This window comes from Neisseria sp. (genome assembly GCF_030530745.1).
Classification (GTDB): domain Bacteria; phylum Pseudomonadota; class Gammaproteobacteria; order Burkholderiales; family Neisseriaceae; genus Neisseria.
The window spans coordinates 1-43097 of the sequence record NZ_JAUMUI010000018.1 but is presented as its reverse complement, the minus strand read 5'-3'; the positions used below and the strand labels follow the sequence as shown (position 1 = coordinate 43097).

Annotated in this window: 31 protein-coding genes, 4 tRNA genes and 1 pseudogene; 19 read left to right on the top strand and 17 right to left on the bottom strand. The window is 52.0% G+C overall.

Going from position 1 to position 43097, the window contains the following annotated elements; all coding sequences use genetic code 11:
* The first annotated feature begins 194 nt into the window (after positions 1 to 194).
* Positions 195 to 284: transfer RNA gene (locus tag Q3970_RS07715), tRNA-Leu, on the top strand.
* A 175-nt stretch (positions 285 to 459) separates the two neighbouring features.
* Here Q3970_RS07715 and Q3970_RS07710 read toward each other — a convergent pair.
* On the bottom strand, positions 460 to 1473 hold the full coding sequence (locus Q3970_RS07710; RefSeq protein WP_303099998.1) for a hypothetical protein: 1014 nt from the start codon (positions 1471 to 1473) through the stop codon (positions 460 to 462).
* A gap of 1355 nt (positions 1474 to 2828) precedes the next feature.
* On the opposite strand from Q3970_RS07710, the gene Q3970_RS07705 reads away from it, so the two are divergent.
* Positions 2829 to 4136 (top strand): M23 family metallopeptidase, encoded by a 1308-nt coding sequence (locus Q3970_RS07705; protein WP_303100000.1) that lies wholly within the window; start codon positions 2829 to 2831, stop codon positions 4134 to 4136.
* Positions 4137 to 4301: 165 nt separating this feature from the next.
* On the opposite strand, the gene fba is transcribed toward Q3970_RS07705, so the two are convergent.
* The gene (gene fba / locus Q3970_RS07700; RefSeq protein WP_303099997.1) at positions 4302 to 5366 is read right to left on the bottom strand and encodes a class II fructose-bisphosphate aldolase; all 1065 of its coding nucleotides are present in this window, start codon (positions 5364 to 5366) and stop codon (positions 4302 to 4304) included.
* A 244-nt stretch (positions 5367 to 5610) separates the two neighbouring features.
* Between fba and Q3970_RS07695 the strand changes: the two genes are divergently transcribed.
* On the top strand, positions 5611 to 6039 hold the full coding sequence (locus tag Q3970_RS07695; protein WP_303099996.1) for a thioesterase family protein: 429 nt from the start codon (positions 5611 to 5613) through the stop codon (positions 6037 to 6039).
* Positions 6040 to 6122: 83 nt separating this feature from the next.
* Here the strand turns inward: Q3970_RS07695 and Q3970_RS07690 are convergent.
* A tRNA-Glu gene (locus Q3970_RS07690) sits at positions 6123 to 6197 on the bottom strand.
* A 17-nt stretch (positions 6198 to 6214) separates the two neighbouring features.
* Positions 6215 to 6291: transfer RNA gene (locus Q3970_RS07685), tRNA-Arg, on the bottom strand.
* 103 nt (positions 6292 to 6394) lie between these two features.
* Here Q3970_RS07685 and Q3970_RS07680 point away from each other — a divergent pair.
* From Q3970_RS07680 to Q3970_RS07665, 4 genes and pseudogenes are all read left to right on the top strand, one after another.
* Complete coding sequence (locus Q3970_RS07680; protein WP_303099995.1) at positions 6395 to 7792, top strand: exonuclease domain-containing protein; 1398 nt, start codon at positions 6395 to 6397, stop codon at positions 7790 to 7792.
* Positions 7793 to 7936: 144 nt separating this feature from the next.
* Positions 7937 to 8728, top strand: coding sequence for a Cof-type HAD-IIB family hydrolase (locus Q3970_RS07675; protein ID WP_303099994.1), 792 nt, complete (start codon positions 7937 to 7939; stop codon positions 8726 to 8728).
* A gap of 374 nt (positions 8729 to 9102) precedes the next feature.
* A pseudogene (locus Q3970_RS07670) lies at positions 9103 to 10422 on the top strand (MFS transporter).
* A gap of 262 nt (positions 10423 to 10684) precedes the next feature.
* Positions 10685 to 12475: an aminopeptidase P family protein gene (locus Q3970_RS07665; RefSeq protein ID WP_303099993.1), complete on the top strand. Its 1791-nt coding sequence runs from the start codon at positions 10685 to 10687 to the stop codon at positions 12473 to 12475.
* Between the two features lie 214 nt (positions 12476 to 12689).
* On the opposite strand, the gene Q3970_RS07660 is transcribed toward Q3970_RS07665, so the two are convergent.
* From Q3970_RS07660 to Q3970_RS07635, 6 genes are all read right to left on the bottom strand, one after another.
* Positions 12690 to 14477 (bottom strand): 2-isopropylmalate synthase, encoded by a 1788-nt coding sequence (locus Q3970_RS07660; protein ID WP_303099992.1) that lies wholly within the window; start codon positions 14475 to 14477, stop codon positions 12690 to 12692.
* Positions 14478 to 14726: 249 nt separating this feature from the next.
* Positions 14727 to 15551 (bottom strand): crotonase/enoyl-CoA hydratase family protein, encoded by an 825-nt coding sequence (locus Q3970_RS07655; protein ID WP_303099991.1) that lies wholly within the window; start codon positions 15549 to 15551, stop codon positions 14727 to 14729.
* A 176-nt stretch (positions 15552 to 15727) separates the two neighbouring features.
* Positions 15728 to 16084: an STAS/SEC14 domain-containing protein gene (locus Q3970_RS07650; RefSeq protein ID WP_257067051.1), complete on the bottom strand. Its 357-nt coding sequence runs from the start codon at positions 16082 to 16084 to the stop codon at positions 15728 to 15730.
* A 17-nt stretch (positions 16085 to 16101) separates the two neighbouring features.
* Positions 16102 to 16998 (bottom strand): DMT family transporter, encoded by an 897-nt coding sequence (locus Q3970_RS07645; RefSeq protein ID WP_303099990.1) that lies wholly within the window; start codon positions 16996 to 16998, stop codon positions 16102 to 16104.
* A gap of 111 nt (positions 16999 to 17109) precedes the next feature.
* A complete protein-coding gene (locus tag Q3970_RS07640) occupies positions 17110 to 18363 on the bottom strand; it encodes a capsule biosynthesis protein (RefSeq protein ID WP_303099989.1) in 1254 nt (417 codons plus the stop codon).
* 334 nt (positions 18364 to 18697) lie between these two features.
* Positions 18698 to 20863, bottom strand: a complete 2166-nt coding sequence (locus Q3970_RS07635; RefSeq protein ID WP_303099988.1) for a capsular polysaccharide biosynthesis protein — start codon at positions 20861 to 20863, stop codon at positions 18698 to 18700.
* Between the two features lie 127 nt (positions 20864 to 20990).
* Between Q3970_RS07635 and Q3970_RS07630 the strand changes: the two genes are divergently transcribed.
* Both Q3970_RS07630 and Q3970_RS07625 read left to right on the top strand, forming a co-directional pair.
* On the top strand, positions 20991 to 21245 hold the full coding sequence (locus tag Q3970_RS07630; protein ID WP_303099987.1) for a type II toxin-antitoxin system Phd/YefM family antitoxin: 255 nt from the start codon (positions 20991 to 20993) through the stop codon (positions 21243 to 21245).
* Positions 21242 to 21496, top strand: a complete 255-nt coding sequence (locus Q3970_RS07625) for a Txe/YoeB family addiction module toxin (RefSeq protein WP_303099986.1) — start codon at positions 21242 to 21244, stop codon at positions 21494 to 21496. Before Q3970_RS07630 ends, Q3970_RS07625 begins: the two co-directional genes overlap by 4 nt.
* 69 nt (positions 21497 to 21565) lie before the next feature.
* Here the strand turns inward: Q3970_RS07625 and galE are convergent, their stop codons facing one another.
* From galE to Q3970_RS07605, 4 genes are read right to left on the bottom strand one after another with little or no spacing between them, the layout of a single operon-like run.
* Entirely contained in the window at positions 21566 to 22570 is a 1005-nt protein-coding gene (galE, locus tag Q3970_RS07620) for a UDP-glucose 4-epimerase GalE (protein ID WP_303099985.1), read from the bottom strand.
* A 25-nt stretch (positions 22571 to 22595) separates the two neighbouring features.
* A complete protein-coding gene (locus Q3970_RS07615) occupies positions 22596 to 24920 on the bottom strand; it encodes a capsular polysaccharide synthesis protein (protein WP_303099984.1) in 2325 nt (774 codons plus the stop codon).
* A 2-nt stretch (positions 24921 to 24922) separates the two neighbouring features.
* Positions 24923 to 28666, bottom strand: coding sequence for a CDP-glycerol glycerophosphotransferase family protein (locus Q3970_RS07610; RefSeq protein ID WP_303099983.1), 3744 nt, complete (start codon positions 28664 to 28666; stop codon positions 24923 to 24925).
* A gap of 21 nt (positions 28667 to 28687) precedes the next feature.
* The gene (locus Q3970_RS07605) at positions 28688 to 29710 is read right to left on the bottom strand and encodes a stealth family protein (protein ID WP_303099982.1); all 1023 of its coding nucleotides are present in this window, start codon (positions 29708 to 29710) and stop codon (positions 28688 to 28690) included.
* 298 nt (positions 29711 to 30008) lie between these two features.
* Here Q3970_RS07605 and Q3970_RS07600 point away from each other — a divergent pair, with 298 nt between their 5' ends.
* The 5 genes from Q3970_RS07600 to Q3970_RS07580 all read left to right on the top strand — a co-directional run bounded on the left by Q3970_RS07600 (position 30009) and on the right by Q3970_RS07580 (position 34113).
* Positions 30009 to 31175 (top strand): polysaccharide biosynthesis/export family protein, encoded by a 1167-nt coding sequence (locus Q3970_RS07600; protein WP_303099981.1) that lies wholly within the window; start codon positions 30009 to 30011, stop codon positions 31173 to 31175.
* A 14-nt stretch (positions 31176 to 31189) separates the two neighbouring features.
* Entirely contained in the window at positions 31190 to 32392 is a 1203-nt protein-coding gene (locus Q3970_RS07595) for a capsule biosynthesis protein (protein WP_303099980.1), read from the top strand.
* Entirely contained in the window at positions 32392 to 33189 is a 798-nt protein-coding gene (locus tag Q3970_RS07590) for an ABC transporter permease (protein WP_303099979.1), read from the top strand. The genes Q3970_RS07595 and Q3970_RS07590 overlap by 1 nt, the downstream gene beginning before the upstream one ends.
* Positions 33186 to 33836 (top strand): ABC transporter ATP-binding protein, encoded by a 651-nt coding sequence (locus Q3970_RS07585; RefSeq protein ID WP_303099978.1) that lies wholly within the window; start codon positions 33186 to 33188, stop codon positions 33834 to 33836. Before Q3970_RS07590 ends, Q3970_RS07585 begins: the two co-directional genes overlap by 4 nt.
* A gap of 106 nt (positions 33837 to 33942) precedes the next feature.
* Entirely contained in the window at positions 33943 to 34113 is a 171-nt protein-coding gene (locus tag Q3970_RS07580) for a hypothetical protein (protein WP_303099977.1), read from the top strand.
* Between the two features lie 280 nt (positions 34114 to 34393).
* Here the strand turns inward: Q3970_RS07580 and groL are convergent, their stop codons facing one another.
* From groL to Q3970_RS07565, 3 genes are all read right to left on the bottom strand, one after another.
* The gene (gene groL, locus Q3970_RS07575) at positions 34394 to 36034 is read right to left on the bottom strand and encodes a chaperonin GroEL (protein ID WP_303099976.1); all 1641 of its coding nucleotides are present in this window, start codon (positions 36032 to 36034) and stop codon (positions 34394 to 34396) included.
* An 87-nt stretch (positions 36035 to 36121) separates the two neighbouring features.
* Positions 36122 to 36409 carry a co-chaperone GroES gene (locus tag Q3970_RS07570; RefSeq protein ID WP_303099975.1) on the bottom strand — a complete coding sequence of 96 codons (288 nt, stop codon included), beginning with the start codon at positions 36407 to 36409 and terminating at the stop codon, positions 36122 to 36124.
* A gap of 333 nt (positions 36410 to 36742) precedes the next feature.
* On the bottom strand, positions 36743 to 37363 hold the full coding sequence (locus Q3970_RS07565) for an isochorismatase family protein (protein ID WP_303099974.1): 621 nt from the start codon (positions 37361 to 37363) through the stop codon (positions 36743 to 36745).
* 357 nt (positions 37364 to 37720) lie between these two features.
* On the opposite strand from Q3970_RS07565, the gene Q3970_RS07560 reads away from it, so the two are divergent.
* The 5 genes from Q3970_RS07560 to coaE all read left to right on the top strand — a co-directional run bounded on the left by Q3970_RS07560 (position 37721) and on the right by coaE (position 42832).
* Positions 37721 to 37796, top strand: a tRNA-Phe gene (locus Q3970_RS07560).
* Positions 37797 to 38064: 268 nt separating this feature from the next.
* The gene (gene pilB, locus Q3970_RS07555) at positions 38065 to 39744 is read left to right on the top strand and encodes a type IV-A pilus assembly ATPase PilB (protein WP_303099973.1); all 1680 of its coding nucleotides are present in this window, start codon (positions 38065 to 38067) and stop codon (positions 39742 to 39744) included.
* A gap of 202 nt (positions 39745 to 39946) precedes the next feature.
* On the top strand, positions 39947 to 41185 hold the full coding sequence (locus Q3970_RS07550; protein WP_303099972.1) for a type II secretion system F family protein: 1239 nt from the start codon (positions 39947 to 39949) through the stop codon (positions 41183 to 41185).
* 1 nt (position 41186) lies between these two features.
* A complete protein-coding gene (locus Q3970_RS07545; protein ID WP_303099999.1) occupies positions 41187 to 42050 on the top strand; it encodes an A24 family peptidase in 864 nt (287 codons plus the stop codon).
* 113 nt (positions 42051 to 42163) lie between these two features.
* Complete coding sequence (gene coaE, locus Q3970_RS07540) at positions 42164 to 42832, top strand: dephospho-CoA kinase (protein WP_303099971.1); 669 nt, start codon at positions 42164 to 42166, stop codon at positions 42830 to 42832.
* Positions 42833 to 43097 lie beyond the last annotated feature (265 nt).

Below are 43097 nucleotides of genomic sequence, written 5' to 3'. Positions count from 1 at the left end.
TATGCAGCGGCCTGCAAAGCCGTGTACGCCGGTTCGATTCCGACTTCCGCCTCCATATCAAACCCTCTACGGCGGGGTGGCAGAGTGTTTATGCGATAAGGGGTGCAACCCTTATACAGGCCGGTTAAAATCCGTGCCCCCGCCTCCAAGTTCCATGTCTTCGGGTTTAAGTGCAACTGCGATTCGAGGATGCCGCCCGGGTGGTGAAATAGGTAGACACAACGGACTTAAAATCCGTCGACCCTAAACAGGTCGTGCCGGTTCGATTCCGGCTCCGGGCACCATAATGTCATTGAAAAATCAGAAATTTTCTTACCGGATTCAATGTTTCTTTGAATCTTTCTGTATTTGTAATTTATATTGGGTTCAATCAGCAGTCAGACAGATATTGGCGGAAGGAAGAAGCGGCTGTTTTTACCGAACTCATGGCTATTTCTCATTTCTCCAAGTTCTTTGATTTTAAAGATTATCACTGTTAGATTTCAGACCGTCTAAACTTCCTGCGAACACTTTCTTTTTTTTCCAAAAAGCCCGTATCGATTTTGGGTTGAGTGTAAGGCTGCCGCCTTTTTCTCCGTCGGTTGCGATAGTAAGGCTGTTCAGACGGCCTTGCTGTAAAGCCTGCCACAGCGGGGCAAACCAGCGCTGTTCCCAGCTTTCCAAGATATCTTTATATGCCCACACATCATCAGTGTGCAGGGTAACGGCTAAATCGTCTAAAAACAGCAGGCTGTCTGAGACAGGGCGGCCGTGTTCGCGCACCATTTCCAGCCAAGCGTTGAAATCATAGGGTGCATCGGTACGGCTGCCCGGATAAAACTGCGCCCACGGGCTGCTGCTGCCTAGAAACGGCGTACCGGTTTGGCTGCCGGCCATATCCTGCCACAGCCACACACCGTTAACGGCAGGCATTTGCACGGCAGTGCGTCCGGCATTGAGCGGGTGGGCGTGCAGCCACATCTGGATTTCGGTTTGCTTTTGCAGCCATGTCCGACTGCTGCAGCCTTCGGGGCGGATTGAACCGTCGATTCGGCCTAGTACGTCTAAAACCGGTGCAATCTGCCAGTCGGGCTGCCCGGGTAGGGTGGCCAGCCACAAATCGGGGCGCAGCAGGCTGAAGTGCCAACCGTCTTCTTGCAGAAAGTCATTTAGGCCGCGGCAGAGTGCTTCTGCTTCGTGTACCTGAATTTTGATGTTGCTGCCGTCGAGCATATCCATGTGGTGCATGCCCATCTGTTGCCAGACCGGGCTGGCAAACACTGCAGCACGATCGGTGTCGATATCCAAAGCCGACTTGGCGTTTTCCAACAGGCTGCCGCGCCACAAAAAACGGCCGTAGAATTCAGACGGCCGTGCAGGTGTTGCGGTGTACGCACCGAAACGCATCATTTTATTGAGCGAGGGCAAAACGGTTTCGGGTAGGGAAACGGAAGTGTTGCGGTTCAGGGAAGGGAGGGCTAGAGTAAAGTGCATGGGAGGTATGTGCAGGTATAAAAAACTGTGCATATTTTACGCTATTGTGCGGATTTTTCACGCAGGGAAACCTCCCCTTAAAGCAGAGGAAGCGGTTTTGTGGTACACTTTTCCTAGAAAAGAAAAGTATAAATTTTGTGAAAATCAACGCAGTAGCGGAATAATGGCGGAAAATCCCGCCGCACAAGCAAGATAAGAGGCCTGATATGACAAAGCCCTTGAGTATGTTTTTAAAATCACCGGCGCAAAGCAGTGAAATTGAGGTGGAATCTGCCCCTTCTGCGGTGCTGCATCCCGTCGAATCCGAGCCTGTCCGGCATGCCGATCCGGATTACACCGTTGTGCCCGTTGAAGCTCCTGCTATGTCTGAACATATGCAGGAAGAGGCTGCTGTTGCCCTGTTTGAGGATTCGTCTGATTTTATCAACCCGGTGGTGGAGCCTGCGTTGCTGGCGGCTGAGCCGATGATGACTACACCGTTTGCGATGAAGTCGGTTCCGGTGGAACCCGTGTTGGTAAAACCTGCAGGCGGCCGTTATGAAGGAATTACCGAGAAGTCCGCTGAGCAAGCAGTGCGGGAAGTTGCCGTTGCGGTGGAAACGGTAGCCGAAATACAGCCTGAAACCATTGCTGTTGCGGCTGCTGCGGTTACCAAGAAAATGGTGGCTACGGCGAAAATTACTGCCAACAAACCTTTGTCGGGTTTGTTTAAACCGGCCATCAATGTGAAGCCTTCACTGTTTGTCAAACAGAAGCCGTCCGTTGAACACGAAGCCGTTGCGGCGGCAGAGGCTGGTAATGCAGCCGGACAAACCGTTCAGACGGCCTTTGAAACGGCAGGTGGCACCGAAGCCGTTGCGGAAACAAATGTGCAGGTTGTTGAAACCGTTGAGGAGCAAGCCGCTGCTGCTTCTGTTGCTGAAGTGGTGAAAGTTGAAGAGGTACAGGCTGTTGTTATGGAAACCGAAGAACGGCCTGCTTCTGTCGCGTTTGAAGCGGTGCTGCCCGAAGCGGTTGAGACTGTTGCGGCAGAAGGGGAGCAAACTGCTGTTGCCTCTGTTGCAGAAGCAGCCGCAGTGAAGCAAACCGTTGCCGAATCCGAAGCCCTTTCTGTTTCAGAGCGCGCGGCAGAAAAACTGGCCGTTGCCGCTGCCGCTTATGCGGCAGGTCAGAAAGCGGCGGCTGCTGCGCCGCGCGGTAAGATGTCTTTGCCGAAACTGCCGAAAGTTTCCATGCCGAAAATCAGCGTGTCCAAGATTTCGGTGCCGAAAGTTACCCAATCCCAGGCGGCGGTATTTAAAACCGCAGTCAAACCCATCCGTATGGCAGTATCTGCTATTTCAAGCGTGCCTGCAATGGCGGCGGTGGGACGCTTTTGGCAAAACAAACCCGTCCGCTGGTCGATTGTGGGTGTATTACTGCCTGTTTCGGGTATGGTAGCCGCTTATGCCGTAACCGATCCGCAGCCTCAGCCCGAGATTTACCGTACGGAGCGGGTGATGGAAGAGTTGCCTGCCGTTTATGTGGAAAGCGGCACGTTCCAAGGCAGTTATTGGGCGCAGGAAGCAGTAGAGCCGGGGGATTCGCTCACCGACGTATTGCAGCGCATGGGCGTGTCGGATGAGGAAATCCGCGAAGTACTGGCGCGCAATTCGGTTGACCGCAGCATGATTCAGCTGCGTGCAGGCCAATCGGTAAACGTGCGTTTCGACGCTTCGGGAAATATCACCGACGTACAGTTCTTTAACGATGATGACAACGGTGAGCGCAACTTGGTTGCCATTGAAAAAGTAAACGGCAAATGGCGTGCGTCTTCTTCGGCGGTTGAAATGGAAACTATGCCCACGCTCAGATCGGTGCAGGTACGGACTTCCGCACGCGGGGCAATGGCGCAGGCCGGAGTGCCGGTTGAAGTACGTGAGTCTCTGAACGAGATTTTCCACGATGTTGTTAATGTAGACGAACTCACCGGCGGCGATTCTATCCGCCTGCTGTATAACAGTATGTATTTCCGCGGTCAGGAAATGGCTACAGGCGATATCTTAGCTGCCGAAGTGGTGAAAAACGGCAAAACCTACCAAGCCTATTATTACAGCCAAGGCAAAGGTGATGAAGAGAGCGGCAGTTATTATGACCAACACGGCAAATCACTGCGCCTGCACGAGGGTTTCAACGTGAAACCGGTAGATTATGTGCGTATTTCTTCGCCCTACGGCGTACGCGTGCACCCCGTTTTGCGTACCGTCAAAATGCACACGGGTATTGATTATGCCGCACCCACGGGAACCCCTATCCGCGCTACTGCCGATGGTGTGCTGACGTTTAAAGGCTGGCAGGGCGGTTACGGCAATACCGTCATTCTGCAGCACAGCAACGGTGTAGAAACCCTGTATGCCCATATGAGTGCGTTTTCGCCGGCGAAAGGCCGGGTTAAGGCCGGCGATATAATCGGTTATGTGGGCAGCACCGGTCGTTCGACCGGCCCGCACCTGCACTATGAAGTACGCAAAAACGGCCAACATATGAACCCGACGGCCATCGCTTTACCGACACCGAAACTCACGCCTGCCAATATGGCTGAATTCCGCAGGCAGCAACAGGCGCATACCGCCACTATGGCTGCGGTACGTAATCTGCCGGTAACGGTAACGCAGTTGGATTGAGATATGTTTGCTTGAATAAAACCGCCCGTTTGGGGCGGTTTTGGTATTTTTGGTTTGGTGTCAGGTAGATTTTAAGTATAAATTGAGACTTTGGTAAAACCAAAGGCTGTCGAACGGTTTCAGACGGCCTTTGGTTTTGTTAGAACGTGTGTGTGTTTGAGCGGCTTATTTCACAATCTGGTTGAGTTCGCCTTTGGCATAGCGGGCGGCCATTTTTTCCAGCGAAACCGGTTTGATTTTGCCGGCCTGGCCTTCGCAGCCGAAGGAGATGTAGCGGGCTATACAGATTTGTTTCATGGCTTCTACGGTTTTGGCCAGATATTTGCGCGGATCGAATTCGGCGGGGTTTTCGGCCATAAATTTACGGATGGCGCCGGTGGAGGCCAGGCGCAGGTCGGTGTCGATGTTAACTTTGCGCACGCCGTGTTTGATGCCTTCCACGATTTCTTCCACCGGCACGCCGTAGGTTTCGCCGATGTTGCCGCCGTGTCCGTTGATGATTTTCAGCCATTCCTGCGGCACGGAGCTGGAGCCGTGCATCACGATGTGGGTGTTGGGTAGGGCGGCGTGGATTTCTTTGATGCGGTCGATACGCAGCACGTCGCCGGTGGGCGGACGGGTGAATTTGTATGCGCCGTGGCTGGTGCCGATGGCAATCGCCAGCGCGTCCACGCCGGTGTCGCGCACGAAGCGGGTGGCGTCTTCCACGCTGGTGAGCATTTGGTCGTGGGAGAGTTTGCCGGCCGCGCCCACGCCGTCTTCTTCGCCTGCTTCGCCGGTTTCCAGATTGCCCAAAACGCCGATTTCGCCTTCTACCGATACGCCGCAGGCATGGGAAAACTCAACCACTTTGCGGGTAACTTCGGCGTTGTATTCGTAGGTGGACGGGGTTTTGCCGTCTTCGAGCAGCGATCCGTCCATCATCACCGAGCTGAAGCCGAGCTGGATGGAACGTTGGCATACGTCGGGCGAGGCGCCGTGGTCTTGGTGCATCACCACGGGAATGTGCGGGAATTCTTCGATGGCCGCCAGAATCAGGTGGCGCAGAAACGGCGCGCCGGCATATTTGCGCGCGCCGGCGCTGGCCTGCACGATAACGGGGGCGTTAACTTGGTCGGCGGCTTCCATAATCGCGCGCATCTGTTCGAGGTTGTTCACGTTGAAAGCGGGCAGGCCGTAGCTGTTTTCGGCGGCATGGTCGAGCAGCTGGCGCATGGATACGAGTGCCATAGAAAATCCTCCAAATCTGGGTGAAATATTGAATAACGGTCAAATTATATCAGTTTCGCCCTGAAAACTACACGCGACAACAAAAATAGGCCGTTTGAATAATCTGCCGCCGAAAACGGGAAACAGCGGGGGAGGAATGTTGCGCAGACGGGCGGTTTTTGTGCAGAATCCGTTACAATAACGCTTCGGGCTGTTATCGGTTGGGCAATGGTTTCAAGCTGTTATTTTTGTTTGGAGGGTTTTTATGCCGCGCATCAATCTGCCTTTGCCTGAAAAGGTTTTGTTCCGCACCGGTATTACGGTGCAAATCGGCGATATCAATTACGGCAACCATCTGGCCAATGATGCGGTGTTGCGTTTGTGCCATGAGTGCCGTATGCGCTGGCTTGCGCGGCACGGTTTCAGCGAACCGGATGCAGGCGGGGCGGGCTTGATTATGGCGGATGCGGCGGTTCAGTATCTGGTGCAGGTGCATCACGGCGATGAGCTGGCGGTGGAAATGGGCGCAGACGACATCGGCCGCAGCAGTTTTGCGTTGCTTTACCATATCAGCCGCGAAAGCGACGGCCGCAGTATTGCCAAAGTGCGAACGGGTATGGTGTGTTTCGATTATGCCGCGCAGAAAGTCTGCCGTTTGCCGGAAGGGTTGGGAAGGATATTGCAGGCCGTCTGAAAAACGGGTTCAGACGGCCTGTTTGGTAATGAATGTGAATGAAAACCAAAGCCCTTGAAAATTTCAAGGGCTTTGGTTTTGTATGGCACGCCCACGGGGAATCGAACCCCGGTTACCGCCGTGAAAGGGCGATGTCCTAACCGCTAGACGATGGGCGCGGATAAAATAATTTGTGTGGCGCACCCGGAGCGATTCGAACGCCCGACCCTCTGGTTCGTAGCCAGATACTCTATCCAACTGAGCTACGGGTGCGTGAAAGATGCGTATTATAGGAATCGTGGTTTATGCTGTCAAGCGCTGCCCGGCGAAAAAGTGTAGAATAGCGGCCTGTTATTTGAATTTAATCGGAAATATGATGGCGCAAGCCTCTGATCGTTGGCCGCTGTTGGCGGCGTGTTTCGGCCGTTTGGGCGTGCCGGTGGCCGTGGTGGACATTGAGTCGACGGGCGGCAACCTGTTTGAAGACCGCATTACCGAGGTGGCGTTGCTGCGTTTTGAAAACGGCAGGGCAGAGCGGCACGAATGGCTGGTGAACCCGCAGCAGCCGCTTTCGGCGTTTATTACCCGTTTAACCGGCATCAGCAATGAGATGGTGGCCGGTGCGCCGCTGTTTGCCGACTTGGCGGCCGAATTGCTGCCGCTGCTGCGCGGCTCGCTGCTGGTGGCGCACAACAGCCGTTTCGATTATACCTTTCTGCGCCACGAATTCCGGCGCGCGGGCGTGGATTTCGCCGCGCCGGCTTTGTGTAGCGTGCAATTGTCGCGCCGCCTGTATCCGCAGTTTCACAAGCATAATCTCGACAGCATCATCGAGCGTTTCGGTATTTGGGCGGAAAACCGCCACCGTGCGATGACCGATGTGTTGGCGTTGGCCGATTTTTTGGAGGCCAGCTTGGCGGAGAAGGGCGGCGAATGGGAAAACCACTGCCGCGCGCTGATGAATCCGAAGCTGCCGCCGGCTTGGTTGGGGGCGGATTTGGCGGAGCAGGTTTATGCGCTGCCCGATACGCCGGGCGTGTCGGTTTGGCTTGACGGCAGGGGGCGTGCGCTGGATATCCGCGTGCATGAAAAGGCGTTTGCCGAAGTGGCGGCGATGCTGCATCTTAAAAAGAACCAGCCGTTTGTGTTGGAAACCGGCAGCCTGCGTTTTATACCGGCGTTGGGGGCGCTTCATGCGCTGTGGCTGAAAGCGCAACTGGCACAACAATACGGCATCAGGCCGTCTGAAAGCGCCAACCGTTATTTAACGGTTCAGTTTGCGCCCGACGAGCAGGCGCGTTTGCAGGCGCGGGTGGTGCCGCTGGCGGAAGGCAGCAGGCGGCAGCCGCCCAACGGTTTGTTTATACACAAAAAAGCCGCCAAACGCGCGCTGGCGGAATGGGCGCAGGCGCACGGGTTGTGCCCGTCGTCGCTCGATATTCTGCCGCAAACCCATGCCAAAGGCGTGCCGTGCCCCGTGCGGGAAGTGGGGCGCTGCGACGGCGGCTGCGCCACGGCAGAGGGCATCGAAGTGCAAAACCGCCGTATCTCTTCGCTGGCGCACAATCTGCCGGTGGCGGACTGGGGCAGGGCGCGCAAAATCGAAATCGTGGAAAGTGATAATCTGTCGGGGCGGTCGGTGGTGTTGCATTGCGAAGGCGGTGCGCTGGCGCTGCCCGACGGGCAATGGTATTTCGACGAAACCCTGCCGCCGCTGCTGAAAGCCAAATTCAAGCAGGGTAAGGCGGCGGTGAGGGTGTTGGAGGCCGTCTGAAAAAGGTTGGCCGGCTTTCAGACGGCCTTCAGTTATTTTGCAAAGGCTCAGGCCTTTCCGCACGATTGTTGCCCGATATCAAACGGGGGCGGTGCGCATCGGGGCAAACCGGCGGTTTGCCGAACCCATTCAGAAAGAAACGCTATGCAAACTCCCAAAATTATCTTTTTCGACATCGACGACACGCTTTACCGCAAATACACCGACACGCTGCGCCCGTCGGTGTTTGAAGCCATGAAGGCGCTGAAAGCGCGCGGCATTCTCACCGCCATCGCCACCGGCCGCCCGTATGCCGCCATGCCCGCCAAAGTGCGCGCCGTGGTGGAAGAGGCAGGCATGGATCTGCTGCTCACCATCAACGGCCAGTTTATCCGCTACCGCGGCGAAGTGCTGCAAAAACGCCCGCTGGAAACCGTCAAAGTGGATGAAATGTGCGCCTATTTCGACCGCGAGGGTATTCCCTATGCGTTTGTGGCCGACCACACCATCGCCGTTTCCGAGCCTGTGCCTACGGTGGAAGATGCGATGGCGCATATTCTGCCCGACCACCCGGTGGATAAGGAATTTTACCGCCGCAACGAAGTGTTTCAGATGCTTGGTTTTTATGCGGCAGACCGCGAAGCGGAAGTGGCGGCCGAAGCGGCGAAACACGGCTACAAAACCGTGCGCTGGCACGAATTGGCGGTGGATATGCTTGATGCACAAGGCTCGAAGGCGCGCGGTATCCGCACGGCGGTGGCCGAGCTGGGCATTGATATGGAGGACGTGATGGCTTTCGGCGACGGTTTGAACGATATCGAGATGATGAAAGCTGTGGGCTTCGGCGTGGCGATGGGCAACGGCCATCCCGATTTGAAAGCCGAGGCGGACTATATCTGCCCGACGGTAGAGGAAGACGGTGTTTATAACGGATTGAAAGCGTTGGGTATTATCTGATTATTGTCCCGCTGCGGGCGCGTTGCGGGTGTTTGAAAAACCGCTAAGGGTTTGGCAAAAATAAGGCCGTCTGAAACCGTATTTTCAGACGGCCTAAATAAATTTTGCAAAGATCTCAGCAGCGGATGTATTTTTTCTTTAAATTGAATGGCTGAGGCTTTTGCAAAACCCCTATCTGCGGCGCATTTCTGCGTTGTGCGCTGCTCGCTTGCTTACCTGACTCTATGTTATGTCTGCGCCCGCTGCACTGCTACGCCTTAAACTGCATCCACATCTGGGGGTTTGCAAAGGTATCTGGCTGTGTAAGCGGTTGAGGTTCGGTTTGGATATGGGAAAATGTTTGCCGCACACAAGCCAAATTAAGGGAAGGGATCATGGATATTCTCTCGCGCCTGCAAAACCTGCCGGTGGGCAGGTTTCACTATAAATTGTTGGTGTTAATCGGTTTGGGCTGGCTGTTTGACGCCATGGATACCGGCATGGTGTCGTTTGTGCTGGCCACTTTGGGCGAAGAGTGGCAACTGTCGCCCGCAGGGTTGGGCTGGATTGTCAGCACCGGCTTTATCGGCATGGCGCCGGGGGCGGTGTTGAGCGGTAGGATGGCCGACCGCATCGGGCGCAAAAACGTGTTTGCCGGCACCATGCTGCTGTATAGCGTGGCAACGGGTTTGTGCGCAGTGTCGTGGGATTTGGCCAGCCTGCTGTTTTTCCGCTTTTGGGTGGGCTTCGGCTTGGGCGGGCAGCTTCCCGTGGCGGTGTCGCTGGTGAGCGAATATGCGCCGCCGAAAGTGCGCGGGCGGTTTATCGTGCTGCTTGAGAGTTTTTGGGGGCTGGGCTGGCTGGCGGCGGCGCTGGTGTCGTATTTTTTCATTCCGCAATACGGCTGGCACAGCGCGTTTTTAATCGGTGCGCTGCCGGTGTTTTATGCGTTTTATGTGTGAAAAAAGCTGCCCGAATCGGTGCCTTATCTGATTCATAAAGGCAGGGTGCGGGAAGCCCATGAAATCGTGTGCGCCTTAGAGCGCGAAGCGGGGTTGCCGGCGGTTCAGACGGCCGAAGTGGCGGGCGTGGAAACCCGCGAAAACGTGCGTTTCGCACAGCTTTGGCAGCCGCCGTTTGCTCGGCGCACGCTGATGCTGTGGCTGATTTGGTTCGGCATCGTGTTTTCGTATTACGGCATTTTTACTTGGCTGCCCAAGTTGCTGGTGGAGCAGGGCTATACGGTGGTGAAAACCTTTGAGTATGTGTTGGTGATGATTCTGGCGCAGCTGCCCGGCTATTTCGCCGCCGCCGTGCTGGTGGAAAAAATCGGCCGCAAAGCCACGCTGGCGGGCTTTCTGTTTGCCTGTGCGGTGTGCGCCTATTTCTTCGGCCACAGCACATCGGCGGCGGCGGTGGTTTTTTGGGGCTGCTGGATGTCGTTTTTCAATCTGGGCGCTTGGGGCGTGCTTTATACCTACACACCCGAGCTTTATCCGGTGCGTTTCCGTGCATTCGGCTCGGGCTGGGCGGGCGCGGTGGGGCGCATCGGCGGTATAGTGGCGCCGATGGCGGTGGCGGCGATGATGGGCGGCGAAAACGGTTTCGGACAGATTTTTGTGATGTTTACCGCCGTGCTGGTGGCGGTGGCGGCGGTGATTGTATTACTGGGGGAAGAAACCAAAGGCCGCAGCTTGGAAGACATCAGCGGTTAGGTTTTTTAGACGGCCTTAGGGTCTGTTGACACAACGCAACGGCGGTGTTTTTGGTCAAAAATCCCCGTCTGCGGCGTTAGGCAGCGAAGCGGACTTGCGAAGCTGAAATGCCCGCAGGTGTCCAACCTTGCTGCGCTTTTTGCCTCAAAAAACCGCTTCGCCAGTTAAATGCCGACAGCTCCTAAGGTGTTTTGAAAAGGTCTCAAATTGGTTTTGTTTCACGATACAATAATGCAGCATATCAATATTTTCGGAGGACAACATGAATAAGCCTTCCCAACGTTTGGCCGCCCTTCGCCAAGCCATGGACACGCAAAAGTTAGATGCGTGGATTATCCCCTCGGCCGACCCGCATTTGTCGGAATACCTGCCGCAGCACTGGCAGGCGCGGGCGTATGTTTCCGGCTTTACCGGTTCGGCCGGTACGCTGGTGGTGAAAAAGGACAGCACCGATTTGTGGACGGACAGCCGCTATTGGGAACAGGCTGCAGAGCAGCTTGCCGGCAGCGGCATCACTCTGCAAAAGCTCGGTTTCGGCAAAACCCATGTGGAAGATTTGGCCGAAAGCCTGCATGAAAACGCCTGTGTGGGCGTGGCGCCCGATATGCTGTCGCTGGCGGCCAAGCGCCGGTTGGAAAGCGCGTTTGCAGCAAAAAGCATCAGTCTGGTTCACAGCGGCGATATTCTCGCCGCCATTTGGGAAAACCGCGCCGCCCTGCCGCAATCGCCAGTTTACCCGCACGATGCCGTCTTTGTGAGCGAAAGCGCTGCGGCAAAACTGGCGCGGGTGCGCGCGGCTATGCAAGAAAAAGGTGCTGATTACCACTTGGTTTCTTCGTTGGACGACACCGCCTGGCTCACCAACCTGCGCGGCAGCGACGTGCCGTTTAATCCCGTGTTTTTGTCTTACCTGCTGATCGGGCAAAATCAGGCCACGCTGTTTGCCGCGCCCGAAGCCTTAACGCCTGCCGCCCGCGCCGTGTTGGCCGAAGCCGATATAGACACTGCCGGTTATCATGAAGCGGCGGCGGCCTTGTCGCAAATTGGAGGCAGCCTGCTGCTCGATCCTGCCAAAACGGCGGTCAACACCTTGGCGCAACTGCCCGACAGCGTGCGGCTGGTGGAAAGCATCAACCCTTCAACCCTGTTCAAATCGGTCAAATCCGCCGCCGACATCGCCCATATCCGAGAAACCATGCGCCAAGACGGTGCGGCCTTGTGCGGTTTTTTCGCCGAATTGGAGCAGAAGCTGGCAAACGGTGAAACCGTTACCGAGCTGGACATTGATGCCTTGCTGTTGGCGCACCGCCGCCGCCGCCCGCATTTTGTTTCGCCCAGTTTCGACACCATCGCCGGCTACAATGCCAACGGCGCGCTGCCGCATTACAGCGCCACGCCCGAGGCCAATGCTGTCATCAGCGGCAACGGCCTCTTGCTGATTGATTCGGGCGGCCAATATCAGGGCGGCACCACCGACATCACCCGCGTGATGCCCGTCGGCACGCCCACCGCCGCGCAAAAACGCGACTTCACATTAGTGCTCAAAGCCCATATTGCGCTGGCGCAGGCGGTGTTTCCCGAAAACCTTCCTTCTCCGATGATTGATGCCGTATGCCGTATGCCCCTGTGGCAGGCGCAGTGCGACTACGGCCACGGCACGGGGCATGGTGTGGGCTACTTCCTCAATGTGCACGAAGGGCCGCAGGCAGTTTCCTGCCATGCCGCGCCCAATCCCAACCACGCCATGAAGGCAGGCATGCTCAGCTCTAACGAACCCGGCCTCTACCGCCCGCAGCAATGGGGCATACGCATTGAAAACCTGGTGGTCAACCAACCGGTGGAAAACCCCGCCGAAACCGCGTTCGGCAGCTTTTTGTGTTTTGAAACCGTTACCCTGTGCCCGATCGACACCCGTTTGGTAGACACGGCATTGATGACGGCCGCCGAAACCGAATGGTTGAACCGCTACCACGCTAAAGTGCGCGAAAAACTGCTGCCGCTGGTGGAAGGCGCGGCGCGGGCGTGGTTGGAAGAGCGTACCGCTTCGGTTTGAGCCGCCGAACGCCTGCCGCTTGAAAAACGGTTGGTTAAAATCCGCCAAGCCCTCTCCCTGACCCTCTCCAGCGGGAGAGGGAATAACTGGCTGATGAAATTACTTTATCAGATAGCAATTTGAATTTTGCAAGGTCTCCGGCTTTTTATCTTTTTATAAAGTATCAGGCCGTCTGAAACGTTTCAGACGGCCTGTTTTCAATATACCTTCACACTCAGATATCGCCTTGCGCTTTCACTTTTTCGGCGCTGAATTCCAGTTTGCTTAAGGCCGAGAGATAGGCTTTGGCGGTAGCGGCCAGCACGTCGGTGTCGGCACCCTGGCCGTTCACCACACGGCCGCCGCGTGCGAGGCGCACGGAGGTTTCGCCCTGGCTTTCGGTGCCTTCGGTTACGGCGTTCACCGAATAAATCTGCAGGGCGGCGCCGCTGTTCACCACGCTTTCGATGGCTTTGAAAATGGCATCGACCGGGCCTGAGCCGGTGGCTTCTGCCTGTTTTTCTTCGCCTTTCACGCTGAATACGATTTGCGCGCGCGGCTCTTCGCCGGTTTCGGTGGTGATGCGCTGCGAAATGAATTTATAGGCATCTTGGGCGAGGCTGTGCATTTCGTCGGAAACCAGCGCGTGTAGGTCTTCGTCGAAAATTTCGCGTTTTTTGTCGGCCAGTTCTTTGAAGCGGGCGAAAGCAGCGTTTAAGGCTTCTTCGCTGCCCAGTTCGATGCCCAAATCGGCAAGTTTGGTTTTAAAGGCGTTGCGGCCGGAAAGTTTGCCCAAACTCAGGCGGTTGGCGGCCCAGCCCACCGATTCGGCCGACATGATTTCATAGGTTTCGCGGTGCTTGAGCACGCCGTCTTGGTGGATGCCCGATTCGTGCGCAAAGGCGTTGGCGCCGACGATGGCTTTGTTGGGCTGCACGGGGTAGCCGGTGATGGTGGACACGAGTTTGGAAGAGGGCACGATTTGGGTGGTGTCGATACCGGTTTCCAAACCGAAAACGTCGTTACGGGTTTTCAGCGCCATCACGATTTCTTCGATGGATGCGTTGCCGGCGCGTTCGCCCAGGCCGTTTACGGTGCATTCTACCTGGCGCGCGCCGCCTTTCAATGCGGCCAGCGAGTTGGCGACGGCCAGCCCCAAATCGTTGTGGCAGTGTGCCGACCACACCACTTTGCCGCTGCCGGGGGTTTTGGCAATCAGCTCGCGGAAGAATTCTTCGGTTTTATGGGGAATCGAATAGCCGACGGTGTCGGGGATATTGATGGTGGTGGCGCCCGCTTCGATTACGGCGCCGCAGATTTCGGCCAAAAAGCCGATTTCGGAACGCAGCGCGTCTTCACACGAAAATTCGACGTCGTCGGTGTATTCTTTGGCAATTTTCACGGCCTTAACGGCGGCCTCCACCACTTTGGCCGGCTTCATTTTCAGCTTGTGTTCCATGTGGATGGGGCTGGTGGCGATAAAGGTGTGGATGCGGCGGTTGGCGGCAGGGGCGATTGCCTCGCCTGCTTTGCGGATATCGTTTTCAACCGCGCGCGCCAGTGTGCAGACGGTGGCGCGGGTCAGCGTTTTGGCGATTTCGTTCACAGCTTCGAAATCGCCGGGGCTGGCGGCGGCGAAGCCGGCTTCGATTACATCGACGCCCAGCTTTTCCAATTGGCGGGCGATGCGGATTTTTTCTTCTTTGGTCATGGCGGCGCCGGGCGATTGTTCGCCGTCGCGCAGGGTGGTGTCGAAAATGATAACGCGGTTGTTTTGCGGCATGGTTTGTTTCTCCAACGTGGTTTGTTGCTGTAAAAAGGCGTTTAAATCCAAAGGGCGGCCCTGTGCTTCGGCCAGTGCGGTGAGTTTTTGCAGTTGCGCCAGCGGCAGCGAGCCGCGCGTGCGCCATTTGTAGATGGCCGCCGTGCTTGCCGCATTTTCGGGGTCGTGCGCTTTCAGGGCTTCGGCCAGCGCGTTTACGCCGCCGAAATAGGCGATTAAACGGTCGATGTCTAATTGCATGGGATGCCTTTGTCTAATTTTGTTTCGGTAGGGTAGGATATGGCGGTGATTATACAGAAATCAGACAAAACGGCAATAAATTCTGCAAATTTTTTTGTTTATCTGTTTTTTTGTAATTTTATAGGACTTTTTGTCTAATTTATTTTCTTGGGTTGGTTGACTATATGTTTGGGATGCGGAAGCGTTTAAAGGCCGTCTGAAAATATTTCGGTTTTCAGACGGCCTCTATAATAGGTTTCGGGCGGTGCGCTATCCGGCGAATTTGTTGCCCTGTTTGTGCAGCAGGTGCGACATAACCTGCAAATCGCGTTCGGTCAGGTTTAGTGCGGCATCGACCCAGATGGTGGTGATGTCTGACAGCTCTTGGTAGGAAACGGGGTTGCAGTAATCTTTTACTTTTCGCATGGCGCGGTAGCTGTTGGGGGATTTTTCGGCGCGTTCGATATAGCGCAGCACTTCCTGCCGCCCTCCGCCTTTTTCGGCCAGAATGTCCACTATGCCCATTTCGTAAAGTTGCTCGGCAGTATAGATTTCGCCGCCCGTCATCATTTTTTCGGCTACGCTGCCGCCCGCTTTGCGCGACAGCATGGAATAAGCCCCCATGCCGGGAAAAAGGTTGAACAGCACTTCGGGCAGCCCCATGCGCGCACCTTTTTCGGCTATGAGCACATTGCCTGCCAGCGCGCCTTCGAAACCGCCGCCCAGCGCATCGCCTTCCACCAGATTGATGGTGGTCAGTTCGCGGTTAAGGTGGGTCATCACTTCATATAGTACTTTGATGCAGTCGGCGGCATAGGCCGTCAGGGTGTCGCGGTCGCGGCGCACGATCGCCTGCGCGAACAGCCGCAAATCGCCGCCGAGGTTATACACCCCCGGCACACCGGAAGTGCCGACGATATAGCGGTATTCGCGGCCGCCCGCATCGATTTCGGCACGCACGTCGCCGAAATACGCCAGCAGGCTGTGCAGCAGCGTTTGCGTGAAGCACGGCACGGGTTGCGCCGCCATCGCCACCCAGGCGGCTTTGTGTTGCGGCTCGTATTCAACCTGCATGTGCGGGTAGGTTTTATCCATGTTTTTTCCTTTGTTTTTGACGGCTATAACGGTCTGCCTGACAGTTACTGATGTTTTATAACGGTAAAAGTTCCGGCATGTTTCACAGGTGAAAAGCAAAAACCTTGGCAAAAATACTTAAGGCCGTCTGAAACCATGGTTGGCGTTTCAGACGGCCTGTTGTTTTTCAAGGCGGGTTATGCCGGTTGCGCTTCCTGCAGCCAAGCCTGCGCGGATGCGGCATCATCGAAATATTTCGGGTGCTGCTGGGTGATCAGGCTGGAGAGGCGGGTGCCGAGTTTGATCCAAACATCGTCAACCACGATGGCGATGCGGCCGAAATCGTTTTCGTGTTCGCGCATGAATTTGAGCTGTTCCACCGCCATATCGATGGTGAAGTCTTTCAGCATGGTTAAATCAAGCAGCATATCGGGGCGGTGTACTTTCTGCGTGCATTCCAAAGCGGCGCGCTCGAATTCGTAGAAATCTTCCAGCGTAAATTCGTTATACAGCGCCACATTCAAACCGTAGGCCTGCTCTCTGATGGAAATCATGATGACACTCCTTAGCGTTATGGGGATTTACGGCGCCGCCGCCACGACGGCTTCATGCTGCTTAAAATACCGCTTGCCACAATAATACCCATTCCCAGCGCTTCCTGCCAACTGATTTTGTCGCCCAAAAACCAAACGCCGGCCAGCGACGAAAACACCACCGTTAAATATGAAAGCGAGGCCACGGTGAATTTGTTGCCGACCTTGTAGGCGCGGGTCAGGCACAGTTGGGCCACCAGTGCCGAAGCGCCTATGCCGAGCAGATAGGGCAGGGCGGCGGCGGTTAGCGGATGCCAGCCGGTGAAGCCGGTCCACACCGCCGACAAGGCCATGCCCACCAGCGAAAGGTAAAACACCACCCGCCAGCCCGGCTCGCCCAGGAGCGAAAGTTCGCGCACCTGCAAATAGGCCCAACCGGCGAGCAGGCCGCCGCACAAACCCACTAAAGCGGCCAGCTCCTGCCCGCTTTGAAAAGAAGGGTTGAGCAGCAGCACCACGCCGCCGAAGCCCAGCAGCAACACCGCCAGCGTGTAGGCCGACACCCGTTCTTTCAACACCACAAACGATAACACAGCCAAAAAAATCGAAGAGGTATAGCCCAGCGTTACGCCGGTTGCCAGCGGCAGGTGCATCACGGCATAGAAAATGCAAAACATGCCCAGTGTGCCGGAAATGCTGCGGTTCAGGTGTGCGCGCCAATGCGGCGTAGCGAAGGTTTTGCCCTGCATTTTGGCGGTGATGCCGAGAAACAGTGCGGCAAAGCCCATGCGCCAGAAAACCAGCTCGCCTGCGCCGAAACCGAAAGTTTGCGCGGCGGCTTTCACCCAGAAATTCATCAGGGTGAAACCGACAGCGGCGATAATCATCCAGCCCGAGCCGAGTTTGTCCGAGGGGGGAGGGGAGGGGGTAACCATATATTAAAAAAGGTAAGGTTAAGGCAGAAGCCTGTGGCATTTCAGACGGCCTGAACCGCACAGATGGCGGATTGTGCGGCGCTTGCCGGTGTTTTGTAAAGAATAAACAGCTTACGGCGCGGGTGTTCCGCCGCCGGTTTCGGGAAAGCGCACTTCGCTGTAAAAACTGCCGTTAATCTGGGTGGTGTTGATGTGATACATGCGGTAGGCATGAAACAAACCTTCGTCGGGCGGCACGGGGCGTTTCCAAAACTCGGCCAGGCTGCCTTGAAAGGTGATGCCGGGGATATCGTAGGCGGCCCGGCCTATGGTTTTAACCGGCATGCCGTGAATCAGCGCAGAGAGGCCGCTGGTGCTGTTGAGCGTAACCATGCCGGCGCCGTGGCGCAGAAAAGCGGGCAGCGGTGCGTCGTGCACATAAAAAATGCGCCCTTTGAGCTTGGGGTGTTGCCGGAGGAAGCGGTTGATGTCTTTGCGGTAGTCGGTAAAGCCCCTGTCCATCGGGTGGTGTTTCACAATCAGGTTGGTACCGTCGGGCGCGTGGGCGGCAAACGAGGCGAGCACGTGCAATAAAAAATTCTGCACCGATGAAAAATCGCTGTGTACGCGTACTTGGCTGTCGTTGAACACTTGCAGCGGCAGAATGAAAAACCTGCCGTATTTTCCGTTTTCTACTTTGCGGCCGAACTTGCGGTCCTGCAGCATATAAACGGCGCGCTTGAGACCGGATTTCACCCACGACCAGGTATAGTGCGCCAGGCTTTTGGAACGGTGGTGGATGTAGTGCGGGTAGTGCCTGCGGTGGCGGCGGGCCGACACGTAGTAGCGCACGGCGCATCCGGCCATCGGCAGGAAGCCGCCGCGTACGGGGGGCGGTTCGCAGTATTGCTGTTTGCGCAGCTTCGGAAAGGCCGCCTGAAAAAAGGCGGCATCGCGCGGCAGGGTTGAAAAAGCATTTACGCCGTTTTGCTCCAGCGTGATGTAAAACGGGCGGAAATAACCTTCTTCAAACACCCAGAAGCCCAGGCCGTAGTCTTCGGCCACCTGCCTGGCGGCTACGTGGTAGGGGCGGAAATCGCCGAAGCATACAACGGCATCGATAAGGTTTTCCTGCACGAATGCCGCCAAAAAGGCGGGAAAAGCCTGATAAGTGTCGCGGTAGGCGAAGGTGCGGGGGATATGCGGGGGGTAAAACGTTTCGTCGCCGTAGTTAAAATTCAATTTAAAAACGGTTTTGTGATGGTGCCCGGAAAGCCATTGCGAGAATTTTGTGAAAAACGGCCCGATCGGCCCCTGCAGCAGCAGGATGCGCGAATTTCTGCCGACCAGCTCTTCCAGCGAGCCGGGGATAAACGTGTTTTCCATGCAGTTTGTTTATTGTTGCGGATACGTGAACGGTGTTTGCGCGCTTGGTATGCGGTGTTTTCAGACGGCTTGAATGCTTAATCCCGTCATACTCGGGCTTGACCCGAGTATCTTGTTTTTCAATAATTTTTCAAACAAGGCGGGATACTCGGGTCAAGCCCGAGTATGACGGAGAATAAATATTTCAAAGGGCTTCAATAACTTACAAATATCTCAGGCCGTCTGAAAAAACATTTGCTGCCATTTATGCCGCCGTTTCGGCCAAAGGCGGCACATCTCCCAAAGCGCCATTTTACCTGATTTATTGTTTGTTAAATAACTATAAATATCTATTTTATTTCATTAACACGCGAAGCTGCTTGAGTTTGCCCCATTGTTTGGCGGCGAAGCTCTTTTTCAGCGGCGCGCCGTGCTGCCGTTGCGCTTTCTGCCGGCGCAGGATTTCCACGGCGGTTTGTGCATCAACCGCACGGTGGGTTTCAGGGCAGACATAATCGGGATAATAAACCAGTGTGCCCGCCACCAGCTGCCACAAGGCCAGTTTGCGTGTGCGGCGGGGAATCGGCAGGTGGTCGTGCGTTAAACCCCAGCCCGCATAAAAAGGCAGGCCGTAGCAATGCACGGTTTTGCCGCGCAGCAGGGCTTCGAAGCCCGAAAGCGAAGTGAGGGTGTGCACTTCGTGCGCCTGTTGCAGGCAGGTGGTGATGTCGCATTCGGTAACGGTTTGGTCGGCATAGCGCGCGGCCTCTTCGGGGGCGATATGGCCGGTGCGGTTGCCGCTCACCACATCGGGGTGCGGTTTGTAGATAATGTAGGCATCGGGGTTCAGGGCGCGCACTTTTTTCAGCAAATCCAGATTCTTGCGGATTTCCGGCGAGCCGTGGCGTATCGAGGCATCGTCTTCAACCTGGCCGGGCACCAGCAGCACCCTGCCCGCATCGGGCGGAATGGCCAGCGCGCCGCCGCCAACGTTATATTTGCTGATGCCGGCTTCGGTGAGCGCGGTTTGCAGCCATGAGGCCGTCTGAAAATCCTGTTCGGCAAACACATGGTTTTGCAGGATATGCTCCAAACGCGAAGGCTTTTCTGCGCTGAAATAAATGCCCATATCGTCGCAAACCAGCGAGAGCGGCGGCACCAGATTCGAGCCCAAGCCCACCGAGCGGATAAAGCCGTCTTCCATATGCAGCACACTCAGGCCGCGTTCGGCGGCAAAGTCCAGCAGTTCGCCCTTGCCGCAGCCCCACACCAACAGCCGTGCATCGGCGGGCAGCGGCATTGCGCGCAGTTTTTTCAGCGACGAAACAAAATGCAGGCGGCAGGCAGGAGCATTGAAAAACGGCTTCATTACCGCCCGTTTCCACAGCGACATGCCCACGCAGTAAAGATTGCCGCGCAGTTTTTCGTTGCGGCGGCGCCCGGCGGCCAGATAACCGATCACATCAAACACCGTGCCGGGCTCACCCGTGTTGGGGTTGATATAGCGGCTGTATTGCAGATAAGCCGCAGCAAAAAGCTGCATCAGCGAGCGCGGCGCGCGGCGGCCCTGTTCCTGCAAGGCTTTCACACCCGCATGGCGGTCGTCGGCAACCCCCCAGCCCGCATACCACGGCAGCCCGAACACCGCCACCGGTTTGCCCAGCAGCAAAGCCTCGAAGCCCATCTGCGAAGTAACGCAATATACTTTATCTGCTTGTTTCAACAAAGAAAGCGGGTTGACATCGGCCGCCAGCAGGCGCACGTTTTCCGTTTGCGGCAGATCGGTGAGGTAGCCGCGCTTTTTACCGCTCAATACATCGGGGTGGGTTTTCACCCAGATTTCGGCATCGGGGTTTTCGGCTGAGGCCGTCTGAAACATTTGCGCAAACGTTTTCTCGTCGGCTCCGCCGGATTTCACCGCCATATCGCCGAAAGTTTGGTCGATAACCAGCACAATTTCTTTTTCAGACGGCCTGAGATATTTATTTCCGTCATACTCGGGCTTGACCCGAGTATCCCGCTTTATATCTTCCTCGTCTAATTTGCCATACGCAGATTCAGGCACGCACGCGGTATTTGAATACCCGGCCTGAAACAAATCCCACGAAAAATCAGGCGCATGGTTGTATTTCGACAAACCGTGGGCAACGATTAGTTCCGCCGCTTTCCCGGCATCGGCCAAAGTTTCAGACGGCATCTGATCCGCCGCCAAAACCAATGCTTCCAAACGCGAAGGGCGGCCGGTGTCGTAATAAATGCCCATATCGTCCGCCACCATAGAAAACGGCGGCCAGCCTGCCACGCCCAAACCGGACGAGCGCAGAAAGCCGTCTTCAAGCGCGGTAAAAGGCAGGCGGTGTTTTTCGGCATAGGCGCGCGCCTTGCGGGTGGAGGGGCGCAGGCCCCAGCCCAGCACGCAGTCTGCACGGGCACAGTGGAAAGCTAATTCATATTCAGGCAGAAATCCCGCCAAGTGCGGGATTTTCCTGATGCCTTTGGAAAATATTCTGGCTTTTTTCATGGTGTTTTATTTCAGGCCGTCTGAAAGTTTCAGACGGCTTAACATGCATAGTCGGATACATTGAAGGAATCTGTACTTATTTCTGTACGTATCGTAAAATAACACCCGAATTTTAAAGGAGGAAATTATGGACGTAATTACTTATACCGCTTTTCGCGCCAATTTGGCCGAAACTTTAGACCGGGTGAACGACAACCATAAACCGGTGCTGGTTACCCGGCAAAAAGGCAGCCCCGCCGTTGTGATGAGTTTGGAAGACTTCCAAGCTTATGAAGCAACTGCCTACTTGGCCGCCAGCCCCAAAAATGCCGAGCGTTTGAACCGGTCTGTGGCGCAAATCCGCGAGCATCAAACCATCAGCAAAAGGCTGATTGAAGAATGATACTTGCATGGACAACCCACGCTTGGGAAGACTATCTCTACTGGCAGCAAACCGATAAAAAAACACTCAGGCGAATCAACCAGCTTATCAAAGATACCTTGCGTAACCCTTTTGAAGGCTTGGGCGATCCCGAGCCGCTGAAACACAATTGGTCGGGTTTCTGGTCGAGGCGTATCGATAAGGAACACCGCTTGGTTTTCCGGGTGGAAAACGGCACCTTATATATCGCTCAGTGCAGGTATCATTATTAAACCCCGGTTTCGGAAAAACGGATTCCGGTTACCGTGGCCGTCTGAAAGTTTTCAGACGGCCTGTTTTTATCATCGGTTGTCGTCTTGATAACCGTTCGGGTGTTTGGAGTGCCATGCCCATGCCGAAGCGATGATTTTTTCGATATTGTCGAATTGAGGCTTCCAGCCCAGAATTTTCCGCGCTTTGTCGGAAGCGGCAATCAGGGTGTCGGGGTCGCCGGGGCGGCGCGGGGCGGTTTCGGCGGGAATGGCTTTGCCGGTAACGGCACGGGCGGCTTCGAGCATCTGCAGGTTGGAAAAGCCGGTTGATGAGCCGAGGTTGAATGCGTCGGATTTTCCGCCGCGGCGCAGGTAGTCTATGGCCAAAATATGGGCATCGGCCAAATCGAGCGGGTGCACATAGTCGCGCACGTTGGTGCCGTCGGGCGTGTCGTAATCGCTGCCGAAAATCATCAGCTTATCGCGTTTGCCCTGCGCAACCTGCAAGATAATCGGCACCAGGTGGGTTTCGGGGTGGTGGTCTTCGCCGATGGAGCCGTCGGGCTTGGCACCGGCCACGTTGAAGTAGCGCAGGGCGGCAAACCTGATGCCGTAGGCCTGATCCGCCCAGCGCATCATGGTTTCCATCATCAGCTTGCTCTCGCCGTAGGGGTTGATCGGTTTTTGCGGATCACTTTCGCGGATGGGCATATGCTCCGGAATGCCGTAGGTGGCGGCGGTGGAAGAAAACACGATGCGCTTGATTTGAAATTCGTTCATCACCTCGAGCAGGCTGACCATGCCCGCAGTGTTGTTGCTGAAATATTTCAGCGGTTCCGCCATTGACTCGCCCACTAGGGAATAGGCGGCGAAATGGATAACGGCATCAATATCGGGGTGTCTGGCGAAGACTTGGCGCATAAAGGGTTTGTCTGCCAAATCACCTTCGTGGAAAACGGCTTCGTGGTGCACCGCCGCGCGGTGGCCGGTAACCAGATTGTCGACCACAACCACTTTTTCTTTACCCTGCCCAATCAGGCGGTCGACCATATGCGAACCGATATAGCCCGCGCCGCCTAAAACCAATACTGTCATTTCGGTGTTTCCTTAATTAATAGAGTCATGTTCCAATAAAACCGTCAGGAATGGGAGCAATATCATTTTCTGAATAGGGGAGATTCAACAGTAAAGGGCGTTTCCAAAAAATGTTTTCCCTGACAACCTTGGCCGGTATCCCTGCAATAACGCAGTTATCCGGAAATTGTTTTTTGGCCAAAGAATGCATTCCGAGCACGCAGCCGTTGCCGATATGCGCCCCTCCCAAAACTATTGCGCCATAGGCAATCCAAACGTGGTTGCCTATAAAGATATCTTTAGAATGATTGATTCTTTTACCGGTGTCCAAATCATAAATCGCATGGGAATCATCCGTGCGGATTTGGTTGTTGGTGGCAAACATACAGTCATCACCGATGGTTATACTGGTTTTTTCGGCGCAGGTAACATAAACGGCATTGGTGCTGGTTGTGCCGCTGCCGATTTTGATTTTGCAGTCGTAACCGATACGGAATGTGCCGAAGATGCCGGCCTTTTCGCCAATCTGGAAAATACCGTTATCGCCTTTGAATTCGATCAGGGTATTTTTCAAGCCGGACTGTTTGTGCAATACCACCCGGTTGTTTTTTCCGAAAAACCGCACCTGTACGTTATTTAATCCTGCGGGGGCTTCGATGATGTTGTTGTATTCGTCTCGGTAATAGCCGTCTATACTGACTTTCTCAGAGCTAAATTTTTTAGGGATATAAAAAGCATCTATTGTTTCCCAATTGGCATTTTTTAAGTCTTTCTTAATAATCAATCGATTTCCTTGCTCAGAAAAATCACAGTCCATAATTTCATGTTCAAAGTGAACTGGTTTTTGAGATTTGAGCACGAATGTTTTATCAAAGCCATTTATTTTGATTTTTAATAATAATTCATAATTTCCAGGTGGCACATCCGATATATCCACCCCTTTATATCCTGGTGTGGCAAACCAGCATTTATCATAAGATATGCTCGGGTGAAATGAATATGTAGCGGTTAAATGAGGACGGTGTGCTTTAGCTAAGTTCTTTACAAATTCTTCAGATTCACTTTTAATGATTAATTTGTAATCAATATCTCTGTATTCTCTGGCATTTTGTCCGGTTAGAATACCAATGCCTTCTAAAATCAGTAAATTATTTGAGATTTTAAACGTTCTTAAATCAACGAGTGCATCGGTTTCAATTTTAATTTTTGATTGTTGATTGTTGACGGTGTTGTCTTTGATATGATTGTAGAATTTAAAGATTTCCATCCAAACATGATCTTCTTTAGCATTTGCAATAATGCGGCCTTTATTAGAATTGAAAGCAATTCCCCTAAAACCAGGTAGGTTTTTGCATACTTCTGATGAGGCATTGCGGAAAATAATGTCTGCATAAAATTTTTCTTTTTCTATACCAATGTCAAAGGCAAAACTTACATTATTTACGAAAAAATCTAAAACCAATACATTTTTAAAATATTTTTTCTTATAGGAAATATGATGATCGTTTAGCTTAAATGTAATATGTGATTCTAAGAGAGGTAAGGTTGTATAGGGTTTGGTGGTGTCATGCTTTAAAATATATGATAGGAGTTCAACTATTGGTGCGGATTTTTGAAAAAAAGCCTCCTTATCATAAAGGTTTTTATATTCTGACGGAGACCAAGAGTTATGCAGAGAAATAATTCCACAAGCAACTTTCTCTAAAATATTTGGTTCAAATCCAAAATTTTCATCAAAGTAAAATTTTTTGTAATCCATAATTGGATCTTGTGAATTAGGGAAGGCAACAGATTCTAAAATATTTCCGCTTTGTGTGCGATCAATGATATAAAAACTGTCTTTATATTCGAGTTTTTTGAATAAAGGATTAACGATTCCGTTGCCAAAATAGTACCATGGGCATTGATCAGGCTTGTTTCTTAAACGTTCTTGAGCAATTTTACGCCATTCTGTCAGAATAGGATTGCCAGGTTTTGCACAATATAAAGCCGCCAGATGAATTGCCTTAGTGTCGGGACGACCAAAAGAGATTAATTTAGTATCAGATATTTTATTAAAAATATCAAAAATATTGTCGGTAACAATACAATCTAAATCTAAAAATAAACCGCCAAATTTTTCTAACACTGCTGCTGAAATAATATCTGATTGCATGGCAAAAGAAATAGATTTCAATTGTGCCATATCATAGGTATCTCCGATGTATTGATGTAGATTGCTGTGATTCAAAATATGAATTTTGCAGTTTGGTATATTTTTAATCCATGATTCTTTGCATAATTCCAAATAAGCTGGAATAGGGTTAGGTGATTCCCAAAATGCAAAAATATTATTTTGGGAGAGTTCAACTTTTGAAAAAATTTGTCGCATGTTCATTGCTCCATGTGTAATTCTTCTATTAAACAATCTGAATTTATTGTTGTTTGTGCTTCTAGGATATTGAGTTGTTTGACTAGACACTCTTTCAGCAATTCGTTATCACCGTTTATTTGTGCAACTTCAGAAGCTATCTTCCAATACATAAAAGTATTCTCTGTTGGGTTAATGTCTTTAAACATTTGATTGACTTCTTCTGCCTTTTTCAGACGGCATAAAGCTAATGCGTGCAAATACATTGCACGGTCGGAGGTTTGGATATGGTTTTCCAGCAAATCGGCCAATGCCTGCCACTCGCGGGCCCGATACAGCTTTTCAGCTTTGTATAAGGCGATGGTTTTGCTTTGCGGATATTTTGCCGCAAACTGGGCCTGCAGGGTTTCTTCGGCGGCCGTATTGCCCGAACGGTTGAGTTCCTGCAAATAAGCAGGCACCAAATCTTTCGGCATCATCAGTAAATCGGCGCCGAAGGCACGGTTGACTTGAGTAAACAGCTTTTCGCCGTCGCGGCGCAGTTTCGCCAAACGGGCAATAGCGATACGGCATGCAGGGTCGCCCCTTCGGTGCTCTTCATAACGCACCAGATACTTATGCGCCTGTTTCAAATTGTTCAGGCGCATGCAGAGGTAGCTCGCCAACAGCTCCAGCTTGAAAACGTTTTTATCTGCGGCAGACAGTTTTTCCAGCAGGTTTTCAATCAGGCTGAGGGCAACAAAATATTCCTGCCGGCCGATTTTTTCGGCAAGCAGTAGAAACGGGCGGTAGCCTTCGGGCAGTTCGGAGGCTATGTTGCGGCTTAAGGTTTCTGCCGACTGCGTATCCTTGCAATACGACGCGGCCAAAAGGGCAAACAGTTTGTCTTCTAACGTGCCGGTATTATGCTCGGCAAAAAATTTCGCCCCCTGCGCCGTATTGCCGATTTGCAGCTCGATTTTTGCCCGCCAATATCCTGCATTTTCCACTGTATGGCTGCCCAGATAATCCGACAGCACATTCAACCGTTTGGCTTTAAATAAAGCGTTCAGATAACGCTGCTCGTATTCTTTGCGCTCTTCGCCGTTCAGGGCTTTATTGTCCAGCAGATAGAGAATCCTTTCAGCCGCAAGTCCCCAAGCCTGATGATTTTCCGCGTGGGTAATCATTTTTTCAACAATCGGCCGGTTATCTGCCGTTTCAGGTTTGTCCAGGTTGATAATGGCTTGGTAGACGCGTTCGCAGTTTCCCCCTTGCTGAAACGGGAAGGTGGCTTGAATGCGGGCAAGGTATTCGGGTTTGGCTTTGCCGTTTTGCAAAATAGTCTCTAATTCTGACAAAGTCTCTTCTTGTGTCAGCGTTACCGGGCCAAAGCCATCGTTTTCATAGGAAAAATAACCTTTTTGATAGGTGTGCGTACCTGAGAAAAAGCTTTCTTGGTCAAACTGATAATAAATGACGGCTTTGTTTAAATACGCCATATCAAACGCAACCGAGGAGTAGTCGGTGATTAACACCGTACAGCGGCCAAATAAGTTTTGGATACTTTCGGTTTCCCTTAAGCCGCTCCAGAGAGTCATATACGGCGGTACTTCCAACACTTCTAAATAGGGTTCGATGTTCGGGTGCGGTGCAAAAATAATTTCATAACCGTGCGTGTCGGCAAGCTGACGCAGCTGATCGGTGTGGAGAAAGCTGTGCCAGTGGCGGGCATATTCGGTTTCCATAAACGCCGCATTAAGCGTACGGGTATTACTGCCTGCCCCAATGTTTTGACCGACAATATTGTTGCGCCAAGTCGGCATAATCAGAATTTTTTTGCTCTCCGGTTGATTTTTCAATAGTAAAGCGTCGTAACGAGGGAAGCCGGTTAAGACAACTTCCTTTTCGGTGAGTTTGTAGGTGTTGAAATCAGACGCAATCGATAATGTTTCAGGTTTGGTGGCTGTAACAAAGCAATCTAAGATTTTCTTTGTATTTGTCCATGCAGAAAGATTGTCTTTAGTTACTCCATGTTGGAGGAAGACAAATTTTTTGCTGTGTTCGTATAGGTCGTTAAAATAGTTATTGATATGTTTTTCCAAATGGCTGGAGATAATTTTATCGGCCTGACGCAAACGTGTTTCATAGTCTTTGGTGCCGAATTCCACTAATTTGAAGCCTTCTGCTTCCAAGCGTGCCCAATCGGGTGCATCTTGATTCAGCACAAAATAGCAGGTTTGTTCAGGGTGGTTCCGCATCATATAGCGATAAAAATGTTCGGCATTGTCATCCGCTTTGGTTTCTCTATCCATTAATAACCAGCTATCATCTGAATGATATTTTTCAGACGGCATAAATAAACCTATCAATTCTTCTATGGAAATCCCTTTAGTGAAGATTTTTCCTTTGATAGAAATACGCATTGGTTTATTGTTGAGTAAAACCGATAAAATGGCGGGGGCAGAGATGCCTTCGTAAGGAACCCACAGGCGTTTTTCGTAGGTAAATAGTTTGCCGTTTAGAGTATTGACGACATTTTTGGCATAAACCGGAACCAGCTCCTGTTCGTCTGCACGCACAGAGTAGGGAAAATCGAAATAATCGAAATAGCTGATAAGAAATTGCTTTTTTTCTCGGTCGATGTTTTCGATATAGGCAATTTGAAATGGCGGTTCGGCATTTTTAAAATGCCCGAGCATGCCGACTTTATGAAATAACCATACGCCGGCCAAGCCAAATTCCATAATGCTTTTGGTATCGATATATGAAAATACCTGATTCATCAGGCTGTGAAAATGTTTTTTCTGTTCTTCGCTTAAAAAATCAGTACGTTCCGGGCGGTTAAGCAACTGATGTACATACCACGCCATATCGTATAACGCCGTTTTTTGGATACTTGCAGGTACGCTGCCAAGACGGTTTTTGTAGCTTTGCAGCATAGGCAGGAAGCCGTATTCAAACACGTTGGAGAATTTCTCCACCTTCTGCCAAGAGGTATCCAGCGTTGACGTACCGCTTTCGCGTTTGCGGTAAAAATAAACCGCATCTTTATCGAATACCACTTCTGTATTTTGCAGATTCAGCAGATAGTCGGCAATAAATTTACCGTCTTCAAAATTGGGTTTGACTTTGTCGTCAAAGCGCAGATTCTGCTGTTTGATGTGTGATGTTTTAAAAAAACTTGATGCGGCCGATAAATTGATGAATTTGTCCAGTTTGGAAACGGGAACAGAATGCGTTTTGTCGAAACGGAATTTTAAAGGGTGGCTGTCTTTAACAATATTCTGGTTTTCAAAGAAAAATTTTATGTTGGTCGCCAGCATTGCTGCGGAAGGGTGGTTGTTTAACTGGGCATTTACCGATTTGAAATAGTCAGGGTGTAAGTAGTCATCAGGATCGGTAAATACCACCCATTCCGTTTCCACATATTCCAATCCCAAATTGCGTGCAGAAGCCTGCCCGCCGTTTTCTTTATAGATATAACGGATATTTTTCGGGTATTTTTCCTGCCATTTCCGGATAATTCGGGCGGAAGAATCGGTGGATCCGTCGTCAACCAGGATTATGCTGATGTGTTTTTTAAAATTCAGGCTTTGGGTGGTCAGGCTATCGAAATACTGATCCAAATATTTTTCGACATTGTATACGGCGGACACCACTGTAAATTGGTGGCTTCCGGTATGTTTGACAGGGATATGTTTTTTCAACTGCATGCTGCGCTTGGCATACATATCCGAAAAGAATAATTTCGGATCCCGCAAGAGTTTTCTTATTTTCCGGTTCATTTTTCTAAAAATCTTAATCTGTTAAATCTGATAATAATTTTTCAACATGGAAACCAGTTGTTCCTGATAGTTCGGGATATTTTTTATGCTGTTGAAATCGTTGGCGCAAAACGAATGCGGCTGTTCCCCTGTCCGGTTTTTTCTTAGCAGTTTGGCATATTGCGTCGGGGCGTGTGCGGAGCGGATATTGAAGTAGTAGCAGATTTCGCGCGTGAAAACCGATTTGCCTTCAAGATAGGCAAGCCACGGCACGAGAAAGGTGGCCATGTTCAAATCGCTGTCGGTGCGCAGGCGGTTGGGCAGAAATGATCTGATTTCATTTTCATATCGTGCCCATGCCTGTTGATATATGCTTTTTTTCAGAGGCACATAGGTATGGACCAAAGGCATGTCGATCAAAGTGTCGTAATCGCGCCGGAGCAGGCGGGTGCTGTTGAGTGATGCGGAAAGGGTGGGGGTGATAACCCCTTTTTTCTGCATGCCGCTTAATTGTTTGGCCGCGATGAAAATCGATGCGATGCCGTTTGCGCGGAAAAAGTGCTCTTTTTTCAGCGGGCGGGCAACGAACACGTCGTCATTAAAGTAGATGAAGTTTTCGCTCAGCCCGGGGATTTTGTGCAGGTAGGCTTCGATTACGTGCGAATTGAATGTAGGCAGGTATTGCGGTTCGATGATGTCGCGGTGGTCGATAATGTGAATGTTGGCGGGCTTGTTTTTTTTCAGCCAGGCCGGGGTTTGCGCGTCGGTAACGATATAGATGTTGCGCACCCAGGGCATGAACTTCTGCACGCTGTGCACCGAATAATACAGCTCGTTATGGTTGGTAAAACGGGCGGAATCGTTGCTGTAGAGCCCGTGCGGGGCGCTGCCTGCCGAGCGGTGCTTTGCCTGCCATGCGGGGTCTTGGTTGTCTACCCAGGTGAAAACCGCGTCGACGGTTCGGCTTGCTTTCGCAATGCCGGCTTCCAGTGAAATCAGTTTTAAATCGTTTTCGATCAATAACGGCTCGTGGTGCTCGATAAGCAGCTGCTCGTTGTTTACCACGGGATATTTTTTATTGAAATAATCCCGAAAAAATATCCCGGGATGTTTGATGAGTTTCTTGATTTTTTTCATTTCAGAAGCAAGTATGACAAATGTGTATATATTTGAATTTTATGAGATTATAGTATATTTGTAATAGTTTTGAAAAGTTTTGTTTGCTTGTTTTTTTTTTTGCATCTTCCGGCCTTTGTTTTGTTAAAATATTTTTGGTAATTATGTCGGCCATGGCTATGAAGTGCTAAAATGCGCCGCTTGTTTATAACCATATTTGTTTGGTTTTGCTAAGGAAGTTTGTTTGATGACTCGTTTTAAACTGTTGAACGGTTGTGTTGTTTTTTTGGTTTTGGCCGGGTGCGGCGGCTTGCCGACATCGGGGCCGAAGCAGAGGGATGTGATGGCTTTGAAAAACAATCAGGCGCAGGCTGCGCCTGATGTTTCTGTGGTGGATGTTGACGACAAGGTGGTGTCTGCGCTTTATGCGGCAGACCGCGGGCAGTCGTTTGCCGATTTCGGCGGGCGCGGTTCGGGTTTCGCCGATGTGGTGGGCTCGGGCGATGTGTTGGAAATCACGCTGTGGGAGGCGGCTCCGGCAGTGCTGTTCGGCGGTGCGCTGAATTCGGTGGGTTCGGGTTCGGCGCAAACGGTGAATCTGCCGCCGCAGGTGGTCGACACCCGGGGCATGGTTTCGGTGCCGTTTCTGGGCAATGTGAAAGTGGGCGGCAAAACGCCCGACCGCATCCGTTTGGAAATCGTAGGCCGTCTGAAAAAAATGGCGAACCAGCCGCAGGCCGTGGTGCGGGTGGCGCAGAACAATTCGAGCAATGTAACGGTTATCCGCGCCGGAAAAAGCATCCGCATGCCGTTAACGGGCCACAGGGAGCGTGTTTTGGACGCGGTGGCGGCCGTGGGCGGCACGGATAGCGGTGTGCAGGATATTTCGGTGCAGCTTACGCGCGGCGGCATGGTGCGCACGGTGGCTCTGGAAACGGTTACGGCCGATACCGCGCAAAATGTGGTGTTGCGCCCGGGAGATGTGCTCACGCTGCTTACCAAACCGCTGAGCTTTACCGCGCTGGGTGCGCTGGGTCAGAACCGTCAGGTGCCGTTTTCGGCCAAGGGCATGAATTTGGGCGAGGCGCTCGGTGAGGCGGGCGGCCTGCAAGACCGCCGTTCCAATCCGAGGGGGGTGTTTGTGTTCCGTTACCAGCCGGTATCGGCGCTGCCCGGGGCGGAGCAGGAAAAATGGCTGGGCAAGGGTTATGGTTCGGCGATGGAGGTGCCCACGGTTTACCGTATGGATCTGAAAAACGCCAATTCGCTGTTTTGGCTGCAGCGTTTTCCGATGCGGGATAAAGACATCGTGTATGCGGCTAATGCGCCTGTGGCTGAAATTCAGAAGTTTTTGCAGTTTGTGTTCTCGCCTGTGGTGAGTGGTGCCAACAGTGTGAATAATTTGGGCAATTAATCGGGAAAATAAAAATGTCTGAACAAAAAGTGGATACGGAAAACACCCGGGTTTCGGAAAAAGCCGGAAAAGCGGCAGCTGCCGTGCCGGCATCTCCGGCAGGCGGGCCGAAAGGGAAGAAGCTTAAACTGAAGCGGTTCAGCAAGCTGTTTTGGGTAACGGTGATTATCCCCACAGCTTGCTCGCTGGTGTATTTTTCGGGTTGGGCGGCCGACCGTTATGTGTCTGAATCGAGCTTTGTGGTGCGATCGCCCAGCAACCAGACCTCGGTCGACGGTTTGGGGGCTTTGCTGCAAAATGCGGGCTTTGCGCGCGCGCAGGACGATACGTACACGGTGCGCGAATATATGGGCTCGCGCTCGGCTCTGGCTGCGCTTGAAAAAGCCATGCCGGTGCGTTCGTTTTATGAGGACAAGGGCGATATTTTCAGCCGTTTCAACGGGTTCGGTTTGTGGGATTCCGGTGAGGCTTTCTATCAGTATTATAAAGACAAGGTCAATATTGCGTTTGATCCGGTTTCAGGCATTTCCACGCTGAGCGTGGAGTCGTTTGATGCGGGTGAGTCGCAGCAGATCAATGCGGCTTTGCTGAGCCGGGGCGAAGAGCTGATTAACAAGCTGAACGCCCGTGCCCGCAAAGATACGGTGGCTCAGGCCGAGCAGAATGTGGCGGCAGCGGAAGAGCGGGTGAAAGATGCAGCCGAAGAAATGGCGGTTTACCGCACGCAAAACGGCATTTTCGATTTGAAGGCGCAGTCTGAAGCGCAGATGAGCTTGGTGTCCAAGCTGCAAGACGAGCTGATTGTGATTCAAACCCAGCTTGATCAGGTGAAGGCGGTTACGCCCGAAAACCCTCAGATTTCAGGCTTGCAGGCGCGTGAAAAAAGCCTGAAGCGTGAAATCAGGCAGCAGATGCAGATGATTTCGGGCGGTGCGGATAATTCGATTACCGCTCAGGCGGCTGCATACCAGCGCCTGTTTTTGGAGAACGAGCTGGCCGAAAAACAGTTGGCCGCCGCGATTGCTTCGCTGGAAAGTGCCAAGGTTGAGGCCGACCGCAAACAGCTTTATCTTGAGGTGGTGTCGCAGCCGAGCAGGCCTGATCTGGCTTTAAAACCACACCGGCTCTACAACATTATCGCCACATTTTTTATCGGCCTGATGCTCTACGGCATTGTAAGCCTGCTCACGGCCAGCGTCAGAGAGCATAAAAACTGATGAAAGCTTTGCACGAAACTTCGTTTAAAGAGTCGCTGGCCATACAGGGGCGGGTAGTCGGCGCGCTGCTGATGCGCGAAATCATTACCCGCTACGGGCGCAACAATATCGGCTTTTTATGGTTGTTTGTCGAGCCGCTGATGATGACGGTGTTTATCGTGGCGATGTGGAAGTTTCTGCGCGCCGATCAGGTTTCATCGCTGAATATCGTGGCTTTTGTGTTAACCGGTTATCCGATGGCGATGATGTGGCGCAATGCTTCCAACCGCGCCATCGGTGCCATTTCAGCCAATATGAGCCTGCTCTACCACCGCAACGTTCGGGTGTTGGACACGATTTTTTCGCGGGTCCTGCTTGAAGTGGCGGGGGCAACGGTGGCGCAAATCGTTATTGTTGCCGTGTTGGTTGCTGTGCGCTGGGTTGAAATGCCCGCCGATATTTTCTATATGCTGGCCGCGTGGATTCTGATGGCCCTGTTTGCCTTGGGGCTGGGGCTGGTAGTTTGCTCGATTGCGTTCAAATTCGATGCGTTCGGCAAACTGTGGGGCACGGCAAGCTTTATTATGCTGCCGCTTTCGGGGGCATTCTTTTTTGTGTCGTCGCTGCCGCAGCAGGTGCAGGAATATGCGCTGTGGATTCCGATGGTGCACGGCACAGAAATGTTCCGCCACGGCTATTTCGGCAGCAGTGCGGTTACACTGGAGAGCCCGTGGTATCTGCTGTTATGCGATTTGGTGTTGCTGTTCGTCGGATTGGCGATGGTGGCCAAATTCAGCAAAGGGGTGGAGCCGCAATGATTTCCGTCGAGCATGTTTACAAACAATATCAAACCCGCAGCGGTATGCGAACGGTTTTGAACGACATTAATTTCACGCTGCAAAAAGGTGAAAAAATCGGCATACTCGGCCGCAACGGCGCGGGCAAATCCACGCTTATCCGCCTGATGAGCGGGGTAGAGCCGCCCACTAAGGGAGAAATCAGGCGTACCATGAGCATATCGTGGCCGCTGGCATTTTCCGGCGCATTTCAGGGCAGCCTCACGGGTATGGACAACTTGCGCTTTATCTGCCGTATTTATAATGTCGATATAGATTATGTGAAAGCGTTTACCGAAGAGTTTTCGGAGCTGGGGCAATATCTTTACGAGCCGGTAAAACGTTATTCTTCTGGCATGAAGGCGCGGCTGGCTTTTGCCCTTTCATTGGCGGTGGAGTTCGATTGTTATCTGATTGACGAAGTGATTGCCGTGGGCGACTCGCGCTTTTCAGAGAAATGCCGTTACGAATTGTTTGAAAAACGCTGCGACCGTTCGATTATTCTGGTGTCGCACAGTCCAAGTGCAATGAAGCAGTATTGCGATAATGCGATGGTGTTGGAAGCAGGGCATTTGCACCGGTTTGATAATATGGATGAGGCGTATCAATATTACAATACGCAAATATAGGCTGAAGGGCGCAAATGTAGAACTAAAGGCCGTCTGAAATGCTTATGCGGAACAAAGTCGCTCGTCCGGCAAAAGCAGCGGTACCGGTTAAACACTGAAGGAAAAAATGGATTTAAAAATATTGGAGGTTGAGATGGAAAAGGCTGAACTGGATAAAGCCCGCGCCGAAGTGGTGAAAATGTGGAAAGAAGTGTTTTGGTATCCAGTCGTCATGGCGGCGGGGTTGCTTGGTGCAGGTGCGGCGGCGGCTATTGCCATTATCAAGATTTTAGAATAACAAAGCCCCGTAAGGGGTTTTTAAATTTTAAATACAGTAAGGAAACGGGGTGGCAAAGGCGGCAATTTTTAACAAATCCCCCGCAATATCGTCATTAGCTTCGCAAGTCCGTTTTGTTCCTACCCCCGCTTATGCGGGAATGATGGCAAAAAACCTTTTGGTGATGTTTTCTGAATTTTGCAAATGCTTCAAGCTATATTGACAGCCACAAAATAAAACACCCGCACGGCGGTTTAAACCGTGCGGGTGTTTCACAACATAGTAATGTTTTCAGACGGCCTTACATCATGCCCATGCCACCCATACCGCCCATGCCGCCCATATCGGGCGCTGCGGGTTTGTCTTCGGGTGTTTCGGCAATCATGCAGTCGGTGGTCAGCATCAGGCCGGCGATAGAAGCGGCGTGTTGCAGTGCCGAACGGGTTACTTTGGCGGGATCGAGTACGCCCATTTCCAGCATATCGCCGTAGGTGTCGTTGCCGGCGTTATAGCCGTAGTTGCCTTTGCCTTCCAGCACTTTGTTTACTACCACGCTCGGCTCGCCGCCGGCGTTTTTCACGATTTGGCGCAGCGGAGATTCTACTGCGCGCAAAACGATTTGCACGCCTGCATCTTGGTCGGCGTTGGAAGTTTCCACTTTAGACAAGGCCGCGCGGGCACGCAGCAGGGCTACGCCGCCTCCGGCCACAATGCCTTCTTCTACTGCGGCGCGGGTGGCGTGCAGGGCATCGTCAACGCGGTCTTTTTTCTCTTTCATTTCCACTTCGGTGGCGGCGCCGACTTTAATTACGGCTACGCCGCCGGCCAGTTTGGCTACGCGTTCTTGCAGTTTTTCTTTATCGTAATCGCTGGTAGCGGTTTCGATTTGCTGACGGATTTCGGCCACGCGTGCGTCAATCAGGGCAGCATCGCCGGCGCCGTCGATAATGGTGGTGTTTTCTTTGCCGATTTCGATGCGTTTGGCTTGGCCCAAATCTTCCAGCGTGGCTTTTTCCAAAGACAGGCCTACTTCTTCGGCAATCACAGTGCCGCCGGTGAGGATGGCGATATCTTGCAGCATGGCTTTGCGGCGGTCGCCGAAGCCAGGTGCTTTAACGGCAACGGTTTTCAGAATACCGCGAAGGTTGTTTACCACCAAGGTAGCCAATGCTTCGCCTTCCACGTCTTCGGCGATAATCAAAAGCGGGCGGCTGGTTTTGGCGATTTGCTCCAATACCGGCAAGAGATCGCGGATATTGCTGATTTTTTTGTCGAACAGCAGCACGAAGGGGTTGTCGAGTGCGGCAATTTGCTTTTCAGGCTCGCTGATGAAATAGGGAGACAGATAACCGCGGTCGAACTGCATGCCTTCTACCACATCCAGCTCGTTTTCCAGCGATTTGCCGTCTTCAACAGTGATAACACCTTCTTTGCCTACTTTTTCCATGGCTTCGGCGATGATGGCGCCGACCTGTTCGTCGGAGTTGGCGGAAATAGAGCCCACTTGGGCGATTTCTTTAGAAGTGTCGCAGGGTTTGGCAATGCTTTTCAGCTCTTCCACCAAAGCGGCCACGGCTTTGTCGATGCCGCGTTTCAGATCGGTGGGGTTCATGCCTGCGGTAACGTATTTCATGCCTTCGGCCACGATGGCTTGTGCCAGAACGGTGGCGGTGGTGGTGCCGTCGCCGGCTACATCGTTGGTTTTAGAGGCAACTTCTTTTACCATTTGCGCGCCCATGTTTTCGAATTTGTCTTTCAATTCGACTTCTTTTGCCACGGTTACGCCGTCTTTGGTAATGTGCGGACCGCCGAAGGCGCGGTCGAGCACAACGTTGCGGCCTTTGGGGCCGAGGGTTACTTTTACTGCATCGGCCAATACATTTACGCCTTTAACCATTTTTTGGCGTACTTCGGTGCCGAATTGAACGTCTTTTGCTGCCATAATCTATATACTCCGGTTAATTGAATCAAAACAGGTTGTTATTTAATTGGGCCGTCTGAAGGCATTGCCCGGGCGGCCTTGGGCTTTTTATTCTACGATGCCGAAAATATCTTCTTCGCGCATCACCAACAGCTCTTCACCGTCGGCTTTTACGGTTTGCCCGCTGTATTTGCCGAAGATGATTTTGTCGCCGACTTTAACGTCGAGCGGGCGGCGGTTGCCGTCGCGGCCGATTTTGCCCGCACCTATGGCGATTACTTCGCCCATATCGGGTTTTTCGGCGGCGGCTCCCGGCAATACGATGCCTGATGCGGTTTTTTCTTCAGCTTCCAAGCGTTTAACGACTACACGGTCGTGCAGGGGGCGGATAGTCATATGTATGCTCCAAAATAGATAATAAAAACAAATGCCTGAATATAAGGCTGTTAAGAAAGGAAATACTGCACGGCAAGCGTGTGTGCAGTATTTTGTTTTGAACGAGAGGCAAAATAAGGCTGGGTAAGATAAATTCAAGCCCTTGTGAGTGAATTTTGCTAAAAATATTGTTTCGGAAGGCTGTCTGAAAACAATGGAAGGGGGTTGTTTAAAATGCAGGTGATTTGAAACCCCGAAAAGCTGGTGTTTGCAGCAGTATCTTAAAAATGCACCGACAGTTTTGAAAAGCCCTCCGGTTTGTTATCGTAAAACAGTTTTCGGCGGGCAGGGGAGTTAAGCCAGCAGTGCGGGAATGTCGTCAGTACGGCTCACAATTAAGGCTCCGGCCTTTTCCATATTGCGGATAGCCTGCTGTTCTTCTTTCGCATTTAGGCCGCGACAGGCGTCTAAATTGACAATTACACGCCATTTTCCATACCAGCAAAGCTGCAGAACGGTAGCCTGTACACAATATTCGGTTGCGAGTCCGCCGACAATCAAGGTTTTTGCATCGCGGCTGGCCAGCCATTCTATCAGGCCGGTGCTGATGTTTTCGGACATATCGTGAAAACAGGCACCGAATGTGTGGGTGTGGCTTTCCAGCCCGATATGTACCAGAAAATGATAGTTGTCGGGCAAGGGGAGGCCGGGCAGGCTTTCATAACCTTCGGTGCCCAAAACCGCATGGCTGACCCAGTCTCCTGCCATTTCCATCGGCAGATAATGCTTCTGGCTGTCTATCCGCCACGGTTCGTGCGGGCTGTGGGCATCTTTGGTTAATACCCGGTAGTGTGCCCAAGAAGCTTGGCGGTTTAGGTGGGAAACAATAGAAAGTGCGTCCGGAACAGGCAGTTCGTCGGGACAGAGTTCTGAAAACGTTTTCTGCGGATGTATATCGATGGCAACAATGCTCATAAAAATCCCTGTTTGGCGAAAAGAGAATTACACACGGCGTGGTGTTTGTCATTATTTGGACATCATGGCGGTTTGACTTTCAAGAATTTGATTATTTTAGATAAATAAAAAAAGGAGTGATAATCAAACCTTATCCATATAGATATTCGGTCTATATTACAGATAATCGGTATTTCGGGCAAAAATATTTGCAGTAGATAAAACGGTTTCGGTATGTCTAGTAAGTATGCTGCAAGCAACAATATCGGTTTTATTTGCAGAAAAAATAGCCGCTTAGATTGGAACAGTGCACTTTTTTAACAAAATGCTTGCACCGCGTGGGTGATTCTGTTTTAATACGCATCTCTTTTCAGATACGGCCAGATAGCTCAGTTGGTAGAGCAACGGACTGAAAATCCGTGTGTCGGCGGTTCGATCCCGCCTCTGGCCACCATATCCGCAATGATGCGGCTATTTTTTTATCTGTTGTTTTTACGCTGAATAAATATTAAATAGAATATGTTTCAACGCAGGCCGGGTAGGTTTACCCGGCCTGTTCGCTTATAATGGCACTGTTTTGGCCGAGATAGTTTTCTCAGGTATGAAACAGCATTGCGGGTTTTATGCCGGACGGCAAATTATATTAGATGCCGTATAATGGCGTATTCAAACAAATGATAACAATTGTCTGCGTGTCAGACAGCCGGACAGGAATAACAAAAATGAGCGTCGGTATATTAAGGGTATTGGTACAAAGTCAAATTATCGATGCCGCACAAGTCGAGCGGTATCAGGATGTATTAAAAAGCAATAAGCCCATTCTCCCCTTGTTGTTTGAGGAGGGGGTGGTTACGCCTAAAGCGCTGGGAGAATTGCTGGCGCGGGTGTTCAGTTATCCGTTGCTGGATTTGCGTCATTATCCGCGCAGCAATATCCTTTCGGATGTACTTTCAGAAGAACAGATGCTGCAAAACCGCTGTATCCCGATTTTTCAGCGGGGCAGGAAAGTTTATTTCGCGGTGTCTGATCCTACCCAGATTCAAAATTTCCAAAAAATCGCTTTTGCTTCGGGCATATCGGTTGACTTGGTGGTGGTGTGCGACGACCAGTTGAGCACTTTGCTCGAGTGGTTGGGGCAGCGGTCTACTTCTATTTTGAACGAAATGAGCAAGGAGCATGACGCTTCTGCTCCTGCTCAGGCACTATATATCGATAATGAAGAGGCGGAAGATGGACCGATTCCGCGCTTTATCCACAAAACGCTTTCCGATGCGCTGAATGCAGGTGCATCAGATATCCATTTTGAATTTTATGAACAGATGGCGCGGGTGCGCTTCCGTGTGGACGGCCAGCTTCGGGAGGTGGTGCAGCCTCCGGTAGCGGTGCGCGGCCAGCTGGCTTCGCGCATCAAAGTGATGGCACGTTTGGATATTTCGGAAAAGCGCGTGCCGCAAGACGGCCGTATTCAAATTGCCTTTCACAAACACGGCCGCCCGATCGACTTCCGTGTCAGCACGCTGCCTACCTTGTTCGGCGAAAAAGTGGTGATGCGTATTTTGAATTCGGATGCCGGCTCGCTTAATATCGACCAGCTCGGTTTCGAGCCGTTCCAAAAAGAAATGCTGCTTGAGGCTATCCACCGCCCTTACGGCATGGTGTTGGTAACCGGCCCCACCGGCTCTGGTAAAACCGTGTCGCTTTATACCTGCCTGAATATTCTGAATACCGAAAGTGTAAATATAGCCACGGCGGAAGACCCTGCAGAGATTAACCTGCCCGGCATCAACCAGGTGAACGTGAATGACAAGCAGGGGCTAACCTTTGCGGCTGCGCTGAAGTCGTTTCTGCGCCAAGACCCGGATATCATCATGGTGGGTGAGATTCGTGATTTGGAAACCGCGGATATTGCCATTAAGGCTGCGCAAACGGGGCACATGGTATTTTCCACCCTGCATACCAATAACGCTCCGGCCACTTTGTCGCGCATGCTGAATATGGGGGTGGCACCTTTCAATATCGCCAGCTCGGTCAGCCTGATTATGGCGCAACGCCTGCTGCGCCGTTTATGTCCGACATGTAAAACCCCGATGGAGCGTCCGCCGGTGCCGGCCTTGAAAAAAGCCGGTTTCACGGATGAAGATCTGGCTGAAGATTGGACTATGTACCGTGCGGTCGGGTGCGACAGCTGCCGTGGAAAAGGCTATAAAGGCCGTGCCGGTGTGTATGAGGTGATGCCGATTACCGAAGAAATGCAACGGGTGATTATGAATAACGGCACCGAAGTGGACATTATGAATATGGCCTATAAAGAAGGTATGGTGGATTTGCGCCGTGCCGGTTTGTTGAAAGTGATGCAGGGGATTACTTCTTTAGAAGAAGTTTTGGCTCACACTAACGATTAATTATCAGAATGGTTGGCAGTTGGCATTGCAGCAGCATTTTGTCGAAATCTGCAAGTCTGCCGTGTTAAAAAATACCGGCAGGGTGTCTGTCTTGCTGTGTGTTTCGTCTTGCATATGCTGTTTTTTTTGTCAAAAAATGTTTTGCAAGTTGATTGTCGGCAATTTTCGGGAAACAGCTTGATTATTTTTTTAAGGGGTAAACATGACTAAAAGTAATATCGGCGGCCGCCCGGCCAAAAAAGATAAAGGCGTGCGCTTCTCTTTTGAGGGCAGAAACATAGATACCGAGCAAATGGTGCGCGGTGAAGTAGTGGCTAAAAACGAAGAGGAAGCACGTAAAAAGTTACAGCGGCGCGGTATTAAGCCGTTGCGTGTGAGCAAGGTTAAAGCGGTACGCAAAAAGCGGATTACCCAAGAAGACATTACAGTATTCACCCGCCAGCTTGCCACCATGATGAAAGCCGGCCTGCCTTTAATGCAGGCGTTTGAAATTGTGGCGCGCGGCCACTCCAATCCTTCCATGACGCAGATGCTGATGCAGGTGCGTGCCGATGTGGAGCAGGGTAGCGCATTGGGTAAGGCATTCTCCAAACACCCAAAATATTTCGACCGTTTTTACTGCAATCTGATTGCCGCCGGTGAAGCAGGCGGTGTGCTTGAATTGTTGCTGGATAAATTGGCGGTGTATAAAGAAAAAACCCAAGCCATCAAAAAGAAAGTGAAGAGTGCGCTAACTTATCCGATTGCCATTGTGGTAGTGGCCGTAGTGCTGGTGTTTATTATGATGGTGTTCGTGTTGCCGGAGTTCGGTAAAGTATATAGCGGCATGGGGGCGGAGCTGCCCGGGTTGACCCAAATTGTGATGGATATGTCGGACTTGATGGTGAAATATGCTTGGGTAATCGTGGTTGGTACCATTGCGGTCGGTTTCGGTCTGTATCAGTGGTATAAAAGATCGCCCATGCTGCAAAAACGGGTTGATGCGGCTTTGCTCAAGTTGCCGATTTTCGGTGATATTGTGCGCAAGGCCACGATTGCACGCTGGGCACGCACTACTGCCACATTGTTTACCGCCGGTGTGCCTTTGGTAGAGGTGTTGGATTCGGTATCCGGTGCTGCGGGTAATATTCTTTATGAAGAAGCCACACAAGATATTCGTGCCAAAGTTACTCAGGGCTTGTCGCTGACTTCCAGTATGCAGGGCACCGATATGTTCCCCAATATGGTGTTGCAGATGGCTGCCATAGGTGAAGAATCAGGCTCGCTGGATGATATGCTGAATAAAGCTGCCGAGTTCTATGAAGACGAAGTGGATAATGCCGTTGCCCAACTTTCGTCGTTGATGGAGCCGATTATCATGGTGGTGCTCGGTTCGATTATCGGCGTGATTTTGGTAGCGATGTATCTACCCCTGTTTAACCTGGGTAATGTGGTGGGCTGATATGCTGGATTTTCTTCAAGAACTGGCACCTTTTGCGGTGCCTTTGGCCGCTTTGTTCGGCTTGCTGACAGGCAGTTTTTTAAATGTGGTGATTTACCGCGTGCCGGTAATGATGGAGCGCGGATGGACGGCTTTTGCCAAAGAGCACCTGGGTTTGGCGCTTACGGCCGAAGAACAGCAGCCTTTCAATCTGATTAAACCGGATTCACGTTGCCCGAAGTGCCATGCCCCGGTCAAGCCTTGGCAAAATATTCCGGTGGTCAGTTATTTGTTGTTGGGCGGAAAGTGCGGAAGCTGTAAAACCCCGATCAGCAAACGTTATCCTTTGGTAGAGTTGTTAACCGGCGTATTGTTTGCCGCAGTGGCGTGGCAATACGGCTGGACTGTGGTTGCTTTGGGCGGCGTGGTGCTGACCGCCATGCTGATTGCTTTAACCTTTATCGATGCCGATACACAATATCTGCCTGATCAATTAACCCTGCCGTTGGTATGGTTGGGTTTGCTGTTTAATTTGAATGGCGCGTTTGTGCCGCTTACTTCAGCTGTGCTGGGTGCGGTGTGCGGATATATGAGCCTGTGGCTGTTGTGTTATATTTATAAACTGCTCACCGGCAAAATAGGCATGGGGGGCGGAGACTTCAAGCTGTTGGCGGCGCTGGGCGCATGGTTGGGAGTAGGCGTATTGCCCGTATTGGTATTTATGGCTGCCCTGATAGGTGTGGTTGCTGCGCTGGTAATGAGGGTAGCCAAAGGCCAGCAATTTGCATTCGGCCCGAGTTTGGCCGTGGCCGGCTGGCTGATTTTTATTGCCAACGATAAAATCACTGCTGTGGTGAAATGGTGGTTGGGCGCTTCCGGGTTTTAAGGCGGTTTGCAACGTTGTGTGAAACTTGATCTTGAAATAAGAGCCGCGCCGCCGAAAGAGCAGAGGATACGCTGGCAGGCAGAAAGCCCGAACGGCTCGGAGGTGCTTGAAACATGACATACTGGGTAGGACTGACCGGAGGAATCGGCAGCGGCAAATCACAGGCTGCTGCCGAATTTGCCCGTTTGGGGGTGCCGGTGATTGATGCCGATGCGGTCAGCCGAAGCTTAACGGCAGATCACGGGGTGGCTTTGCCTGAAATAAGGGCAAGGTTCGGCGACGAATTATTTGATACAAAAGGCCGTCTGAACCGTGCCGCATTGCGGGACAGGGTGTTCAGACGGCCTCGGGACAAGCAGGTTTTGGAAAGTATTATGCACCCCCTGATTTTGGCGGAAATCCGGCAGCGGCAAAGTGCGGCGGATCAGGTTTACGGTGTAATCGATATTCCGCTTTTGGTCGAGCAGCCAGTATTTTCCGTGTTGGCCGACCGTATTTTGGTGGTGGATGTTTCAGAAGCAACTCAAATTGAGCGCGTGCAAAGCCGCAGCGGGCTTGATACCGGAGAAATCAGGCGTATCATGGCTTCGCAAGCGTGCCGCAGGGAGCGCCTGCTCGCAGCCGATGATGTTTTGCCTAACGAAGGCACATTGGCGGAATTGGCGGTTAAGGTGCAACGCCTGCACCGTTATTACCGGGCTTGTTTTTCCTGTTTTGCGGGAACGCACTTAATAATGAGGCAGGCTTGGACAACTAGGCCGGATGCCCCTTTACTAGGGTGAGGCCTTTGCAAAATCTCTTTCAGCGTCTTAAAACCTCTGCGCCATGTTCGGGCTTGACCCGAACATCTTTTTGTTTCAAAAAAAATAACAGATACCCGGGGCAAGCCCGGGTATGACGAAGCATAAATAAATTCAAGATGAAAACGTATTTTGTGAAGGTCTCAGGTGTAGGAAATGGTCGGGTTGTTTACACAACAGGTTGAGAAAAATAAGCCTGAGACCTTTGCAAAATACCTAAAACCCCATCCAAACGGTTACCCGAACA

Bases quoted from the DNA above. Each gene is read 5' to 3' on its own strand.
- Q3970_RS07630 (WP_303099987.1), top strand. From the start codon at position 20,991: ATGGACGTAATTACTTATACCGCTTTTCGCGCCAATTTGGCCGAAACT.
- Q3970_RS07680 (WP_303099995.1), top strand. From the start codon at position 6,395: ATGGCGCAAGCCTCTGATCGTTGGCCGCTGTTGGCGGCGTGTTTCGGC.
- Q3970_RS07640 (WP_303099989.1), bottom strand. From the start codon at position 18,363: ATGGAAAACACGTTTATCCCCGGCTCGCTGGAAGAGCTGGTCGGCAGA.
- Q3970_RS07585 (WP_303099978.1), top strand. From the start codon at position 33,186: ATGATTTCCGTCGAGCATGTTTACAAACAATATCAAACCCGCAGCGGT.
- Q3970_RS07675 (WP_303099994.1), top strand. From the start codon at position 7,937: ATGCAAACTCCCAAAATTATCTTTTTCGACATCGACGACACGCTTTAC.
- Q3970_RS07580 (WP_303099977.1), top strand. From the start codon at position 33,943: ATGGATTTAAAAATATTGGAGGTTGAGATGGAAAAGGCTGAACTGGAT.
- Q3970_RS07645 (WP_303099990.1), bottom strand. From the start codon at position 16,998: ATGGTTACCCCCTCCCCTCCCCCCTCGGACAAACTCGGCTCGGGCTGG.
- fba (WP_303099997.1), bottom strand. From the start codon at position 5,366: ATGGCACTCGTATCCATGCGCCAGCTGCTCGACCATGCCGCCGAAAAC.
- Q3970_RS07595 (WP_303099980.1), top strand. From the start codon at position 31,190: ATGTCTGAACAAAAAGTGGATACGGAAAACACCCGGGTTTCGGAAAAA.
- galE (WP_303099985.1), bottom strand. From the start codon at position 22,570: ATGACAGTATTGGTTTTAGGCGGCGCGGGCTATATCGGTTCGCATATG.
- Q3970_RS07565 (WP_303099974.1), bottom strand. From the start codon at position 37,363: ATGAGCATTGTTGCCATCGATATACATCCGCAGAAAACGTTTTCAGAA.
- Q3970_RS07635 (WP_303099988.1), bottom strand. From the start codon at position 20,863: ATGAAAAAAGCCAGAATATTTTCCAAAGGCATCAGGAAAATCCCGCAC.
- Q3970_RS07615 (WP_303099984.1), bottom strand. From the start codon at position 24,920: ATGCGACAAATTTTTTCAAAAGTTGAACTCTCCCAAAATAATATTTTT.
- Q3970_RS07600 (WP_303099981.1), top strand. From the start codon at position 30,009: ATGACTCGTTTTAAACTGTTGAACGGTTGTGTTGTTTTTTTGGTTTTG.
- Q3970_RS07545 (WP_303099999.1), top strand. From the start codon at position 41,187: ATGCTGGATTTTCTTCAAGAACTGGCACCTTTTGCGGTGCCTTTGGCC.
- Q3970_RS07665 (WP_303099993.1), top strand. From the start codon at position 10,685: ATGAATAAGCCTTCCCAACGTTTGGCCGCCCTTCGCCAAGCCATGGAC.
- Q3970_RS07695 (WP_303099996.1), top strand. From the start codon at position 5,611: ATGCCGCGCATCAATCTGCCTTTGCCTGAAAAGGTTTTGTTCCGCACC.
- Q3970_RS07705 (WP_303100000.1), top strand. From the start codon at position 2,829: ATGGCGGCGGTGGGACGCTTTTGGCAAAACAAACCCGTCCGCTGGTCG.
- Q3970_RS07610 (WP_303099983.1), bottom strand. From the start codon at position 28,666: ATGAACCGGAAAATAAGAAAACTCTTGCGGGATCCGAAATTATTCTTT.
- Q3970_RS07550 (WP_303099972.1), top strand. From the start codon at position 39,947: ATGACTAAAAGTAATATCGGCGGCCGCCCGGCCAAAAAAGATAAAGGC.
- pilB (WP_303099973.1), top strand. From the start codon at position 38,065: ATGAGCGTCGGTATATTAAGGGTATTGGTACAAAGTCAAATTATCGAT.
- Q3970_RS07710 (WP_303099998.1), bottom strand. From the start codon at position 1,473: ATGCACTTTACTCTAGCCCTCCCTTCCCTGAACCGCAACACTTCCGTT.
- Q3970_RS07590 (WP_303099979.1), top strand. From the start codon at position 32,392: ATGAAAGCTTTGCACGAAACTTCGTTTAAAGAGTCGCTGGCCATACAG.
- Q3970_RS07625 (WP_303099986.1), top strand. From the start codon at position 21,242: ATGATACTTGCATGGACAACCCACGCTTGGGAAGACTATCTCTACTGG.
- coaE (WP_303099971.1), top strand. From the start codon at position 42,164: ATGACATACTGGGTAGGACTGACCGGAGGAATCGGCAGCGGCAAATCA.
- Q3970_RS07650 (WP_257067051.1), bottom strand. From the start codon at position 16,084: ATGATTTCCATCAGAGAGCAGGCCTACGGTTTGAATGTGGCGCTGTAT.
- groL (WP_303099976.1), bottom strand. From the start codon at position 36,034: ATGGCAGCAAAAGACGTTCAATTCGGCACCGAAGTACGCCAAAAAATG.
- Q3970_RS07570 (WP_303099975.1), bottom strand. From the start codon at position 36,409: ATGACTATCCGCCCCCTGCACGACCGTGTAGTCGTTAAACGCTTGGAA.
- Q3970_RS07655 (WP_303099991.1), bottom strand. From the start codon at position 15,551: ATGGATAAAACCTACCCGCACATGCAGGTTGAATACGAGCCGCAACAC.
- Q3970_RS07660 (WP_303099992.1), bottom strand. From the start codon at position 14,477: ATGCAATTAGACATCGACCGTTTAATCGCCTATTTCGGCGGCGTAAAC.